47 protein-coding genes and 4 pseudogenes (1 of these 51 running past the window's edge) are annotated in these 57,671 nt (G+C 61.6%); 24 read left to right on the forward strand and 27 right to left on the reverse strand.

From position 1 onward, the window contains the following. Positions 1 to 100, forward strand: a pseudogene (locus tag KHO41_RS31135) (IS5/IS1182 family transposase); the annotation flags it as partial. Positions 101 to 785: 685 nt separating this feature from the next. On the opposite strand, the gene KHO41_RS41410 reads toward KHO41_RS31135, so the two are convergent. The 10 genes and pseudogenes from KHO41_RS41410 to KHO41_RS31185 form a co-directional block, all read right to left on the reverse strand. After that, a complete protein-coding gene (locus tag KHO41_RS41410) occupies positions 786 to 1,499 on the reverse strand; it encodes an RES domain-containing protein (protein WP_244874117.1) in 714 nt (237 codons plus the stop codon). After that, the gene (locus KHO41_RS31145) at positions 1,499 to 2,134 is read right to left on the reverse strand and encodes a hypothetical protein (RefSeq protein ID WP_211957097.1); all 636 of its coding nucleotides are present in this window, start codon (positions 2,132 to 2,134) and stop codon (positions 1,499 to 1,501) included. The genes KHO41_RS41410 and KHO41_RS31145 overlap by 1 nt, the downstream gene beginning before the upstream one ends. After that, positions 2,134 to 2,646, reverse strand: coding sequence for a hypothetical protein (locus KHO41_RS31150; protein WP_211957098.1), 513 nt, complete (start codon positions 2,644 to 2,646; stop codon positions 2,134 to 2,136). The genes KHO41_RS31145 and KHO41_RS31150 overlap by 1 nt, the downstream gene beginning before the upstream one ends. Before the next feature lie 244 nt (positions 2,647 to 2,890). After that, positions 2,891 to 3,211 (reverse strand): annotated as a pseudogene (locus KHO41_RS31155) (ISKra4-like element ISBte1 family transposase); the annotation flags it as partial. A gap of 185 nt (positions 3,212 to 3,396) precedes the next feature. After that, a complete protein-coding gene (locus KHO41_RS31160; protein ID WP_211957099.1) occupies positions 3,397 to 3,669 on the reverse strand; it encodes an H-NS family nucleoid-associated regulatory protein in 273 nt (90 codons plus the stop codon). A gap of 315 nt (positions 3,670 to 3,984) precedes the next feature. Further along, positions 3,985 to 5,358 carry an MFS transporter gene (locus tag KHO41_RS31165; RefSeq protein WP_211957145.1) on the reverse strand — a complete coding sequence of 458 codons (1,374 nt, stop codon included), beginning with the start codon at positions 5,356 to 5,358 and terminating at the stop codon, positions 3,985 to 3,987. A gap of 226 nt (positions 5,359 to 5,584) precedes the next feature. Continuing rightward, positions 5,585 to 6,208, reverse strand: a complete 624-nt coding sequence (locus tag KHO41_RS31170; protein WP_211957100.1) for a pyridoxamine 5'-phosphate oxidase family protein — start codon at positions 6,206 to 6,208, stop codon at positions 5,585 to 5,587. Positions 6,209 to 6,210: 2 nt separating this feature from the next. Beyond that, positions 6,211 to 7,575 (reverse strand): adenylosuccinate synthetase, encoded by a 1,365-nt coding sequence (locus KHO41_RS31175; RefSeq protein WP_211957146.1) that lies wholly within the window; start codon positions 7,573 to 7,575, stop codon positions 6,211 to 6,213. A gap of 2 nt (positions 7,576 to 7,577) precedes the next feature. Then, on the reverse strand, positions 7,578 to 8,042 hold the full coding sequence (locus KHO41_RS31180; RefSeq protein ID WP_211957101.1) for a RidA family protein: 465 nt from the start codon (positions 8,040 to 8,042) through the stop codon (positions 7,578 to 7,580). 155 nt (positions 8,043 to 8,197) lie between these two features. Then, a complete protein-coding gene (locus KHO41_RS31185; RefSeq protein WP_211957102.1) occupies positions 8,198 to 8,980 on the reverse strand; it encodes an AraC family transcriptional regulator in 783 nt (260 codons plus the stop codon). 137 nt (positions 8,981 to 9,117) lie between these two features. On the opposite strand from KHO41_RS31185, the gene KHO41_RS31190 reads away from it, so the two are divergent. Then, entirely contained in the window at positions 9,118 to 9,978 is an 861-nt protein-coding gene (locus tag KHO41_RS31190; RefSeq protein ID WP_211957103.1) for an alpha/beta hydrolase, read from the forward strand. Between the two features lie 142 nt (positions 9,979 to 10,120). On the opposite strand, the gene mdeB is transcribed toward KHO41_RS31190, so the two are convergent. Then, a complete protein-coding gene (gene mdeB / locus KHO41_RS31195) occupies positions 10,121 to 12,856 on the reverse strand; it encodes an alpha-ketoglutarate dehydrogenase (RefSeq protein WP_211957104.1) in 2,736 nt (911 codons plus the stop codon). Between the two features lie 155 nt (positions 12,857 to 13,011). Here mdeB and KHO41_RS31200 point away from each other — a divergent pair, with 155 nt between their 5' ends. Continuing rightward, positions 13,012 to 13,539, forward strand: a complete 528-nt coding sequence (locus KHO41_RS31200; RefSeq protein ID WP_211957105.1) for an Lrp/AsnC family transcriptional regulator — start codon at positions 13,012 to 13,014, stop codon at positions 13,537 to 13,539. Positions 13,540 to 13,924: 385 nt separating this feature from the next. Here the strand turns inward: KHO41_RS31200 and ltaE are convergent, their stop codons facing one another. The 5 genes from ltaE to KHO41_RS31225 all read right to left on the reverse strand — a co-directional run bounded on the left by ltaE (position 13,925) and on the right by KHO41_RS31225 (position 19,406). After that, positions 13,925 to 14,977: a low-specificity L-threonine aldolase gene (gene ltaE / locus KHO41_RS31205; RefSeq protein WP_211957106.1), complete on the reverse strand. Its 1,053-nt coding sequence runs from the start codon at positions 14,975 to 14,977 to the stop codon at positions 13,925 to 13,927. After that, positions 14,974 to 16,176, reverse strand: coding sequence for an amidohydrolase (locus tag KHO41_RS31210; RefSeq protein WP_211957107.1), 1,203 nt, complete (start codon positions 16,174 to 16,176; stop codon positions 14,974 to 14,976). The genes ltaE and KHO41_RS31210 overlap by 4 nt, the downstream gene beginning before the upstream one ends. After that, complete coding sequence (locus KHO41_RS31215; RefSeq protein ID WP_211957108.1) at positions 16,173 to 17,162, reverse strand: Bug family tripartite tricarboxylate transporter substrate binding protein; 990 nt, start codon at positions 17,160 to 17,162, stop codon at positions 16,173 to 16,175. Before KHO41_RS31215 ends, KHO41_RS31210 begins: the two co-directional genes overlap by 4 nt. Positions 17,163 to 17,288: 126 nt before the next feature. Further along, positions 17,289 to 18,227 carry a LysR family transcriptional regulator gene (locus KHO41_RS31220; RefSeq protein ID WP_211957109.1) on the reverse strand — a complete coding sequence of 313 codons (939 nt, stop codon included), beginning with the start codon at positions 18,225 to 18,227 and terminating at the stop codon, positions 17,289 to 17,291. A 99-nt stretch (positions 18,228 to 18,326) separates the two neighbouring features. After that, positions 18,327 to 19,406, reverse strand: a complete 1,080-nt coding sequence (locus KHO41_RS31225; RefSeq protein ID WP_211957110.1) for a porin — start codon at positions 19,404 to 19,406, stop codon at positions 18,327 to 18,329. Positions 19,407 to 19,856: 450 nt separating this feature from the next. On the opposite strand from KHO41_RS31225, the pseudogene KHO41_RS31230 reads away from it, so the two are divergent. Together KHO41_RS31230 and KHO41_RS31235 are read left to right on the forward strand one after the other, a co-directional pair. Next, positions 19,857 to 22,424: pseudogene (locus KHO41_RS31230) on the forward strand (efflux RND transporter permease subunit); the annotation flags it as partial. Further along, positions 22,421 to 22,759, forward strand: coding sequence for a copper-binding protein (locus KHO41_RS31235; protein ID WP_211957111.1), 339 nt, complete (start codon positions 22,421 to 22,423; stop codon positions 22,757 to 22,759). The pseudogene KHO41_RS31230 and the gene KHO41_RS31235, both read left to right, overlap by 4 nt. 630 nt (positions 22,760 to 23,389) lie before the next feature. On the opposite strand, the gene KHO41_RS31240 is transcribed toward KHO41_RS31235, so the two are convergent. The 5 genes from KHO41_RS31240 to KHO41_RS31260 all read right to left on the reverse strand — a co-directional run bounded on the left by KHO41_RS31240 (position 23,390) and on the right by KHO41_RS31260 (position 28,138). Then, positions 23,390 to 24,376, reverse strand: a complete 987-nt coding sequence (locus tag KHO41_RS31240; RefSeq protein WP_244874118.1) for a Bug family tripartite tricarboxylate transporter substrate binding protein — start codon at positions 24,374 to 24,376, stop codon at positions 23,390 to 23,392. Between the two features lie 36 nt (positions 24,377 to 24,412). Beyond that, positions 24,413 to 25,468 (reverse strand): BKACE family enzyme, encoded by a 1,056-nt coding sequence (locus tag KHO41_RS31245; protein ID WP_211957112.1) that lies wholly within the window; start codon positions 25,466 to 25,468, stop codon positions 24,413 to 24,415. A gap of 154 nt (positions 25,469 to 25,622) precedes the next feature. Then, positions 25,623 to 26,204 carry an RBBP9/YdeN family alpha/beta hydrolase gene (locus KHO41_RS31250; RefSeq protein WP_211957113.1) on the reverse strand — a complete coding sequence of 194 codons (582 nt, stop codon included), beginning with the start codon at positions 26,202 to 26,204 and terminating at the stop codon, positions 25,623 to 25,625. Between the two features lie 22 nt (positions 26,205 to 26,226). Then, a complete protein-coding gene (locus KHO41_RS31255) occupies positions 26,227 to 27,075 on the reverse strand; it encodes a TauD/TfdA dioxygenase family protein (RefSeq protein ID WP_211957114.1) in 849 nt (282 codons plus the stop codon). Positions 27,076 to 27,166: 91 nt separating this feature from the next. Further along, positions 27,167 to 28,138: a quinone oxidoreductase family protein gene (locus KHO41_RS31260; RefSeq protein ID WP_211957115.1), complete on the reverse strand. Its 972-nt coding sequence runs from the start codon at positions 28,136 to 28,138 to the stop codon at positions 27,167 to 27,169. Between the two features lie 272 nt (positions 28,139 to 28,410). On the opposite strand from KHO41_RS31260, the gene KHO41_RS31265 reads away from it, so the two are divergent. Continuing rightward, positions 28,411 to 29,445, forward strand: a complete 1,035-nt coding sequence (locus KHO41_RS31265) for an AraC family transcriptional regulator (RefSeq protein WP_211957116.1) — start codon at positions 28,411 to 28,413, stop codon at positions 29,443 to 29,445. A gap of 19 nt (positions 29,446 to 29,464) precedes the next feature. On the opposite strand, the gene KHO41_RS31270 is transcribed toward KHO41_RS31265, so the two are convergent. Beyond that, complete coding sequence (locus KHO41_RS31270; protein WP_211957117.1) at positions 29,465 to 30,469, reverse strand: AraC family transcriptional regulator; 1,005 nt, start codon at positions 30,467 to 30,469, stop codon at positions 29,465 to 29,467. A 218-nt stretch (positions 30,470 to 30,687) separates the two neighbouring features. On the opposite strand from KHO41_RS31270, the gene KHO41_RS31275 reads away from it, so the two are divergent. The 15 genes and pseudogenes from KHO41_RS31275 (at position 30,688) to KHO41_RS31340 (ending at position 45,680) form a co-directional block, all read left to right on the forward strand. Next, positions 30,688 to 31,746 (forward strand): BKACE family enzyme, encoded by a 1,059-nt coding sequence (locus KHO41_RS31275; protein WP_211957118.1) that lies wholly within the window; start codon positions 30,688 to 30,690, stop codon positions 31,744 to 31,746. Positions 31,747 to 31,859: 113 nt separating this feature from the next. Next, positions 31,860 to 33,197, forward strand: a complete 1,338-nt coding sequence (locus KHO41_RS31280; RefSeq protein ID WP_211957119.1) for an MFS transporter — start codon at positions 31,860 to 31,862, stop codon at positions 33,195 to 33,197. A 65-nt stretch (positions 33,198 to 33,262) separates the two neighbouring features. After that, on the forward strand, positions 33,263 to 35,275 hold the full coding sequence (locus KHO41_RS31285) for an acetoacetate--CoA ligase (protein WP_211957120.1): 2,013 nt from the start codon (positions 33,263 to 33,265) through the stop codon (positions 35,273 to 35,275). Between the two features lie 337 nt (positions 35,276 to 35,612). Next, complete coding sequence (locus KHO41_RS31290) at positions 35,613 to 36,593, forward strand: quinone oxidoreductase family protein (RefSeq protein WP_211957121.1); 981 nt, start codon at positions 35,613 to 35,615, stop codon at positions 36,591 to 36,593. A gap of 21 nt (positions 36,594 to 36,614) precedes the next feature. Next, entirely contained in the window at positions 36,615 to 37,463 is an 849-nt protein-coding gene (locus KHO41_RS31295) for a TauD/TfdA dioxygenase family protein (protein WP_211957122.1), read from the forward strand. 8 nt (positions 37,464 to 37,471) lie between these two features. Further along, complete coding sequence (locus KHO41_RS31300; RefSeq protein ID WP_211957123.1) at positions 37,472 to 39,121, forward strand: fatty acid--CoA ligase; 1,650 nt, start codon at positions 37,472 to 37,474, stop codon at positions 39,119 to 39,121. 19 nt (positions 39,122 to 39,140) lie between these two features. Next, on the forward strand, positions 39,141 to 39,557 hold the full coding sequence (locus KHO41_RS31305; protein WP_211957124.1) for a carboxymuconolactone decarboxylase family protein: 417 nt from the start codon (positions 39,141 to 39,143) through the stop codon (positions 39,555 to 39,557). 14 nt (positions 39,558 to 39,571) lie between these two features. After that, on the forward strand, positions 39,572 to 39,904 hold the full coding sequence (locus KHO41_RS31310; protein WP_211957125.1) for a Rieske (2Fe-2S) protein: 333 nt from the start codon (positions 39,572 to 39,574) through the stop codon (positions 39,902 to 39,904). Positions 39,905 to 40,006: 102 nt separating this feature from the next. Continuing rightward, positions 40,007 to 40,714 (forward strand): hypothetical protein, encoded by a 708-nt coding sequence (locus KHO41_RS31315; RefSeq protein ID WP_211957126.1) that lies wholly within the window; start codon positions 40,007 to 40,009, stop codon positions 40,712 to 40,714. 235 nt (positions 40,715 to 40,949) lie between these two features. Continuing rightward, positions 40,950 to 41,111: pseudogene (locus tag KHO41_RS41790) on the forward strand (hypothetical protein); the annotation flags it as partial. Continuing rightward, on the forward strand, positions 41,088 to 41,468 hold the full coding sequence (locus KHO41_RS31320) for a Crp/Fnr family transcriptional regulator (protein WP_342344487.1): 381 nt from the start codon (positions 41,088 to 41,090) through the stop codon (positions 41,466 to 41,468). The pseudogene KHO41_RS41790 and the gene KHO41_RS31320, both read left to right, overlap by 24 nt. Positions 41,469 to 41,697: 229 nt before the next feature. Beyond that, the gene (locus KHO41_RS31325; RefSeq protein ID WP_211957128.1) at positions 41,698 to 42,540 is read left to right on the forward strand and encodes a fumarylacetoacetate hydrolase family protein; all 843 of its coding nucleotides are present in this window, start codon (positions 41,698 to 41,700) and stop codon (positions 42,538 to 42,540) included. A 38-nt stretch (positions 42,541 to 42,578) separates the two neighbouring features. Beyond that, entirely contained in the window at positions 42,579 to 43,745 is a 1,167-nt protein-coding gene (locus KHO41_RS31330) for a Rieske 2Fe-2S domain-containing protein (protein WP_244874119.1), read from the forward strand. Between the two features lie 15 nt (positions 43,746 to 43,760). Then, the gene (locus tag KHO41_RS31335; RefSeq protein ID WP_211957129.1) at positions 43,761 to 44,777 is read left to right on the forward strand and encodes a Bug family tripartite tricarboxylate transporter substrate binding protein; all 1,017 of its coding nucleotides are present in this window, start codon (positions 43,761 to 43,763) and stop codon (positions 44,775 to 44,777) included. Between the two features lie 165 nt (positions 44,778 to 44,942). Further along, the gene (locus tag KHO41_RS31340; protein WP_211957130.1) at positions 44,943 to 45,680 is read left to right on the forward strand and encodes an SDR family NAD(P)-dependent oxidoreductase; all 738 of its coding nucleotides are present in this window, start codon (positions 44,943 to 44,945) and stop codon (positions 45,678 to 45,680) included. A 253-nt stretch (positions 45,681 to 45,933) separates the two neighbouring features. Here KHO41_RS31340 and KHO41_RS31345 read toward each other — a convergent pair whose 3' ends face one another. Next, a complete protein-coding gene (locus KHO41_RS31345; RefSeq protein WP_211957131.1) occupies positions 45,934 to 46,662 on the reverse strand; it encodes an SDR family NAD(P)-dependent oxidoreductase in 729 nt (242 codons plus the stop codon). A gap of 409 nt (positions 46,663 to 47,071) precedes the next feature. On the opposite strand from KHO41_RS31345, the gene KHO41_RS31350 reads away from it, so the two are divergent. Then, the gene (locus tag KHO41_RS31350) at positions 47,072 to 48,040 is read left to right on the forward strand and encodes a PDR/VanB family oxidoreductase (RefSeq protein ID WP_211957132.1); all 969 of its coding nucleotides are present in this window, start codon (positions 47,072 to 47,074) and stop codon (positions 48,038 to 48,040) included. Positions 48,041 to 48,272: 232 nt separating this feature from the next. Next, positions 48,273 to 49,442, forward strand: a complete 1,170-nt coding sequence (locus KHO41_RS31355) for a porin (protein WP_211957133.1) — start codon at positions 48,273 to 48,275, stop codon at positions 49,440 to 49,442. A 156-nt stretch (positions 49,443 to 49,598) separates the two neighbouring features. Here the strand turns inward: KHO41_RS31355 and KHO41_RS31360 are convergent, their stop codons facing one another. Then, positions 49,599 to 50,321, reverse strand: coding sequence for a Crp/Fnr family transcriptional regulator (locus KHO41_RS31360; RefSeq protein ID WP_211957134.1), 723 nt, complete (start codon positions 50,319 to 50,321; stop codon positions 49,599 to 49,601). Between the two features lie 291 nt (positions 50,322 to 50,612). Between KHO41_RS31360 and KHO41_RS31365 the strand changes: the two genes are divergently transcribed. Beyond that, a complete protein-coding gene (locus tag KHO41_RS31365) occupies positions 50,613 to 51,593 on the forward strand; it encodes a Bug family tripartite tricarboxylate transporter substrate binding protein (protein ID WP_211957135.1) in 981 nt (326 codons plus the stop codon). 221 nt (positions 51,594 to 51,814) lie between these two features. Here KHO41_RS31365 and KHO41_RS31370 read toward each other — a convergent pair whose 3' ends face one another. The 3 genes from KHO41_RS31370 to KHO41_RS31380 form a co-directional block, all read right to left on the reverse strand. Further along, on the reverse strand, positions 51,815 to 55,303 hold the full coding sequence (locus KHO41_RS31370; protein ID WP_211957136.1) for an indolepyruvate ferredoxin oxidoreductase family protein: 3,489 nt from the start codon (positions 55,301 to 55,303) through the stop codon (positions 51,815 to 51,817). A 295-nt stretch (positions 55,304 to 55,598) separates the two neighbouring features. Continuing rightward, a complete protein-coding gene (gene fahA / locus KHO41_RS31375; RefSeq protein WP_244874120.1) occupies positions 55,599 to 56,945 on the reverse strand; it encodes a fumarylacetoacetase in 1,347 nt (448 codons plus the stop codon). Between the two features lie 62 nt (positions 56,946 to 57,007). Next, positions 57,008 to 57,671 carry the 3' portion of a Bug family tripartite tricarboxylate transporter substrate binding protein gene (locus KHO41_RS31380; RefSeq protein ID WP_211957138.1) on the reverse strand. It continues 323 nt past the right edge of the window, so the window shows 664 of its 987 coding nt (coding positions 324-987); its start codon lies beyond the right edge, outside the window; its stop codon occupies positions 57,008 to 57,010.

The raw sequence follows: 57,671 nt of genomic DNA on the forward strand, positions 1-57,671 counted from the left end.
GTTGCGCATTCGCTTCGAACGACGTCTCGATATTCATCTGGCTCTGCTCACGCTCGCTTGCGCTGTCATCTGCTCTCGATTTGTTGAACAGTTTTGTTAGCCGTTCTTAGAGGAGAGTTCACTGAAGGGTCAGACCTCCACTGTCCGTGCTTTGCGACTAATGCTATCGCGTACTTTAGGGCCTCGTCATCAAGATGTGTGGCGCCTAGCTCGGCATGGCTTAGCCCCTCCCGATATTCAGGAATTGCCATCACCATACGATTAAGCCGCAGCAGATAGCACAGCCTAAGAAGATCCCAGAGGCCGCAGTTTCGCGCCACCTGAATCACGCGATCGATATCTTTGGTGATCTCGCTGCGAAGCTTGGCGAGGGCTCTAGATCTGTGAGTCTCACTGGTATTGGAATCAGTTTCTGTCATAGGTCTTTAAGAGCCAGCATTGGAGCTTCCCGCTCCCGTTGTGCGAAACAGGGTGAATCCACGCTTACGGCTGCGAATGCCAACCAATTTAGCCCCACTGAACGGGGGCTACTCTCCACGGCCTCGAATTGCGGACCGGCTGGGTTCCGCACTTCACCCAGCGATAGACAAATGGCCGAGATGGGTCCTGGCATGGCACCATTTGTAGACCTAGGCCCCTTCTGAGGGTCGCCTGGGATACGCCCTTATGCACTGCAGCGAATAAAGGCGTTTAGGCACACCTCATTACCCCTTTGCGCACATCAACTGAGCGCAAACGGCGTAAGGCCCGATTTTAAGCGCTGTGCCGACGTTGCCGGAGTCGGTCTAGCTTCTTCTGTCCACCGAAAATCCGCCCGCGAACGGCTCCGCGTAGAGGGGGTCAGCGCGCAACACCGCGAACTCCGTCAGCTCCGCAAACCGCGTGACGTGCACGTCGACCAGGCGGCGCCATGCCTCCAGCGAGCCGGACTGCACGGCCAGTGCCAGGTGGCTCTTGTGCTTGCGCGACGGATAGCGGAACCCGAATGGCGCGGTGTCGCCGGGAAAGCCGGCAAGCAATTCGAGCATCCGCAGCCCGAACCACTGGCACCACGCATGCTCGCCGTGGATCTGGTCGGAGATGCCCAGCTTGCTGAGCACGGAGCCATCTAGATCGAGCACCCGCACGTCCGCCCTGAGGGTGAAGGTCGCTATCAGGCCAGTTTCGGCAATACCCGGCGGGATATAGAAGGTGCCGGGCTGTGTCATGTCGTTGGTGCAGAAGCCGGATTCCCACAACGCGGTAGTGAGATCCTGGGCCGCATACATCCAGTAGGTTGCAAAACGCCCGTCCGGGCCTGCGAACTCGGCCGGCGGGCCGAACCGGTAAGTGCGCTCAACGTACGGCGGGATGACCGCGGCCGGATGCCGGACTGCGCGAAACACTTGCGTGCCGGCGGGCAGGACGATTGCGCCGCCGGCGAACGCCTGGCGCAGACGGTCTGTTGAAGGGAGGGTTACGGCAATGGGTTCAGGTGTAGCAATCTTTGGCGTCGTCATCAGCTGATCAGATCCGAACTGCGCGAGGGCAGCGCGGCCAACTGCGCGATCACCCTGCCCTGCCGCTCGTTGGCGGCTTGAGCAAGGTGACCGCGCTGCGCGGCAGAAAGCGCCACGCGCGATTCAAACGCCCTGCCCGCCAGCACCTCGGCCGGCGTCAGGTCGTCGAACGCGTCGACCGGGGTCACCCAGAACGCATGGATTTCGCTGCTCGGCAGGTCCGTCATCTGACGCAGGACCGGGGCCAGCAGCTCCGGCACCGGTGGCGCGAATTGCCAGGCTGGGAATGCGCGGCCGATCGCCTTACCGCGCGGGGTGACACAATAAAAGCGTGCATCTTCCACCGCGCGGTACAGCGTCGCCTGCGACATGGCCACCAGGCCCTGCGCAATGACCTCCGAGGGCTTCAGATATGACACGGCGAGCCGGTTCTCGACATCTGCCGCCCGCGATTCGGGGCGCCCGAGCGTTGCCGTCAGGCACTGACGCACGATCGCCATCACGCGGGCGCGCTCGCCCGCGTCGATGGTCTGCTCCAGTTGCTCGTCGATGTCGTGGACCAATTTCTCTACCAGTGGAATGCCGCCCCTCTTAGCGAACGGCTCATGGATACGCGGTGTCATATCGAACTCCATCAGATGGCAGCTTGCGGCGGTGCGATGGCGGGGTGGATGCAAGCTTCGCGATCAGCTCGCGCGCAAGACCACCTATCTTTAGCTAACGAAGTTGAAGCCAATGCCAAGACGGATTGGCAGCGCTGTGCGTGCTCGCCTTTCCACGTGAGCTTCAGCAGGTAGGTGCGATATGCCTCATTAACGGGCCGCTCTGCCTCGCCGACCTCCGCCCAATGGCCTTCGAGAGCGGCGACAACGGACTCAAGATAGCGACGGAAGGCACCCTGAGCCGATGGGGCGACTGTCAGTCCCTTTGCGCGAGCGATCCGCTCCACGGCCTTGCGTTCCGCGGGAGAAAAATGTGTGGTCTCGCTCGCAAGCCTTCTCGTCAGGGTAATTTTCTTTCGAGCGCTGTCGTCAACTTGTCCGTGACTACGCTTCAGGTACGCCAGCAGCGCACTTTTGTCCGTTACCGTCACCGGGTCATCGGTCGAAACGTGAGGTAGGCCCGCACGTTGCAATTGTTCCAGCATTGCCTCGGGCGACCGGCTCAGCTCGGCAGCGAGGGTGCAGACAGTCTCGCGATGCATATCTCTAGGAAAAGGAATCGACACCCTTACTTTACTCAATCCTCTCATCTTTCGCAAGATTCTCATTGGCGTGGAGGGTAAGGCGGTGTTTCCCCTGTGCCGATAAGCATACTTTTGGCTATCCACTTAACCGGAGTTATCCTCGGGGCATGCCAAGATAAGGAGACCGCGCCAAAATGGGGGCCGACTAAGCGGCAAGGCGGTGGTTTTCGTCCCGGGCGATGGACGGATACCATCGTTCAACGTAAGACCAGAACTGGTTATTGAGCACGGCGGTCCGGATTTGCAGGAAGTTGTGCGCGTGCCCAGGGCGCCAGGCCATCTGCTGCCGTTTGACGAATCGTTTGCTGACCACCTGGTTAACGGCCGACTCGACGAACCCTGAGGCAATGGGCTCTCCATGCCGGTAGCGGTCACCGTAGTTCACGATGAAGTGCCGGTTGTTGTCGAGGTAGACAATGAACTCCTCGAGCTTGTCGAGAAGTTTGGCCTCTTCGGGGCTGGCCTCACCATGCGTATCTCGTGACGCCACCACGCGTTGAAGTCATAAACGTAGACAAAGCCTTCGTGTTCGCGGAGATGAAAGGCGGTCAGCGGCAGTTCATTCGCCACGGCATTAGTGGGTCGTCGTGGGTTGTGTCGGTTAGCCCTCGTCGGATCGCTTTTGGTTGCGGGCCGAATGCATCGGCGGCCCTATCCCATCCGGAAAAACTCGATGCTCTGCCCCGCATTGACCGCGCGCTTGAGCCAGGACGGCATCTCGCCCTGCCCGTCCCAGGTGAGCCGTTCCGCGCTGCGGTAGCAGACCACCGGCGCCGGCGGTGCGGCCGGTGGCAGTGGGGGCGGCGGTGGCGCGAAGCACCCCGCCGCGTCGAGCTCTTCGAGGGTGAGCCCGTAGTCGTCCATCTGCGCCTGGATCCAGCGGATCGCGTCCGCCCGCGTCGCCCCGCGATCGGCAATAGACATAAGCGGGGTAATGTTAAAACTCGTAGTCCGCACCGAGCGGCCCTTCCCCGCACCGTCAACCACCACCTTTCGGTCTGCCCCATCCCGTCGCACAGCCCGTTGGCTGATTGATCGACACGATTCGGTCGGCACGGGATTTCTGGTGCGTTGATGCCATTGATAGGTCCCGCCCGTTCAGGGCGGGAAACTGCATCTTGCCAGACCGCTATTCGACTAGCACACAAAGGCGATTCCAGAATCTTGGCGCGCGTCGTCCATCACTGCGTCCAGTAGCCACCGCGCATTCCCACGCGTCAACAATGTGGTCTGCTAAAGTCACTCCGCTATGCTTTCCAGCGCCCGCCCTCGTGTTTCGATGCCGAATTTTGCAACGATAGCCGCCGCGGAGAGAAAGCACAGTGCCCCCAGCAAGAACACGCCAGCTTGACCAGCGACGGGCAGTACAAGTCCGACCAGCGTAGGCCCCAGCAGCGAACCGACGCGGCCGACCGTCGAGGCGAGCCCGCAACCGGAGGCCCGCGCACGGGTTGGATAGAGTTCGGGGGTGTAGGTATAAAGCACGGCCCACATACCGAACATGAAGAACTGCATCAACCCGCCCGACAAGAACAGCCACGTGGTGTCCGCGGCAGAGCCGGCGACCTTTCCATAGAAGAACACTGCGCAGGCACCCCCCACCAGCGTCGCGACGCATGCAGGCTTGCGCCCCCAATGCTCGACAGCGACTGCCGCGCACAGAAAGCCGGGAATGCCTCCAATGGAGATATATACGGTGTAGAGCACGGATTTGGTGACATCCATACCGGACTGCTGCAGCAGCGCGCCGATCCACGTGTTCAGGCCATAAAAACCAAGCAAGGCAAAGAACCAAAGTCCCCAGACGGTGAAAGTCCGGCCCCGATACTCGGAGGACCAGAGCACACGAATGCCAGACACTTCAGGCTCCGCATTCGCAAGCGCTGGCGCGACTTCCGGCAACGCAGCCAGCTTCAGTCCACGCATCACACGCTGTTCGATCCGGTCGACAATTGCCGAAGCCTGGTCATGCCGGCCTTTTGATTCGAGCCAGCGCGGCGACTCCGGAACGTAGCGGCGGACGACGAACAGGAACAGCGCGGGAATGGCGCCCAGCAGGAACATGGTTCGCCAGGTATAGGCGTTCAGCACGTAGTACGACATCAGGCCCGCACCGATGAAAGCGATCGGCCAGTTGCCGTCCATCAAGGCCAGGTACTTGCCGCGCTGGCGCGCCGGGATGAATTCGGACATGAGCGTCTGCGCCAATGGCAGCTCCATGCCCATGCCAAGTCCAAGCAGAAGCCGATAGGCCGCGAGAGCTTGCGGCGTGTCGGCCGTCGAGCACAGATAGCTGCCGACGCCCCAGATGATCATGCTGACCTGAAAAACCGGCTTGCGTCCGAACCGGTCGGCCAGGATGCCGGAACTCAGTGCGCCGATACCCATGCCGACGAAGCTGGCGCTTCCGAGCATGCCGGCTTGCGCGGCCGTCAAGCCGAACTCGGTACGGATCGAGCCGAGCAGGTAGGTCATCATGGCCAGGTCGAGGTTATCGAAGAAGAAGGCCAGGGCGATGATGGCGAATAGTGAACGGTGATAGCCGCACACGGGCAGCCGTTCCAATCGGTCGCCGGTGCGCACGCGCATCAGCTCGATGGGGGTGAGTTTCATAGGGTCTCCAGTCGTTTTTGTCCGGCGCTTGGGCGCGCCGGATGCAATCGATATGCGAAATGTCGCGATACCAATCGCTACTCTGGCGTGGGATGAGCGACGAGGCGCGCGCTGGAATGCCAAGATTTGTCTTGCAGATGCCATCGGAACAAACTGGTCCCCGAACAAAAAAGAGGTGCTTGCGCACCTCTCCGAACAGGACCTAGCTCAGCCGGCGTGGCTGGCTTCAGCGACCAAACCGATGTGGGTCGAAGGCTTCCACAGGCAGACCCGATAACGTTGCGCCGGCATCAAACGGATATCGCAGGTACGGCGCCTTGGGCTGGCCCGGGGGCGAGTACTGGCCATCGGCAAGAATCCGCTTCTTGGCGCTCATCTCGCGAATCTCGCATCGATAGGCAACGATCTGGCTGGCGGCACCGTCTTCGATCGGCGTGTAATCCTTCTCGGGCCGGAACTTGTCCAGGGCCTGGTACTGGTGTGCGCGCACCTCATCCGTCGTGTCGCGCAGCAACACTTCACAGCGCGCGATCACGCTGTAGTACTCGAGGCTCGTGTTCTGGCCCTTCGGTGCCTTGAGCAGTGCGATGGGGCGGTCGACTTCGATGGTGACCCGCGGGTTGGCACGGATCGCAGCCGCAAGCTTCCCGAAGCGGGAACTGTGGATTAGGAATGCATCGCCAGTGAACGTGAAGCTCTGCGCCGTGACATACGGATAGGGCGTGTCATGCACCGCGACCCGGCATATCAGTTCGTCTCGCAGAAACGCTTCAATCGCCGCCCAGTCGGTCCAGGCCAGATCCATGCGGCGCATGGAGCAATCGAGATAGGAGGGAATGGTCCCGGTCATCTTCAATCCTTGTCGGGTTGTTTCATCATCAACATCTGGTCGCGCCGGGGGCCGAGCCCGGCACCGCGCAGCGGCACCCCGATGGCGTCTTCCACCATCGCCAGGAATGCCAGCAATTCAGGAGGAACTGGCGCGTCCGCGCCCTGCGGTATCGCGACGGCGTCGAACGCCGGCAAACGGAGACAGCCGGTATCGCCCTCGCCTCCCGCTCCGACAATCAAGGGTATGGTTCCGCCCCGTGAGAACGAGAAGGCGGCGAGGCTATCGCACTTGTTGAGGTAAATCTCGTCGACGCCAGCCTGCTTCACGGTCACCCTGAGCTGGGCGAGGTCCAGCCGGCCGATACGGCGAGGCCTTCCGGTCCCGGTGCCGTACTCGTTGGACGAGATGCGCAGCGCCACGCCGAGATCGAATTCGTCGTCGCCGGCAAGAAGCGCGCGGACATCGATTCCTGCCGCCTCTTCGTCCCGGGTCAGTCCTTCTCGCGCCGCGCCGGCACAGTAGAGCTCCGATCGCTTGCCGCCGAATTCGCCGGGGAGCGGCCCATCGCCCACGCGCGACACTATCGCCTTGGCGACGCCGACGGTCTTGCGATGGTATTTGCAGGGAAGATCGCCGCCCACGTAGGCATATGAGGGCAGCGTGTGACTCGATGTAACCCATGGCTGCTGGCCATGCAGGACATCGAGCATGACCGACTGGGCGCCTTCGAACAGGACCCGGGCGCCACGCTCGACGCGGTTCGTCAGCCACAGCGGATTGTCCCTCACGAAGCCGCGGACGACTTCCCATGCGGCATGCATGCGTTTTGCGGAAGCGGAGCGCTCGGCGTGGTCGGACCACGGCGCGGCGCCGTGCATCTGCGCTATCACACCGGCAGGATCGCTTGCCAGATCCCGCAACTGAAACGCACAGCGCCCGCCGTCACGAACCCGCGCGGCAAGATCCGCATAGCATGGACCGATGCCGTTGCCGGTGGTGCCGATCTCGCGGCCATGCAGATGGTCCTGCGCGATGTGAACCGGCTGGACCACGGGACAGCGGTCGCTGATGCTGAAGCGGCCCGACAGATCGATCCCAAGCGATGCGAGCATCCCGATCTCTTTCGCCAGTTGTTCGAGACTGACAACGCAGCCTGAGCCGATATACAGCGCGACATGTGCGTGCAGTACGCCGGATGGGACTTGCCTCAGGCGCACTTCCCCGTTGGCGGTGGCAATAGTGTGACCCGCATTCACGCCGCCATTGAAGCGCGCCACGATGTCATAGTCGGCTGCGAGCAAGTCGACCACGCGCGCCTTGCCCTCGTCGCCGTACTGGAGCCCGATCAGCACATCCGCATACCCGGTCTTTGTGGGTGCGGGCATGGTCAATCGCCCAGGAGGAAGGTCGCTTCGATCTCGACAGGCGCGTTGAATGGCAGGCTGGCCACGCCCATCGCCACGCGGGCATGGCGCCCCTTCTCGCCGAAGATTTCGTTGAGCAAGCCGGACGCCGCATTGATGACCAGTGGCGCGTCATGGAACCCCGGATCCACGGCCACATAGCCGCCGATCCGAACGATTCCCTGGACCCGCTCGAATTCGCCGCCGGTAGCGACTGCGACCCAGCCCAGCAAATTGGTCAGGCAGATCCGCGCGGCGGCCTGGGCCTGCTCCAGCGAGATGTCGCCGGGAACCTTGCCGACATACTCGGCCTTGCCGCCCGCCAGCGGCAGCTGGCCTGAAACTGTCAGGAAGCCATGGTGAATCGTGTACGGAACGTACAGGGTCTTTGGAACTTCCATGACGGGCAGGATGATTCCCGCCGCCTCGATGCGCTCAAGAACTGACATGCTGATAACTCCACGATAGAGAGGTGAGCTGACGTCACGCGCCAGGCGCGGCGAACGTCAGTCCCTTGACTGTGCCCCATGGTGGAATCGAGGATCGGCGCGGCAACGCCAGTTGCTGTCGCGCAGATGCCAAGTTCTTCAAGCGCCGGCGCGATTCACCCGGCCGGCACTTCTCTGAAGTACTCGGTCGGCGACATGCCCAGTGCGCGGCGGAACATCGCGCTGAATGCACTGGGACTTTCATAGCCCAGTTGCAGCGCGATGTCCGTGACGTGGCATCCCTCGGCCAGCAGCCGCACGGCTGCCATCAGTCTTGCCTGCTGCTTCCAGCGACTGTAGGTGAGCCCGGTCTCTTCGGGAAAGAGGCGGATGATGGTGCGCTCGCTCGCGCCGATGGACTTACTCCACTCCTGCACCGATGTTTCGTTGGCGGGATCTTCGAGAATTCGTTCGCAGATCTTTGCCAGCCGCTGGTCCGTGGGCATCGGAAGATGAAGAGGCACCACAGACAGGGGCCTCAACTCCTGCAATAGCAGCTTGACGACGAGGTCGTCACGGCCCTCGTCGTATTCCACTGGCATGCTCACAACCTCGGAAATCAGCTCCCGCAGCAGCGGCGGCACAGCAACGACGCAGCACGTCTGCAACTCCTTCGGAATCGCGTCTTCGCGAATGTAGATGGTACGCATCTCAACGTCGCCGCATGCCTGCATGGCATGGCTTACATTGCATGGCACCCAGACAGCGCGCTGCGGAGGCACCACCCAGCAGCCATAGTCTGTTGACACCGAGATCGCGCCAACGTAGGCATAGATGAGTTGCCCCCGGGGATGAGAATGCGTGTCGATGTAGAAGCCGTTCGCGAGCTTCCTTGCCATGCCACCGACTGGCCGGTGGATCGCCTGATAGTCATCCCGATTTTCACTCTTTCCAAACATGGCGTCTCCGCGATAGTGCTTGGCATCTCCTGGCGCGCTGGGCGTCACACAGAAACGTACCTTTGTCAGGCGCTAGCGCGCTTCGTAACGTCAAAGGGGAAATCGCAGAAGCGGTTCCACCGTCTGGAGTGAATTTAATGTCAGTGTACCGAAACTTCAATCAGGATGAACTGGACAAGCAGTACAACGTCAGGGCCGGAATACCTGACTTTCAGGCCATCTTCCATCGATGGGCGAAGGTCAGTGAAGCGTTTCGCGGCGCGCACAGTGTCAAACAAGACCTGGCGTACGGGCCGAACGAAAAGCAGTCGCTGGACTTCTTTCCCGCAGCGACCAAGGGCCGTCCGTTGCTGGTCTTTATCCACGGCGGCTACTGGCAGTCGCTGGACAAATCGGACTTCAGCTATGTGGCCGCGCCTTACCTGAAACGCGATATCAACGTCGCGGTTGTCAATTACCGCCTGGCACCGGACGTCGGCATGACGGAGATCGTTCGCGACAATCGCGAAGCCGTTGCGTGGCTGTATCGTAACGCGTGCGACCTCGGTGATTTTGACTCCAACAGGATCTTTGTATCCGGACACTCCGCGGGCGGCCATCTGACGGCCATCCTCGCGGGCACGGACTGGGCCGACTTTGGCGCGCCATCAGATGTCCTCAAGGGCGGTTGCGCAATCAGTGGTCTGTATGATCTTGAGCCGATCCGACTCTGCTACCTGAACAAGGTCGTGCAACTGACGCCGGGCGAAGTTGCGGCCTTCAGCCCCGCTCTGCATCTGCCCAAGGTCAGACTGCCGATGATTCTCACGGTCGGAGGGGACGAATCCGCCGAGTACCACCGGCTGCAAGCCGAGTATCAGTCATTGCTGGAAGCCAGCGGCTTCGATGTCAGCATCGTCGAACAAAGGGGTGGACACCACTTCGATGCCGTGGACCTGCTCGGCGATGGTGATGGGTCGCTAGCTGCCGCGGTAATTCGTATGATTGAATGCGCTTGAAAAGATCAACGACACGCGGCGTGACAGATTCAGGCTGCCAGTGAGCGCGGAATGGGGCGGCAGCCGCTCCCCGATCCGGAGAGCGGTTGCAGGCGCATCGAGGCGGCGCGCTCCTCATCCCGCGCGCCACCCTGATGACCGATCAGGACTGCCAGGAGGCCGCCTGGCTGGCACCCCGTTTGCCATAGCGCTCGCGCGCGTGCTTGACGATATCGCTGTCAATGGCACCGTCGTCTTCAAGCGCCTTGAGCGCAGCCAGCGTGATGGACACACGATCGACCTCGAAAAACTCCCGCAGGGCCTGACGCGTATCGCTGCGACCAAAACCATCGGTCCCCAGCGTGACGTAGCGCCGAGGCACGAACGCGCGAATCATCTCTGGCAACGCACGGACGTAGTCCGTCACGGCAACCACCGGGCCGCTCGCTTCCTGAAGCACGCGTTGGATGTAAGGCTTTTCGGCTATTTCGCCATAGCGCTCGAGCCGCTCGCTGGCAATGCCGTCACGATGGAGTTCGGTGAAGCTCGTCACGCTCCAGACGCCGGCCTGGATCGACCAGTCTTCCTGCAACATCTTCTGGGCGGCGATCACTTCGTTCAGGATGGCGCCCGAGCCAAGCAATTGCACCTGGGCGCTCCCCTGCGCCGTGGCAGTACCGGCGGACATGCAGTAGATGCCCTTGACAATGCCCTCGCGAATCGCGTCGAGCCCGCCGTCAGGCAGCGCCGGCTGGGCGTAGTTCTCGTTCATCACCGTGACGTAGTAGAAGACATCGCGCTGTTCCTCGACCATCTCGCGCATGCCCTGGTCAACGATGGCGGCCACTTCATACGCGAACGCGGGGTCGTACGCCCGGCAATTCGGAATGGTCGATGCGTTGAGATGACTGGTGCCGTCCTGGTGCTGCAACCCTTCTCCGCCGAGCGTGGTCTTCCCGGACGTCGCGCCAATGAGGAAGCCGCGCGCCCGCTGGTCCGCTGCCGCCCAGATCAGATCCCCGATGCGTTGGAAGCCGAACATCGAGTAGTAGATGTAGAACGGCAGCATCTGCAGGTCATGCACGCTGTAGGACGTAGCCGCTGCAATCCACGAGGAGATGGCGCCCGCTTCGGAGATGCCCTCTTCCAGGATCTGGCCATCGGTGATCTCGCGGTAGTACAGCATCGAACCCATGTCCTCCGGCTCATACAGCTGACCTTGCGGTGAGTAGATGCCGACCTGGCGGAACATGTTTGCCATCCCGAAGGTGCGCGCTTCGTCGGCGACGATCGGGACCACGCGCGGCCCGAGCTTTTCGTCCTTGAGCAGCGTGGTCATCATCCGCACCAGGGCCATCGTCGTGGACATCTCGCGACCGCTGTCGTCCAGTGCAAAGCCCGCCCACTTGCCAATGTCCGGGACCGGGAGAGACGCCGTAGACATGCGGCGACGGCGTGGCAGGAAGCCACCGAGTGCGGCGCGCTTTTCATGCAGATAGCGCATTTCGGCACTGTCTTGCGCCGGCTTGTAGAACTTCAGCGCTTCCACTTCCGCATCCGAAAGCGGAACGCGGAAACGGTCGCGGAATGCCTTCAGGTCGTCGGTATCGAGCTTCTTCTGCTGGTGCGTCGTCATGCGGCCCTGGCCCGCGGCGCCCATGCCATAGCCCTTCATGGTCTTCGCGAGAATCACCGTGGGCTGGCCGCGATGGGCAGCGGCCTGCGCATACGCCGCATAGAGCTTGCGCACGTCGTGCCCGCCACGGCGCAGCCGGTCGATGTCCGCATCGGTCAACTGCGCGGCGAGCGCGGCAAGCTCCGGATTCTGGCCAAAGAATCGCTCGCGGTTGTAGGCACCGTCGTTCGCGGAGAAGGTCTGGAACTGGCCGTCGACGGTGTGCGCGAACGCGCGCAGCAATGCGCCTGACTTGTCGCGCGAGAAGAGCGGATCCCAGTCGGAGCCCCACACCACCTTGATGACATTCCAGCCGGCGCCAATGAAGTGCGCCTCCAGCTCATCGATGATCCGGCCGTTGCTGCGCACCGGGCCGTCCAACCGCTGCAGGTTGCAGTTGATGACGAACACCAGATTGTCGAGACGTTCACGGGAAGCCAGCGAGAGTGCTCCCATCGACTCCGGCTCGTCCATTTCGCCGTCGCCGAAGAACCCCCACACCTTGCGGCCTTCGGTATCCGCCAGCCCGCGCGCAGCCAGGTAGCACATGAAGCGGGCCTGGTAGATGGCGTTGATGGGGCCAATGCCCATGGAGCCGGTCGGGAACTGCCAGAAGTCCGGCATCAGCCACGGGTGGGGATACGAGCACAGCCCCGGTGCGCCAATCTCCCGGCGATAGTGTTCCAGGTGCTGCTCGCTCAGGAAGCCTTCCAGATAGGCGCGCGCATAGACCCCCGGAGACGAGTGCGGCTGGAAGTACACGAGGTCTCCGGTGCCCGCTGCTCCGTCCGGCCTGCCTGCGCGGAAAAAGTGGTTGAAGCCGACTTCGAACAGATCCGCCGCCGATGCGTAGCTGGCGATGTGCCCGCCAAGCTCCCCATAGGCGCGGTTAGCGCGGACGACCATCGCCAGCGCATTCCAGCGCAGCGCGCAGGCGATTTTTTCCTCCAACTCCAGGTCCCCCGGGTAGCGAGGCTCCTGGTCGGCGGCAATGGAATTCCGATAGGGCGTGATCTGGGGCCGGTTCGAAGTCACCCCCATGGAGAGCGCATGCTCGGACAGACGGTCCAGCAAATACTGCGCACGATCTTTGCCAACCTGCCGCACGACCCCATCGAGAGCATCCAGCCATTCCGTCGTCTCCTGCTGGTCAGCGTCGTTCGTATCGACTCTCTGCAATCCTGCAAGGCCCGAAATCTGGCGTTCACTGGACATGTCCGTCATTGCATCACTCCTCCGTCTTCAATCTCTGCTGGCCTCCAGAACTGGAGACAATCCTACGCCTGCCGATCGAGAAAAAGCGTCTCAATTGCGTCTTTCCCAGACTTGCGATAGGCTACTTTTTCCGAATTTCGATCCAATTCAGGAATATTTGTACTGTGACCACTTCAAGCAGGCATCTTGATCGCACTGACATCGCCATCCTGAGCCAATTGCAGAAGGACGCGCGAATCACAAATGCCGATCTGGCCCGTGCCGTCCATCTTTCGCCCACACCCTGCTTCAACCGGGTTCGCGCCCTGGAAAGGCTGGGCGTGTTCAAAGAGCGGGTAACTTTGCTCAACCCCGAGCCATTGGGACTGCACATCAACGTCTTCATCCAGGTCAGGCTGGAAAAGCAAGGCGAAGAGGCGCTGCTCAGCTTCGAACGCGCGATTGCCGAGCGACCCGAGGTGATGGAGTGCTACCTGATGACGGGCGACGCCGACTACCTGTTGCGAGTCGTCATGCCAGACATGAAGACCCTGGAGCGCTTCATCGTGGAACACCTGACCAAGATTCCAGGAATCTCCAATATCCGGTCGAGCTTCGCGCTCAAGCAGGTGCGCTACAAGACAGCCCTGCCCTTGCCGACCGCGGGCCTCACATTGGCGGAGCCCGACAGCTCTGACATCGAATGGACGTAGTGGGAGCAAGCGCAAGATGAACTCGCCCGGACAGCAGGGTCCTCTATCGAAATGCAGAACTAGCGGTACGTCGGTGCGCATCTGCGCGTCGACGTTGATGAAGCCGCGATCGGTCAAGGCCACGCGGCCTTCTCGACACCGATGCGCATTCCGTTCGGCGAACAGCCCACGTTCAACGCACGCTCGCCGTTGCTGAACACGCTGTCGCGATGATCGGGGCAGGCACCGACTACGGCGGTCCGCAACCCACGCACACGCTTTCGGCAGTTGCACTCCACCTTCACGCCAACTTGAGGGAGATCATCCGAGGATCGGTAGGCGGGGTCACCGTACAATGACCCCGGGTACATCGTCTCATTCGAGGTCGAAGCATCGAGTTGGAGGACTATGATTTCTTAAAGAAATTACGGATAGTCTGAATCGCATGCGCGATATCGACTTCATCCACGTCCATGTGGGTTACCAATCGCAGGCGCTGGTAATGGCCAGTCGCGGCAATGCCGGCGCTCCCGAGTGTCCGGAGCAACTCCGAAGAGCGCTCTTGAGCCGTCCCCTGCAATTCCAGAAACAGGATGTTCGTGTCGGGGCGTTCAACCTGCACCCCATCAATGTCAAGAAGGCCTTCGTAGAGCAGCATTGCCAGCCGATGATCCTCCGCCAGCCGCGCGATATTGTGATCCAGCGCGTAGAGTGCCGCCGACGCCAGGATGCCAGACTGGCGCATTGCACCACCACAGAGCTTTCGAATCCGCTTGGCCCGCTTGATGAAATTGGCATTGCCGCACAACGCACTGCCGGCAGGGGCACCAAGCCCTTTGCTGAAACACACCGAAACCGTATCAAAGTGCGACGCAATGCGCCGCGCTTCGAGGGTCGGCGTAGTCCCGCTCCGCTCAGCCTGTGCCACCGCGGCGTTGAAGAGGCGGGCGCCGTCCAAATGCGTGGCCAAGCCACACTCAGTGGCCAGCAAGGTCGCCGCATCCAAATATGGCAATGGCAACATCTTTCCACCGATCGTATTCTCAAGAGTCAGCAGCCGGGTGATCGCATGATGTTCATTGTCAGGCTTCACCGCTTCGCGGAGACGGGCGAGCAAGAGCGTTCCGTCCGCCTCATGTTCAACGGGCTGCGGCTGCACTCCCCCTAGCACTGCGGCGCCGCCGCCCTCCCAGCGATAGCAATGCGCGTTCTGCCCGACGATATACTCGTCGCCCCGACCACAGTGCGCGAGAATCGCGCACAGATTACTTTGCGTACCGGTCGGAACGAACAGCGCGGCCTCGAAGCCAAGAATCGATGCTACCCGCTCCTGCAGTGCATTGACGGTGGGGTCCTCGCCATATGTGTCATCGCCGAGCGGTGCCCGCAGCATTTGCTCGTACATGGCGGGCGTAGGCCGTGTGACGGTGTCGCTCCTGAGGTCAATCAGCTTGTTCATTCAACACCAAACCTTCCTTCCAGTTCCTTGTTGACGATCGAAATCCAGTAGGCAATGCCGAAAGGCAGGGCTTGATCGTTGAAGTCGTAGTGCGGGCTATGCACGTTGCCCCCGCCGTCACCGGCATGACGGTCATTTCCGATCAGGATGTAGGCGCCTGGCCGTTCGAGCATCATGCTTGAGAAGTCCTCACCAGCGGTGACGCGCTGCATATTGTCGTTCACTGCCCCCGCGCCGACCACATCGATGGCCGCCGCTACGGCAATATCGGTTGCCCCGGCGTCATTGATAAGCGGATCAGCAAGCCACCAGGTCTCGACTTCCGCCTGCGCGCCTTCCGTGCGAGCGAAGATTTCCGCATGTTCGCGTATCCGCCTGTCAATGAGTGCCTGTATCTCAGGAGTGAATGCGCGCATCGTTCCACCGATCTCGATCTCGGCCGGGATAACATTGAGCGCATTGGGATTGCCTCCGCCAACGTATCCAACGCTTACGATCGCTGTCTCCAGCGGCGGTACATTGCGTGCCACGATGCTCTGAAGCCCGAGGAGAAAGTGCGCGGCAACAAGGCCAAGATCAACCGAGGTGTGCGGACTTGCCCCGCCATGCCCCCCCGAGCCGGTAAAGCGCACTCTGAAGCGGCCCGATGCCGCCATCATTTCGTGCTTGCGAATACCGAAGGTGCCCAGCGGCAGTGTGGGATAAGTGTGCATGCCAAAGATCCGCTCGCACGGAAACCGCTCAAACAGCCCTTCTTCCAGCATGGCTCGTGCACCACCGCGGCCTTCTTCGGCCGGCTGGAAGATTAGATGCACGGTTCCCGCGAAATCCGGGCTGGCGGCGATCGCTTGTGCCGCGCCAAGCAGCATGGCCGTGTGTCCGTCATGACCACACGCGTGCATGACACCCTGCCGGCAGGACACGTGCGCGAAGCCGTTGAATTCGCACATGGGCAGCGCATCCATATCGGCACGCAATCCAATCGTCTTGCCGCCTCCCCGTCGCCCCCGAATAGTGCCGACCACCCCAGTCTTGGCAAGACCTTCGACCACATCGATACCCCACTCACTGAGTTTCGACGCAATCAGCGCCGCGGTACGCGTCTCTTCGAAGCCAAGCTCCGGGTTCGCATGTATGTCGCGACGAATGGCTGTGATCTCTTCGATGTTTCGCCGGGCGATTTGCAGAAGCGGACTCATTGCGGGCCCTCCCGCCTATCCAGCTTGAGGCGCGACACGATCGCGCGCATGCGCGATTGCGCATCGCGGACAACGTCACCGAAGCTTGCCTGTTCGGCCACTGTAGCCGGCACAATCTGCGCCAACTTCAATTGCTTGATAACTTCCTGGTCCGCGAGCATCCCCTGCAAGGTCGAAGAGATCCGCTTTGCCACCTCGGGCGGCGTCCCTCTAGGTGAAAAAATACCAACCCATCCACCCTGATCGATACCCGTAAGGTATTTGCTTTCATTAAGAGTCGGGATCGATCCGGCCAACTCGCTGCGCTTCAGGCTCGCGGTGCCATAGACTTGAACGTTCCCGGTCTGCAGGTAGTCGCGGATGGTCGCCGGCGCCACGAGCGCGAGATCCACCTGCCCGCCAAGCAGATCCGTAATCTGAGCGGAACCGCCGCGATAAGGCACGTGCAGCATCGACGTCCCACTTTTGGCCTGGATGTCCTCCATGATCAGATGCTGGATCGAGCCAATACCGGACGTTGCATAGGTCAATCTACCCGGATGCTTGCGCGCATACTCGATTAGCTCGTCAGTGGATCGGGCCGGCATGCCCTTTCGGCCGACAAGGACGAAGGTTGACTCTCCCAGTTTCGCCACGGGCATCAGGTCGTTCGGCTTGTACTTCACCGCGGCGTTGACCATCGGCGCGAGCACCGTCTCATTGACGGTTCCCAGCAACAGGGTATAACCGTCGGCACTGGCCCGGGCAACCTTCGCCGCTCCTATGGAGCCGCTGCCGCCGCCTAGGTTCTCCACCACGACAGGTCGACCCAGCGCCTTGCCGAGTGGAATGCTGACTACCCGGGCAACGGCATCAACCGAGCCGCCGGCGGGGTATGGGACCACGAGTGTGATCGGCTGACTGGGATACGGTTCTGGCGTAGCGGCATGGCCATGAATGGCAGCCAGACACGTAAGCACGGAGGCAAGACGGAAAATCCTGTTCATTCTTCGGCGCGGATGAAAGTGGATACGAGCCACAATCTTGCCTTTCCGCCAGAACGCCGACAAATAAGATCGCCGACCAGGGCATTCCGTACGCTTATAGCTTGGGGATTGGCAGCGCCCCGCTGGCTACGGATTCTCGGCGGCAAAGCGGCAGAGAAATGCTTTCAGCATCATCGCGGCTTCTCCAAGCTCTTCCAAAAGGTTCAACACACCTACGGGTTGGAACGCTGGCATATCGGCAACGTCCAGCAGCACCAGCTGCCCTAGCTCAACCATATGCCGCACGATGCTGAATGGCGTCAGCATGAGCAAGGCTTCGCTCTGGAGTTGCGCTAGCGTCATATCGAAGGAGCGCGTTTTGAGTTTCCGATACTCCGGCTCCGTACCGTGCCTAACCATGAGCTCGTCGAAGATCCGCCGGGCTTCTGTAGACGGGTGCGTTAGAAGCCATACCTCTGTCGCCAGCTCCTCGAACTGGAACGGTCCGCGATGCGCCAATGGATGAGCCGGCCCACAAACTACCGCCATGCGATCTCGGAACAACTCCGAGAACTCCCAGCCTTCCGGCACGATCTCCGGCGGCCGGCAGAGCATCAGGTCAATCTTCCGGTGGGAAATCAGGGCACTCGATTGGGCGGCATTGGCCTCCTGCAATTCGATCATGACGTCAGGCCTGGCGCGACTGAACGCTGGCAGCGCGCGAACGAGAAAGCCAGAAATCGCTGCTTGAATAGCGCCGACCCGGGCGATACCCAGTGATTCTTTGCGACGGAACGCCACGAATTCCGTGCCCTCTTCAAGCGCCACCAAGGCTTGGCGCATGAACGGAAGCAGTTCCTGTCCGACCGCCGTCATCCGCATGCCTCGCGCATGTCGGTGAAACAGTGTGCATTCCAGCAGTTGCTCCAGGTCCGCTATCAGGTTTGTGATCGCCGGCTGCGTCATGCCGACAGCCTCTGCAGCACGGTTCGCGCTGCCCAGTTCCGCCACCGCGACAAAAGCTTGCAAATGACGAAACCGCGCCCCAGACATGAGGCGCGCATAAAAGACCTTGGGGGATTGCATGGACAGTTGCACAACGGCGGGGTAGGTATAGCGAGATGCTATACCGTCTCGCGGACCGGGCCAAGACGGCATTGGTTCTCCCCCGCGCGGCAAGACGCGTCAGAAGATGTGCTTCATGCCAATACGAGACAAGAATTGATTCTGGCTCGAAGAGGCGCCAATCAGATAGATAGAAGCGACCGTCCCCGGGCCGCTGGCACGTTGTGCTGCCAGCTCCAGGTAAACGTCAGTGCGCTTCGACAAGAAGTAGTCGACGCTGAAATTTGCCATATACCAGCGGGATTGCTCGAACCTGTCGGTGGACAGCTGTCCTGCCATCAGCACGGAAGGTGATACCTGGTAGGTGGTTCCAATCCGCAGCACCTGGTCTGAAGAGCTGGCGTGCCCCAGTTTGAGCAAAGTGTTGGTGTAAAGAATTGAAGGCGTCCAGGCTCCCAGCTTGTACTTGACTCCAACGCCGAAAATGCGCTGCTTATCGGCAGTCAGGATAGTGGACGATTGCACTGGCACACCCAGCATCGTACTAACCCCCAAACGGCCGGCACGAATGATGGCGCCATTGATATCCGTCATGACCGCAATTGCCGAAAAATCATCGTTGTTGTACTGGACGTCAGTACTGATCGCGCGGCCTTGATTGGTTGTCAGAACTCCGGCAGCTTCACCGAAGGCATAGGTAGCGCCAAACGTGAGCCCGCCAAGGTTCGTGCTCCGATATTGGACTGCATTGTTCAGCCGCTCTCCGGCGCCCCGGTCCAGATTGGCGTTCTGAGCGCTGTAGATACCGCAATTCCAGCAAGGGAAGTAGGGAATCATCAAGACAGTGGAATCGTACTGCCGTCCCAGCGTCAGGCGCCCCAGTTCCTTGTCGCCAAGACCGACATAGGCTTGCCTGCCGAATAGAAGACCACCCTGGCCCAAGGTCCCGGTGTCGCTCGAGTATCCGTTTTCAAGCTTGAGGAGCGCCGATACGCCGCCTCCCAAGTCTTCGACGCCGGAAAATCCAAGGGCGTTGGCCCTGCTGATGCCATCCTGCATCTGGACTGTCGAGTGTCCCCCAAGGTTGTTCACATACGTAATTCCGCTGTCGATGTTCCCGTAAATAGTGACCGATGCTGCTGCCTGGCCGCTGGCGCAAATCGCCGTCGACGCAGCCCAGGATAAAACAATGCGTCTCAAAGCTGTCTCCCCATATCTAATAAGTGTGTGACGCGTAAGACCCATTACATCAAGCCAGCGTCGGCGGCCGGAAGATTCGCTTGCCGCAGGCTCATCTCGATCGCCCTTCCGCGCGGCAAAACTGGTAGTTGTCCGGGCAGTTGGGCGCTCTGGCGGCCTGGGGCTACAGCGCGAATGGGCAAGGCAGATTCTTCCGTGCCGAGGTTTGGGAGACAAATAAGAATGGCCGGTGCGGCATCAGAGATCGTTATAGCTCCCTGTGTCTGCCGGCCTAATCAGGGTGATGGTGCTTTTCGCAGTAAAACGATACGCCGGCCAGCAAAATTCGCTTTCAAATCAATAATTTGCACACACGGACTTTTCCACGAAACGCTGTTTGCGCAACTCGTTGATACAGAATGGTTTTCTTGCTGAAACCGTGTCAATCAGCACCGAAAGCACCATCACCCCTCGCAGGGCAAGGTGCTGGCTGCGCTCAAGGGCGCCAATCAGGAGACTGGCGGCTCGGTGCTGGAGCTGGGCGAGGCCGAGTACATGGTGCGTGCCTCCGGCTATCTGAAGACACTGGACGACTTTCGACGCATCCCCATCCTGACGAGTGAAGCCGGCATTCCCGTGCGCCTGGGCGATGTCGCCACGGTCCAGCTCGGTCCCGAAATGCGACGCGGCATCGCCGAACTGGATGGCCAGGGCGAGGTGGCGGGCGGCGTGATCGTGATGCGCTCGGGCAAGAACGCGCTGGAGACCATCGAGGCGGTGAAGGTCAAGCTGGCGGTCCTCAAGAAGAGCCTGCCGGCCGGTGTCGAGATCGTGACGACCTATGACCGTTCCGCACTGATCAACCGTGCGGTAGAAAACCTGACGCACAAGCTGAGCGAGGAATTCATCGTCGTCGCGCTGGTCTGCCTGGTCTTCCTGTTTCACCTGCGCTATGCACTGGTGGCCATCGTATCGCTGCCGCTCGGCGTGCTGGCCGCTTTCCTGGTCATGCGGTACCAGGGCGTCAATGCCAACATCATGTCGCTCGGCGGCATCGCCATTGCGGTCGGTGCCATGGTGGACGCCGCTGTCGTCATGATCGAGAACGCGCACAAGCATCTGGAGCACTGGCATGCCGACAACCCGGGCAGGGAACTGACCGGCCACGAGCGCTGGAGCGTGATCGGCGAGTCGGCGGCCGAGGTCGGACCGGCCTTGTTCTTCTCGCTGCTGATCATCACGCTCTCGTTCATTCCGGTATTTACGCTGGAAGCGCAGGAAGGCCGGCTTTTCTCGCCACTCGCCTTTACCAAGACCTACTCGATGGCGGCCGCTGCCGGGCTGTCCGTGACGCTGGTGCCGGTGCCGATGGGCTACATGATTCGCGGCCGCATTCCCACTGAGCAGTCCAATCCGTTGAGTCGTTGGTTGATTCGTGCTTATCAGCCGGTGCTGGCCAAGGTGCTCACCTGGCCGAAGACCACGGTGGCGATCGCGGCCGTCCTGCTGGTCGCTACCGCTTGGCCGGTCACGCGGATCGGCGGGGAATTCATGCCGCCGCTCGATGAAGGCGATCTGCTCTACATGCCGTCCGCCCTGCCTGGGCTTTCGGCCGGCAAGGCGGCCCAACTCTTGCAGCAGACCGACCGCCTGATCAAGACCGTGCCGGAGGTGGCCACCGTGTTCGGCAAGGCAGGCCGCGCCGACACGGCGACCGACCCGGCGTCCATCGAAATGTTCGAGACCACGATCCAGTTCAAGCCACGTGAACAGTGGCGCGCGGGCATGACGACCGACAAGCTGGTGGAGGAACTGGATCGCGCGGTGAAGGTGCCGGGACTGTCCAACATCTGGGTGCCGCCGATCCGCAACCGCATTGACATGCTGGCCACCGGCATCAAGAGCCCGGTTGGCATCAAGGTGGCGGGCACGGACCTGCAGGAAATCGACCGGCTGTCCACGCGGATCGAAGAGGCCGTGAAGACGGTGCCGGGGGTCACCTCCGCCCTGGCCGAACGGCTGACTGGCGGGCGCTACGTCGATGTCGACATCGACCGCATGGCCGCCGGACGGTATGGGCTCAACATCGACGATGTGCAGAGCATCGTGTCGTCGGCGGTCGGCGGCGACAATGTCGGGGAAGTGGTCGACGGGCTCGCTCGCTTCCCGATCAATGTGCGCTACCCCCGCGACTACCGCGACTCTGTAGAACAATTACGCAGCCTGCCCATCGTTACCGACCGCGGCCAGCAGATCACGCTGTCCGACGTGGCGCGCATCCAGATCGTGCAAGGCCCACCCATGCTGCGCAGCGAGAATGCTCGGCTGTCCGGATGGGTTTACGTGGACATTCGCGGGCGCGATCTACGCTCGGCGGTCCACGACATGCAGTCCGTGGTGGTCAAGGCGGTGCCGATGCCGGCCGGCTATTCCCTGAGCTGGTCCGGCCAGTTCGAGTACCTGGAGCGGGCCACCGCCAAGCTGAAGGTGGTGGTGCCGTTCACGCTGCTGATCATCTTCGTGTTGCTTTATCTCGTGTTTGGTCGCCTGGATGAAGCGATATTGATCATGGGTACGCTGCCGCTGGCGCTGATCGGCGGCTTCTGGCTGCTGTACCTGCTGGGCTACAACCTCTCGGTGGCCGGGATCGTCGGCTTCATCGCCCTGGCGGGCGTGGCGGCCGAGTTCGGCGTGATCATGCTGCTCTACCTGAAGCAGGCCTGGACCGAACGCGAGGACCGGGGCGAAGCCAGCACGGCGGCGCTGCTGGAGGCGATTCAGGAGGGCGCAGCCCTGCGCGTTCGCCCCAAGGCCATGACGGTCGCGGTGATTCTCGCCGGCCTGATTCCCATCATGTGGTCCCATGGCACCGGATCGGAGGTCATGCAGCGCATTGCCGCGCCGATGGTTGGCGGCATGGTGACCGCACCTCTGCTGTCTCTCTTTGTCGTGCCAGCCGCGTACCTGCTGATCCGCCGGCGGCAGACAAAATCTTCACCACTTCCCACGCACCCCTCCCTTCAAAAGGAAACACCATGAAACACATCAAGACCCTGACCCTGGTTGCCGCACTCGTTGCCGCCCCAGCGGCCTTCGCCGCCACGTCCATGGAGGGCATGGACATGAAGTCGTCCGCGCCTTCACAGCAGGCGCCGCACCCGGTCGCCGCGGAGATCAAGAAGATTGACGCGCAATCGGGCAAGGTCACCCTCAAGCACGGCCCCATTCAGAACCTTGGCATGGCTGCCATGACCATGGCGTTTCCGGTCAAGGATCGCGCATTGTTGAAGGACTTCAAGGAAGGAGATTCCGTGATGGTCACCTTCGACAAGGTAGAAGGCAAGCCGACGGTAGTGGACATGCACCGCCCGTAAGCTTCAGGAGCACCCGCCACCACCGATGGGCGGGTGCCCTGCCGGAACGAGATAGAGCGCTCATGTACTTTGACTTGCGTTGGTTGCCACCAGGGCTGAGGCAGTTACTCATCAGGGAGATCATCCCGGTCGTGATTCTGGTCGCGGCAGTGTGTTACTGGGGGGCGCGCTCCTGGCGTCGAATTGGGCGAAATCGGACGTCGCCGTTCCGCATGACGCGCACCCGCGGCAGGAAGCGTGGACATCGTTAGTCTGGCGCTGGCCACCGAGGCCGCCGATCATCCTCGGCGGCCAGCGATCTTTGACGTCCAGATCCGGATAAGAAAAGTTCGGCATGCGTAAGGAATGCTGATAGCAGTGAGTCATCATCTGATCGCCGGGAGGACCGATGCCGCGCAACTGGCCGAGCAGACTGAAGTGTTAAAACCTAATGGCCGGCGATTGGTCGCTTGCGGCCACGAAGCGTCACTCGCCTGCATCAATTTTCGGACGTTCCAACGGCGGCTTCGCTTACTAAGCTGCCGTCCAGTTCGCGGCGATGATCATCAATTATCGGTTGAGCCAGGCACGCGGTGCCATGCCTGACACACTGAGCCCGATCGGGACTTTTTGCTCGGCGTGCCAACGCAGTCAGTTCAGGTTGATCTTGAAATCCTTGATGATCTTCCCGATCCTGTCGAAGCCTTCCTTTTCGGCCCTTTCCAAAGTCTCGATCGACTGGGGCTGCATGGGCTCGAGGCCCAGCTCAGCCAGCTTCTTCTGCACCGATGGGGCCGCCGCGGCCTTGTAGACTGCAGCACGGATCCTCTCCGACAGTTCTGGTGACACCCCGGCCGCAACAATAGCCACGGCCTGATTACTGAACTGATTGATGTCGGGGTACCCCAGTTCGGTAAAGGTCGGCACGTCGGGCAGGCTGGCTAGGCGGTGCGGGGCAATGACGGCATAGGGCCTGAGTTTGCCGCCGCGAATCATGGGCAGCGAGGTCAGCAGTCCATCCACCATGATGGGCGTCTGCCCGCCCATGACCTGGACCAGCGCGGGAGGCGAGCCTAAGAAAGGCACATGATTGAGCTGGAGCCCGGTCCGGCTGCTCAGCATCACTCCCGCGTAATGCGAGGCCGATCCCACCGCATACGAGGCAAACGAATTCTGTTGCGGGTTGGCCTTCAGATAGGCGATCAGGCTTTTGAAGTCCCTGGGCGGAAGTGCCGTGTTACCCACCAGCACGAAGGCAGAGCGGGCGAATGCCGCCACCGGCCGGATGTCTTTGGTGGCGGAGAAGTTCTGCTTGATGACGTGCGGGATCTCCGTGAGGATGTTGTCGAAGGCAACCACGATGGTCTGGCCATCTGCCGGTAACGACAACAGGCTCGCCATGGCAACGTTGCCGCCCGCTCCGCGCTTGTTGTCCACGACGAACGGTACGCCAACATCCTTTGACAGTTGGTCGGATAAGACGCGGGCGACGATGTCCATCGAGCCGCCGGCAACCGCCGGCACGATGACCCGCACCGGCTTGGTAGTCCAGGCGTGGGCCACGCCCGCCCCTAAGAACAGTGACATCGCGCAGAGCAGGGTTCGCGCGCCCCCGCTCCGGATAGGGCGCTTCATCATGGGTGTCTCCTTTGTTGTGCGTGCGAGGGCTTACCGTCAGGCTACGGCCCAGGCGGGCTGGCCGCGCTCGTTCTGCCGGCGGTTGGGCAGGTAGCCAACCTTGCGCAGCGTTTCATCCACCGTCTGGTACTGCTCGCCAATGCGATAGATGCGGCGGGCCTCGTCGGCAGTGGCTACGTCGCGGTACAGGCTGCGCGACATGTTCACCATGCGCTCCACCTGCTGTACGGACGTCATACGCTCTCCCTTGCGGCCCCACAGCGTGTCTTCAATGCCGCAGCGCACGTGGAAACCCATCGCGATCGCCATGGTGGTCAGCGGATGGACGTAGCGCATAAAGGACTCCACGGTGAAGATCGCGTTGTCGGGCAAGCGGTTGGCCATTTCCAGCAGGTTGCGCGGATTCGGCCCTTCGGACCCGCCGCCGAGCTGCACCCAGTTCACCAGCAGCGGCCCCTTGTAGATGCCGCGGCGAATCAGCCGCTCGATGGATTCCATCTTCGCGATCTGGCCGACCATGAAATGCGGCTGGATACCGGCTGCTTGCAGGCGCTTGAGATGCTCTTCCACAAACACCGGCCCGGCCTCGTAGGACATGTTGCGGTACGCCTCGTATATCGCCGGCTCGGCCATGGACGTGCCGGCGTATTCCTCCAGCGGGTGCATCTCGGTGACGTTCATCGTGGCGCTGTTGACCACGATCGTCACCTGATCCGGTTTCGGGCTGAGATCGGCCAGCATGTGGCGCGTATCGTCGCTCAGCCACTTTGCGGCTGCGCCATCGCTCTCTGGCGCAAAGGAAATGGAGCCGCCCACCTGCAGAATCATTTTCGGTACGGCGTCGCGCAACCGCGCCAGCAGTTCATTGAACATGGATAGCCGCTTGCTGCCTTTGCCATCGGCCTCGCGCACGTGCACGTGCAGCACGGTGGCGCCGGCGTTGTAGCAATCGACCGCTTTCTGCACCTGTTCGTCCATGCTCACAGGGATGTCGTCCGAATCGGTGGGAAGCCACTGCGGCCCGTATGGTGCCACCTGAATGACCAAGGGTTCCTGGTTCTCGGGGAGAAGGGAATCATCAAGGAATTGCACGGTTGTCTCCTGATAGGAAGGTTTGAGTTGCGAGACGCCGAGCTGGTAACGGGACTGAGCCCTTGCACACGGCGTCCGCGAGGGGCATTCACGCCAGACGGGGCGAAGGAAAGCGTCGCGCGACAGTGACGCGTACCTGTCCCTCTCCCTTGTTTCACTTCAACTCGCGAATCAGTTCCAGTGCCTGTGGCCAGTCGCCGAAGCCGGCGGCCGGATTGAGGTGGCCGACCGGGCCCAGATCCACGAGGCGACCGCCCCAATCCGCCGCCATCTCCGAGACGCGATCGAATCGCGCCAGCGGATCGTTGCGGCTGGCCGCGACAATGCTCGGGAACGGCAAGGCGCCACGGGGAACGGGCAGCCAGCCGTTTCGCTCCAGGTCGTCCCGGGCGGTGTGGCCTGACGGCATGGGCGCCTCGAGATCCGGCGGGGTCGCCAGCAACGCGCCGTGGATCTGTCTTGCGCCATGCCTCGCCCAATGGACGGTGGTCATGACACCGGCGCTATGGGCAACCAGGATGATGGGACCGTTGATGCGGCCAATCGCTGCGTCAAGCGCTGCCACACGCGCCGCGCAACTCAGTTTGTCTCGATCAAGCGGGGGCACGGTAACAGCATTGGGCAGCTTTGCTTCCAGCAGCGTTTGCCAGTGTTCGGCAACGTGATCGCGCAGTCCGGGGACGATCAGAATGGTGGGCGCGTCCGAGGCGCCCGGCTTGCTACGGGTGGGTATCATTTCGCGTACCGTTCCTTTTCCGTCAGAAGGGCCGGCTGCCGATGATTCCCGCGCGCTCCATCTTTCGATGGCATGGCGGGTAGTCCATCACCGCGTAGTGTTGTGTCGCGGTGTTGTCCCAGATGGCCACGCTGTTGGGCTGCCAGCGCCATCGCACCTGATACTCCGGGATGCTTGCCTGGGTGATCAGGTAGCGGAGCAGTTCGCCAGCGCCTGGATTGGCATCCTGACCATAACGGACATGCGCTGCCGTGTGGAAGTTGGTGAAATGCGTGGTGAAGACGTTGACGTACAGGACCTTCTCGCCGGTTTCCGGATGCGTGCGGACGACAGGATGCTCAGCGTCGGGATACTGGGCCTTGAGCGCGAGCCGCTTCTCGATCGGCATCGCCGCGCCGAAGGTCGCTTCAATGCTGTGGCGCGCGCGCAGATCGGCGATCTTGTCCTTGATGTGGTCTGGCAGCTTCTCATAGGCAAGAACCATGTTTGCCCACACTGTGTCGCCGCCGACCGGCGGACATTCGACACATCGCAGCACTGCGCCAAACGGGGGCGCTTCGCGCCATGTGGCGTCCGAATGCCACGCATTCTCATAGCGGTCAGGCGACTGATCAGGGGTCTTGTAAATGCGCACCAGGCCCGGGTGCTCGGGATCGGAGCCCGCTTTCGGGTGGTCCTCCAGTTCACCGAAGCGGCGTGCAAAGGCAACGTGCTCGGCGCGCTCGATGTCTTGTCCACGAAGGAAGAGGACCCGGTGTCTGAACAAGGCGGCGCGAATCTCCGCGAACAATCCATCATCGTGGATAGCATCTGCCAGCTTGATGCCGGTGACTTCGGCCCCCAGGGCACAGTTCAATTGCTCGATGCGCATGATGCAATGGCTTTGAAGGATTTCAGTCCCGTTGCCGGGGAGCCAACGAGGCTTCCCAGGTCCAGGGTCCAGTGAGCGGCAGCGGCATGCCTCATGGCACCAGGACGGTCGCGCCGGCTGTCTGACGCGACTCCAGCATCCGGTGCGCTTGCGCGGCATCCTTCAGTGCAAAGGTCTGCTTCGGTTCGCTCGTGATCTTTCCAGCCAGCACCAGGTCAAACAGCTCCTGCGCCATCGACAGCATGTGCGCGCGCGGCTTCGCGTAGTGCGCCATCGCAGGGCGCGTCACCCATATCGAACCTTTTAGTGCGAGCGTCAGCGCATCCAATACAACTGGACCGGAGCTGGTTCCATTGCTCACCAATGTGCCGCGCACCTGCAGGCTATCCAGCGAAGCTTGCAATGTGTCCTTACCTACGGAATCGAACACGACCGGAACGCCTTTCCCGTCAGTCAGCTCGCGCACGCGCTCAGCAATGTTTTCGCGAGACGTCACGATCGTGTGCGTGCAGCCGTTCGCCTTGGCGATCTCGGCTTTCTCGTCGCTGCTGACGGTGCCGATCATCGTTACCCCCAACGCGCGCGCCCACTGGCATGCAATCAACCCGACACCACCGGCCGCGGCGTGATAGAGGATTGTCTCGCCGCCTTTGAGCGGATAGACCTGGCGGAACAGATACTGCGCGGTCATCCCCTTCATGATTAGCGTGGATGCGGTGCGATCCGAGACACCGTCGGGCAAGGGAATCAGCACGTCCGCAGGCATGACGCGAACATCCGAATAAGCACCCTGAGGTCCCATCAGGTAGCCGACGCGATCTCCAACGCGTACATCCGTGACGCCCGGCCCAACGGCCTCCACGACCCCTATGGCATCGGAACCCAGGCCACTAGGCAGTGCCAGCGGGTAGTACCCCGTCCGGTGATAGATGTCGATGAAGTTGACCGCAATGTAGCTGTGTCGAACCCGTGCCTGCCCCGAACCGGGTTCGCCGACTTCGACATGTTCAAATTTCAGTACTTCGGGACCACCGGTTTCATACAAGCGGATTGCCTGTGACATGCGAAATCTCCAAGGAGTGGTGCTGGCGATCGATGTGGGTCGTCGAACGCGCGTGGTGGCGCCGGTTGGCAATAGCGGCCTGCGCCGGCAAATCCTCGTGCAGCGTCCGACTGACCCCGCCTGCTGTTGCAGCCACCGGGCTCCGCATCTGTCGTCCGGCAAGCTGCGCGCTTGTTGGCTACTATATGGCTGGGCGGAAAACTGATTTTAGTTTTCGCGCCATGTTTTTAATTTTGCGTGCCAATACGCGTAAACACCGAGGGCCCCAGCCAATGGCAAACCGCCAGCGAATCCAGACGCCGGAGAACGGCCCCGACGCCCGGGCGGCCGCGCTGACGAGCTACCCGCAAGTTGCACTGCGACTCGGGTTGAACCCACACGAACTCATGCGGCGATTCGGACTGGACCCGGCCACGCTGATGAACCGGGAACAGCGCATTCCATTTTCGTCGCTATGTCGCCTGCTCGAAGCAACCGCGGCGGAATCGTCGACACCATCGGTCGGCATCCAGATGGCGGAAGCCCGCACCGCTTTCGACTTCGGGGTGATCGGGCTGCTTCTCGCGCACAAGCGCACGCTGCGTGAAGTCCTGCTTGCGATGGTGCATTACCGGCATTTGCTCAACGATGCCCTGGGGCTGTACATCGAGACGGTGGGCACGCAGGTAATTGTCCGCGAGGATAATCTTTGCGAGATCGGCGTCTGGCCGCGGCAAACAATGGAACTTGCCGTGGGCGTGCTGAGCCGTACCTGCGCTGCGGTGCTGGGCCCGAACTGGCGACCGGTCAGCGTCCATTTTTCGCATTCCGCGCCGCCAGACCTTCGGGTCCACGGACGAATTTTTGGTTGCCCGCTGGTCTTCGACAGCGAATTCAATGGCTTCATATGTCTGGCCAGCGATCTGGATCAGCCAAACCCCATGGCCGATCCCGAACTCGTCCGGTATGCGGAGGGGCTTGCCGAATCGGCCAGCGCCGCCGGCCGCCAGACGGTTGTCGCCGAAGTGCGCAATGCGATCTACCTGCTATTGCCCGTAGAGCAAGCCGCCATCGAGCACGTGGCGCGTCATCTATATGTCAGCGTGCGCTCCCTGCAGCGTCATCTCGAAGAGGAAGGCACGACCTTCTCAAACCTCGTTGACGAAGTCCGCCAGGAATTGGCCGTGCGCTATATGAGCAACGAACGTTATCCGATCGGCCGGGTCGCTGCGCTGCTCGGGTACACGCAGCAGGCGTCCTTCACCCAGTGGTTTTCACGTCGATTCGGCATGGCTCCGAGAACGTGGCGGGCCAACCGGCAAAGGTAATAGAGCCAGGCGACTCAGGTCATTTCTTCTGTGCCGCCCGCCATGCGCGAGGCGTCGTGCCGAAACGCGCGGTGAACCACTGCGTGAACGAGGATTGACGCGAGTAACCCAGCAATACTGCTACCCGACCAATCGCGTAACGCTGATTGGTCAGGTAACGTATGGCAAGTTCATGACGCACTTCGTCCACCAGATTGGAGAAGTTTGTGCCCGCAGTCTCAAGCTGCCGCTGCATGGTTCGCACGCTCAGGTGCAGGTGCTGGGCCACCTCGTCGACGGTCGCTTGCTCGATCGGCAGCAGGAGGTAGATGGTCTTTCGCACGTCCAGCGCAATCGATCCTTGTTCTGACTCATTGAGCGGCCTTGCCAGACTTTCCGCGTACCGGACCAGTTCCGGATCGGCATTGGGATTGGGCCGGTCCAGGTCCGCGGCGGCACAGACAATGCCGTTGAAGTCGCTGTCGAAGACCACCGGGCAGCCAAAGAAATGGCGATGAAAACGCAGATCCGCGGGCGCCGGGTGAGTGAAATTGACGCTCCATGGTTTCCAGTGCTCACCGAGCAGTCCTACACAGTTGCGTGACAGCAACCCGACGGCCAGCTCGGTCGCCTGACGCGTTGAAGTGCCAGGCTCCGCGACGATTTCCTCGCGGACCACCACATTGTCACCACCAGCTTCGACATGGATCGCCAACGCTTCATTCAACAGATGGCGATACTGGACCGCCGCCAGCAACACTTCGCGCAGCGTGCGCTTGTGGGATAGCAATAGCTCGATGATGCCGAAATCGAACGGCTGACGGGTGTCAGCCATCTGCAATCCGAAGGTCGGGCAGTCCGCCTTCAATGCGGCCGCCTCCAGCAACTGGCAGACGGCCGTGATGGGAATGCGTTGCTCAGGGTTCGCAAGCACTGCGGCATCGAGCCCGACTTTGCGCAAGAGCTCTTGCGGCGACAGCCCGAATCGCCTCGCCACCTGAAGATAGCCGCTCAGGGCCCCTGCCCGAACCGTGGGTTCCGTCACTTTCGCTCCCCTTCCTGCCGCGTAGACCGCACGTCCTCGTCTCCCACCTTGGTGTTAACACGGGGTGGCATACAAACGAAAAAACTTGGCGCCGAAAACGAAAAGTCTAATGCATTGGACGCCTACAGTGGAGCCCATGCCGAAGCCCACTACGACCGGATCGGCATCCGACTCACCCGAAAGCGCCAAGGCGGCGCCATTCCATCCAGGAGACAACCATGCAATTCCTCGACGACTCGCTGCATCCGGAAAACCAGCCGAAGGTGGTCATCACCGTCGCGCCCTACGCGCCGGAATGGATGCCGTCGGACTTCCCCGAAGACATTCCGGTGACCATGGAGGAGCAGATCCAGAAGGCGGTCGACTGCTATGAAGCCGGCGCCCGTGTGCTTCACCTGCACGTGCGCGAACTTGATGGCAAGGGCTCGAAGCGCCTGTCGAAGTTCAATGAGCTGATTGCCGGCGTGCGCGCCGCGGTGCCCGACATGATCATCCAGGTGGGCGGCTCCATTTCGTTCGCGCCGGAAGACGAAGGCCAGGCCGCCAAATGGCTGTCCGACGACACGCGCCACATGCTGGCCGAACTCGATCCGAAGCCGGACCAGGTCACCATCGCCATCAACACCACGCAGATGAACATCATGGAGTTGATGACGCCGGATGCCGTGAAAGGCACGACGCTGGCCGATCCCGCCCTGGCGCAAGCCTATCGCGAAATGACGGTCCCCGCGGGTCCTGGCTGGGTCGAAGAGCATCTGCGCCGCCTTCAGGCCGCGGGCATCCAGCCGCATTTCCAGCTCGCGGGCATCCACTCCTACGACACCATCGAGCGCATGATCCGCCGCGGCATCTACAAAGGCCCGATCAACCTGACCTGGATCGGTATCGCCGGCGGTGCCGACGGCCCGAACCCCTTTAACTTCATGAATCTCGTGCAGCGTGCCGCCGATGGCGTCTGCATTACCTCCGAGTCTCTCCTGCGCAACGTGCTGCCGCTGAACATGATGTCGCTGGCGATGGGTTTCCATCCCCGGCTCGGCACGGAAGACACCTTGACCGACCAGCACGGCAACCGCATGACGTCCGTCCAGCAGATTCAGCAGTGCGTGCGTATCGCCAAGGAACTCGGCCGCGAAATTGCCTCCGGCAAGGAAGCCCGCGAAATCTACCGTATTGGCACCTGGTACGACAGCGTTGACGAGACCCTGGCCGCAAACGGCATGGCGCCCAACCGCAGTCCGGGAGTCCGGGGCGTGCCGCTGCGTGCCGCAGCCTGACGGCGTGCCGCCTGGCCCGCCATCAAGGTGGGCCAGGCACCGACCGCACGACCGCACCGACCGGATAAACAGGGGGCCTTCAAAGAAAAAGCCCCCGACTCGGAGACCGCATCATGAACTTCCATTCCGCCGCCCCGGGCAACAATGACCGCGACGGCTACCTCGTCAGCAAGCCGAAGGCCTGGTTCGCCTTTGCCATGACCTTCGCGCTGATGCTGTTCGACTACATCGACCGGCAGGTCATCGTCTCGCTGTTCCCGCACCTGAAAGCTGCCTGGGGCCTGTCCGATATGCAACTCGGCGCCCTGGTGTCGATCATCTCGATCGTCGTCGCCGCGGGCGGCCTTCCCGTGGCGCTGCTCGCCGACCGCTTCGGCCGGGTCAAGAGCATCTTCGTGATGGCAACGGTGTGGAGCCTTGCCACGATCGCCTGCATGTTCACGCGCAACTACAGCCAGCTCTTCCTGGCCCGCGCCATCGTCGGTGCGGGCGAGACTGGCTATGGCTCCGTCGGGGGCGCCCTGATCGCAACCTTGTTTCCCAAACGGCTGCGCGCCACGCTGCTGGGCGCCTTTTTCGCTGCTGTCTCGATTGGTTCCGTGCTTGGGGTGATGCTCGGCGGCGTCGTCGCGGCGCGCTGGGGCTGGGAAGCCGCGTTCGGCGTGGTGGGGATTCCGGGTCTGGTCCTTGCCGTGCTGTATCTGCTGGTGCCGGACTACAAGACCGTGGAGATAGCGCCGCGTACCGAGCGCAAGCAATCGGCCATGGCCTTTGTCAGGGAAACCGCCGCTGCGCTGTTCAGCTCGCGTAGCGTCTTGTGGACCTGTGTGGGCGCGGCTTGCCAACTCGTTGTCGTCTCGACGATCTGGTCGTGGCTGCCCAGCTACTTCAATCGTTACCACGGCGCAACGGCCGACAAGGCCGCCATGCTCGCTGCGGTGATCGTGCTTTGTGGCGCGGTCGGCTCGTTCTTCTGGGGCGTGGTTGCGGATGCCGTCGCCGTGCGCCGTCCGCGCAACAAGCTGGTGCTGATGGTTTCCCTGTCCACGGCGACGCTACTGGTCTTCATGACCGCCTTCGGCGTCCCGATGGGTGCCAATGCGCAGTTTCTGCTGATCGCCTTCGGCGGCCTGATGATGATGTGCACGGTTGCGCCTGCTGCCAGCGTGGTGCTCAACGTGATTCATCCTGGCGTGCGCTCCACGGGCGCGGCGGTGCTGTCCCTGTTCCAGAATCTCTTCGGTCTCGCTGTCGGCCCCTTCGTGGGTGGCCTGTTGTCGGACGCATGGGGCTTGCAGACAGCAATGGCTGTCATGCCCGCCTTTGGCCTGCTTGCCGCACTGTGTTTCCTGCGCGCCATGCGTACTTACGAATCGGACCTTGCCATGGCTTCCGACGTCCGCATGGACGCCGCGACGCCCGCAGTGTCCCCGGTCGCGGTATCCGCCTGAAACCACGCTGACTTTCACCTTCCGGCTGCGTCGTGACACGGCGCAGCCATCTTGAGTATCCAGCAATGAGCAATTCCACCACATCGGCTTCCGTAGTCCGCTTGCCTGAAGCCGAAGCGCCCGCCTGGGCGCCATCGCCGGACGTCGTCGGCCGCGCACGCATCACGGCGTTCCAGCGCTGGCTAAAGCAGGAGCGCGGCCTGGACTTTGCCGACTATGGCGCCCTGTGGCAGTGGTCGGTGGAAGAGATCGACGCCTTCTGGCTGGCACTGTGGCAATGGGCTGACATTCCGACACCCAAGGCGCCCCGCGTGGCGCTTGCTGATGCCAGCATGCCGGGCGCGACCTGGTTTCCCGGCGTGCAGATGAACTACGTCCAGCAGGTGTTTCGCCACGCCACCACGGAACACCCCGCCATCGTTCATCGCAACGAGTCTGGCGAGACAGGCGAGATGAGCTGGGCCGAACTCGAACGGCAGGTGGCGTCGGTGGCCGCGACACTGCGCGGAATGGGCGTGGATCGGGGCGACCGTGTGGCGGCGTTCCTGCCCAATACCCCCCAGACCATTGTTGCGTTCCTGGCGGTCGCAAGCATTGGTGCGGTGTGGTCAGCCTGTGCCCCCGACATGGGCGAGTTGGCGGTGATGGATCGCTTCCGCCAGATCGAGCCCAAGGTGCTGATCGCGGTCGACGGCTATCGCTATGGTGGCAAGGCATTCGACCGTCGGCCGCTCTTGCATACCCTGCAGGCCCAGTTGCCGAGCGTAGAGCGCGTCATCCTGGTGCCCGGCCTGACGGAAGAGACGTCATGCTACGACTTCCGCGGCGGCATGACATGGGCCGAAGCCACGGCCATGACGGCCGCGCTCGACCCCGAGTTCGTGCCCTTCGACCATCCGCTGTGGATCGTCTACTCGTCGGGCACGACCGGGCTGCCCAAGCCGATCGTGCACTCCCAGGGCGGCATCGTGCTCGAGCACGTCAAGCTCACTACGTTGCATCTGGACCTGAATCCGGGCGACCGCTTCTACTGGCAGGCCAGCACCGGCTGGATCATGTGGAACCTCCAGGTCGGCGGACTGCTCGCTGGCGCCACCATATGCCTGTTCGATGGCAATCCGGGCTACCCGAACATGGAGACGCTCTGGCGTTTTATCGGCGAGGAGAAGATCGAGGTCTTCGGCGCCGGCGCCGCCTACTTCCAGTCGTGCCTGAAGTCCGGCGTCGAGCCGCGCGCGGTGGCCGACCTGTCGCACTTGCGCGTGGTTGGCTCGACCGGATCTCCGCTGTCGCCGGAAGGCTACCGCTGGATCCTGGACCACGTTGGCCCGGTCTGGATCAACGCGCTGTCCGGCGGCACCGACTTCGCAGGCTGCTTCGTCGCCGGCGTCCCGACGCTGCCTGTCTACCTTGGCGAAATGCAGTGCCGCTGTCTGGGGGCGCGGGTCGAAGCCTTCGACGAGACCGGCCAGCCGCTGATCGACGAAGTCGGGGAACTGGTCTGTACCGCCCCCATGCCGTCCATGCCGCTCTACTTTTGGAACGACAAGGACAACCTGCGGTATCGCGACAGCTACTTCGACACCTATCCGGGCATCTGGCGCCACGGCGACTGGGTCCGCATCACGCCGCGTGGCGGCGCCGTGATCTACGGACGGTCGGATGCCACCATCAACCGGCACGGCATCCGCATGGGCACGAGCGAGCTGTACCGAGCCGTGGAGGAATTGCCGGAAGTGCTGGACAGCATGGTCGTGGACCTCGAATACCTTGGGCGCGAGTCGTACATGCCGCTGTTTGTCGTCCTGCGGCCCGATATCGCGCTGACGCCGGCACTGACGGAAACCATCCGCAACCGCATCAAGGTGGCGCTGTCTGCACGGCACGTGCCCAACGACGTCTTCCAGGTGACGGCCATTCCGCGCACGTTGTCCGGAAAGAAGATGGAACTGCCGATCAAGAAACTGCTGCTCGGTCAGCCGCTGGAGAAGGTGGCGAACCCCGACACCATGGCGAATCCCGAAAGCCTGGCCTGGTATGCCGGCTTCGCCCACGACCGCACTACCTTTCTCAGCTGAGGATGATTCGTGCGCCCACTGGGCGCACGCATTTTGCCAATGGGTTGGGGCGAATCTGCCGCGGGAAATACTGCGGCGATATCCCGACACGTCTAGCACCCTGCAGATGGCGCGCAAGGCCCCCGCTCGGCCCGACACCTGAATGTTTGGCCAACGCACGGCACTTCCTGCGGGGTGGCGCACAAACGAAAAACTATGGCGCCTCAAATGAAAAGGCCCATGCACCGGCCCCCTATAGTGGAGCCCATGGCGAACAGCCTGGAATGCCGGCTTTACGCGAGCGTGCCGCGGTCGCCCGGTAACACCAACCAATCACAGAAGGAATCAGGAGACAAAGATGGCTAAAGCTGTCCGCTTTTATGAAACCGGTGGTCCCGAGGTCCTCCGTTATGAAGATGTCGAAGTCGGCGAACCGGGACCGGGTCAGGTCCGGCTGCGCCATGAGGCTGTCGGCCTGAACTTTGCCGATATCTATTTCCGTACCGGCCTGTATCCGGCGCCGCTGCCATCGGGTATCGGCACCGAGGGCGCCGGTGTAGTGGAGGCCGTGGGCCCCGGAGTGACCAATGTGTCGGTCGGCGACCGCGTGACTTACACCGGCGCCTTCAATACGTTGGGTGCCTACTGCACCGACCGTCTGATTCCCGCCGCCCCGCTGATCCGCCTGCCAGACGGCATTGCCTGCGAGACTGCCGCAGCCATGACCATGCGCGGTCTCACGTCGGCCTACCTGATGCGCCGCATCTATGACTACAAGCGAGGCGACACCATCCTGCTGCACGCCGCCGCGGGCGGGGTCGGGCTGATCGTGTCGCAATGGGCCAAGCTGCTCGGGCTGACGGTGATCGGCACAGTCTCCAGCGAAGCCAAGGCCGAGGTGGCGCGCGCCCACGGCTGCGACCACACCATCAACTACAGCACCGAGGACATCGCCAAGCGCGTGCGCGAGCTGACCGATGGCGTGGGGGTCAACGTGGTGCTCGATAGTGTCGGCAAAGACACCTTCGAAGCCAGCCTCGACTCCGTCAAGCGCCGGGGCCTCATTGTTTGCGTCGGCACCTCGTCGGGCCCGATCCCGCCGTTCAATCCGCACATCCTGGGCCTCAAGGGATCGCCGTACCTGACGCGGCCGGCGCTGGCCGACTACATTGCCGACCCGGCCGAAAAGGCGGCACTGGCCGGAGAGTTGTTCGACCACGTGGCTTCCGGCCGCATCCGCATTGAAATCAACCAGCGCTACACGCTGCAGGATGCGGCGCAGGCGCATCGCGACCTGGAGTCGCGCAAGACGACCGGCTCGTCGGTCTTCGTGCTCTGACTAGCGAAGGAGAACCCTATCATGCGTATCGAGCAACTCACCTGTGCGCTTGGCGCCGAAATCACCGGCGTGAAGCTGTCCGACGCGGTTCATGACGACGGGCTGTTCGCCGAACTCCGTGCCGCGCTGCTGAAGCACCGCGTCATCTTCCTGCGCGACCAGGACATCAGCCGCGCCGACCATGTGGCATTCGCCCGCCGTTTCGGCGACCTGGGAGACCACCCGGTCGCCGGCAGCGACCCGGAGAATCCCGGTCTGGTGCGGATCTACCGCACGCCAGAGCAGCCGAACGATCGCTACGAAAATGCGTGGCATTCCGATTCCACCTGGCGCGAAGCCCCGCCGTGGGGTGCAGTACTGCGCTGCGTCGAATGTCCGCCCGTCGGCGGCGACACCATGTGGGCCAACATGGTGTTGGCGTATGAACGCTTGCCCGAGCACGTCAAGACCGAAATCGCGGACCTGCGTGCCCGCCACAGCATCGAAGCGACTTTTGGCGCCGTGATGCCCATCGAAAAGCGGTTGGCCCTCCACGCTCAATACCCTGATGCCGAGCATCCGGTTGTCCGCACGCATCCCGAGACCGGCGAAAAGGTCCTCTATGTGAACGTCTTCACGACCCACTTCACGAACTTCCATACACCGGCCCGCGTCCGCTATGGCGCCGATGCCAACCCCGGCGCCGCCGACCTGCTGCGCTACCTGATCAGCCAGGCTGCCATCCCCGAATACCAGGTGCGTTGGCGCTGGCAGCCCAACAGCGTGGCGATCTGGGACAACAGCGCGACGCAGCACTACGCCGTCATGGACTATCCGCCGTGTCATCGAAAGATGGAGCGCGCCGGCATCATCGGAAGCAAGCCTTTCTGAGCACAGACATGCAAGAGAACCTGATCACGCCGACGCCGTCGGCCTATACCTTTCCGCTGCTCATCAAGCAGTTGCTGCTCAATGCGCTGAGCATCCACGGCGACCAGCAGATTACATACCGAGGCGAGCGGCGCTACAGCTTCCGGCAGTTCCGCGAGCGCATCGGCCAGCTTGCATCGGTCCTGGATGGTCTGGACGTACGTCATGGCACCACCGTCGCGGTCATGGACTGGGACAGCCACCGCTACCTCGAAAGCTATTTCGCCATCCCGATGATGGGCGCCACGCTCTTCACGGTCAATGTGCGGCTGTCGGCGCAGCAGATCCTCTATACGCTGAACGACTCGAAGGCAGAAGTCGTCCTCGTGCATGCGGATTTCGTCCCCATGCTGGAGGAGATCCAGGCAGACCTGAAGTCGCTACGCCATGTGATCGTCATCGCTGACGGGGAAGCGGTCCCCGCCAATACCCTCCCGGTGGACGGCGAGTACGAAGCGCTGATGGTCCAAGCGTCGGCGGAGTTCGACTTCCCCGACTTCGACGAGCGTACCAAAGCCGCGACGTTCTACACGACCGGCACAACCGGCGATCCCAAGGGCGTGGCCTACAGCCACCGCGACATCGTCATGCACGCCATGTCCACCGCCATGAGCCTGTGCTCGCCGCGCGAGGGGCAGCGCCTGCATCGCGAGGATGTCTACATGCCAATCACGCCGATGTTCCACGTGCTCGCCTGGGGTATGCCGTACATCGCGATCATGCTGGGGCTCAAGACCGTGCTGCCGGGACGCTACGTTCCCGAGCGGCTGGTTGGCCTGCGCGAATCCGAAGGCGTCACGTTCTCCCATTGTGTGCCGACCATCCTCCAGATGCTGCTGCAAGCCGCGGATGCGCAGGGAATGGACCTGTCCGGCTGGAAGCTGATGATCGGTGGCTCCGCCATGTCCCCCGCCTTGTGCGAGGCGGCGCTCGAGCACGGCATGGACGTCTTTACTGCCTATGGCATGTCGGAGACCGGACCCATTGTTTCGCTTGCGCAACTGCCGCCGGGATACCGGCCAAAGGATCGCCAGGAAGAAGTGCGGATGCGCTGCGCCACGGGTCGCCCGGTCCCGTTCGTCGACTTCCGCATCGTCGACGGCAACATGAACGATGTTCCCCATGATGGGAAACAGCAGGGAGAAATCGTCCTGCGCTCACCATTCCTGACGAAAGCCTATGTTGGGAAGCCACAGGCATCGGAAGAGTTGTGGGCCGGCGGCTATCTGCATACGCAGGACATCGCAGTCAGGGGCCAGGACGGGTTCGTACGGATCGTGGATCGCATCAAGGACGTGATCAAGACGGGTGGTGAGTGGGTGTCTTCCATCGAGGTAGAAAGCCTGATTGCCAGCGTGCCCGGGGTCCAGGAGTGCGCGGTGGTCGGCGTGCCCGACGAGAAGTGGGGCGAACGACCGATGGCCTTCGTCGTGCAAAAGCCCGATGCGAGCATGGGCGCAGAGGGGATTCGTCACGCACTGATGGCGCATGTCGAATCGAACCGGATCAGCAAGTACGCTGTTCCCGCCCCAGACCGCATTGCGTTCGTTGCCGAAATCCCGAAGACGAGCGTCGGGAAGATCAACAAGAAGCTGCTGCGCGAGCGTGCCGTCCAATAACCTATCCCTGGAGACCCGCATGAAGGCTGCACCCGAGCGAACCGCCACTCCCGTCTGCGATGAATTGCGGGTCAATGGCTACTGGAATCCCGACTGGGATGCCGCTGCAGAACTCGATCCGGTCTGGACGGAACGGTTCGTGGCGATGGGTATGCATCCGCTGAAGGCGGGCGTGCTGGATCCGAGGGTGATCGAGTTGATCTGCATCGCCGTGGACGCATCCTGTACGCACCTGTACGCGTCCGGTACCCAGCGCCATATCCGCAAGGCGCTCGAACTCGGAGCCACCCAGGAACAGATCACCTCTGTACTGCAACTCGTCAGCGTGCTCGGCATCCACACAATGAGTCTCGGTGGACCGCTCCTGCTCGAAGAGCTGGAGCGCGCGCGCCAGGACTCTGACACCGGGGACGCCGACGAGCGTGCGGTGGCCTGACGGAGGAAACACAAATGGACGCCATACAAAAGCCAGTTACGGTCGCCCGGACGGACGAACTCCCACCCGGCCAGCGCAAGCTCGTCTTCATTGATGGCAGGAGCATCGTGCTACTCAACATCGATGGGACGTTCCACGCCATCGACAACTCGTGTCCGCACAATGGGGCTTCCCTGGCTGGCGGAAAGCTGGAGGGGAGTGTCCTGCAATGCCCCGCCCACGGCCTGCGGTTCGACCTGTCCAGGCCCTGCGAGCCCGGCTCGGCCAGCCTGTGCTTGCGCAAGTTTGCAGTCGAGGCGACCGGGGACAGTGTGACATTGCTGGTGGATGCTGCCGGCACGCCGTGATCCGGGGGCAAGTGAAAGCCCCCCAGAGGGAGAACTAGCGGAATTTGCAATGCGGGCTCGGATTCATCCGACGTGATAACGGAAAAATGCCGGACAACTGTCATGCCAAACCAGACCAAATCGAGCCGAGGACTATTTTCCACCTTGTCCAAATTGCACAAGGAGGTCCGCGAAATGACCAGGCAAGTGTCGGGTCTGGCCATGGAGTGGGCTCGCCATGGCGATGCTGACTATGTAGCGTATGCCGCTACGCTCATTGATGAGCGGATCAACCGAGCCAATGCTCGTGAACGGGTCATCTGCTTTGCGTCGGCGGCAGAATTCGGTCTGTCCCTACGCCACCAAGGTGAACGTTGCAGGGTGGCAGCCTTGGACACCGGTTGCGATGCGATAAGAATTCTGTACTGGGCTGCCATTCGTCGCATGCAGAATCACAGGACCTGCGTGTCACCGAAAGCAGAAACAGCCGATGTACCGACAAACGGACCACTCACCCCGATGAGATCACGCATGTTCCATGGCTGCGTCACTGAGGGTGGCTGGGCCGGTGCAGCTTTGCCGGAGCCTGCACTTTGCAAGCGTTGCGAAGAGCTACATGCCGATTCGCACTGCGCCAGCGGCCATGAGTCAATGCGCCCGGTCTCCGGGAAATACTTTCGTCGCATTGGCGGTAGCGTACTTTCGGAAGCGCAGGAGCATCAATGCAGGCTGTGCGAGACAACCTGGACACGGCACAGAAATGGAGCAAATCTCTTCGCAACATGGTCCATAAAAAAAAACAAAAAATCGAGGGACACTGGCGGCATTTGAGTTCCTGATTGAATAGCACCGTCCTACGCCCTCACCCTCCAGTTGGCCACCCGCACATGAGCAATATCGTCGCCCGGCTAGCGGTCACGCAGTCCGAACTCTTTGCCCAGTGGCCCGCGACTGCGATCGCACGGCTTATAGACGCTGCCGACGTCGTAACGATGGAGGCGAACGCCTGCGTCAAGCGGTCAGGCGAGACCGCTGATTACCTTTACCTTGTTGCAGCGGGTCCGTTCACCTGTCCCGCGTGTCGACATCAGGGCGCGTGTATACCTCCTGGTTGTATTTCGCCGGGGACTTCCATGGAATCGGGCCGGCACTGACGAACTCCCCACTCATCTATACAGCAACCTGCAAGCAGCCGACGACGCTGGTGAGGATTCCGGCCAACGTACTGCGCGAACTTGTCTACAGAGATGGGCGGCTGGCGATCGGCCTGTTCGCCGCCCTGGATCGTCGGTACCGCGAGGCTCTTTGGCGCCACGAAAGCGCAACCATGCTTCCCACACACGAGCGGGTTGCCGATCTTCTGCGCTCATTCATGGCCCGCAATATCCCTTCCTGCACCGCTGGCGACGTCAAACTGTCGCAAGATGAGATCGCAACGCTGCTCGGCGTGCGCCGGCAAGTAGTGAACCGTGCGCTACGCAAGTTGGAAGCCGATGGCATCGTACGGATCCAGTATGGCGGCCTGACTGTGCTAGATGTGGCAAAACTGTCAGCCCTGGCGCCGACGTTCGAGGGGCCAGACTAGTCGGCTTCACGTAATGGAAAGCTGTGGCGAGGTGAAGAGATAGCGATCGCTGCGCCGGTCCGCCGGGATTGTCCAAAGTGCCCATGCCCTTGGGCGGGTTCACCTGCCTCGTCGACAGAGCGCCGACGAAAGTACCAAACGATACAGTTCGCCGCTTGCTCGAGTCGACTGTGGCGCCGCTCCGCACCAGAATTCAATCAACCGTATTGACGGAACTGGAGGCAGGAGAATGCGCGAAGACTACATCAGGCTTGGAAGGTTTCAGACCGGCGACCGGATCGTGACGGGTTGCTTGGACGGAGATGAAATCATTGTGGTGCATGAGAGCGACGCGTTGCCGAAGGTGCTCGCGTCCGGGATTCCAGTCGGCGTGTCCCGCATACCAATGCGTGAAGCGGTAATGCTGCCCCCTGTTGATCCCTCCGCGCGGATCTTTGCGGTTGCGATCAACTACCGGGCGCATGGTGTCGAGTCGGCGGCGAAGCCGCCGGAACGCCCTCTCATCTTCTACAAGGCTCCCTCAAACTTCGTGGCGCACGGCGGTGTGCTGAATCCAAATCGGGACGTCACTGCAAAACTCGATTACGAAGGCGAGATTGCGGTCGTCATCGGTCGTCAGTGCAAGAATGTGAGGCCGGAGGACGCGCTAGGTTACGTCGCCGGCATCTGCGCGCTCAATGATGGGTCGGCTCGTGACCTGGTAAAGCTTCCTGCCGGCGACAGCTTCTGGCCGGACTGGACGGCGGCCAAGGGGCTCGATGGTGCGTCTGCGCTCGGACCGACCATCGCCTGCGGCAAAGCACTGATTGATGCCCTGCAACGCCGGACCTTGAAGATCACTACCCGCCTTAACGGCGACGTCGTGCAAGAAGGTTCCATGGTCGACATGATCTTCTCGACCGAGCAGATCATCGCCACGCTCTCGTCGTACATGACTCTGCTGCCTGGAGACGTCATTGCGACAGGGACACCTGCCGGTGTCGGCGCCACAAGCAATCGCTTCCTGAAAAAGGGTGATGTCCTGGACATTGAGGTTACCGGTATTGACACATTGCGTGTGAAGGTGGGCTAACCATGACTGCAAGCAACACGAGTCCCGCGGAGTACAGAATGAATCGCGAAACCAAGCTCACTCAACTGGCGCAGACTGGCGCAGGCACGCCTATGGGCCGACTGTTGCGTCGCTTCTGGCATCCTGTGGCGCTGTCGCGCGACGTCGCTCGGGGTAGCGCCAAGGCAGTTCGCCTGCTGAGCGAGGATCTCACACTCTATCGCGGCGAGAGCGGAGACCCGCACCTCGTGGCGGGGCGCTGCGCACACCGCCTGACGATGCTACATACCGGATGGATCGAAGGCGAAGAGATTCGCTGTATGTACCATGGCTGGAAGTTCGACGGCGGCGGTCGCTGTGTCGAGCGGCCCGCCGAACGTCATGGTCGAGAGGCAAATATCCGCATCGATGCCTATCCGGTGCGCGAGTATTCCGGAGTGATTTTCGCGTACCTCGGGGAAGGCGAGGCTCCGGAGTTCGACTTGCCTCGTAAGGCAGTATTCGAAACGCCTGGCATGATGCTCTTCCAGCGCAAGGAAATCTGGCCGTGCAACTGGGTTCAGCACGTCGAAAATTCACTGGATGCTGTGCATGTAAGCTTCGCACACCAGATGGGGAAGGTCGGTGTCTTTGGCGAAGTCATCACTACCGACGTGCCGGAATTGAGCTACCGCGAGACAGAGGCTGGCATCTGCCAGACAGCCGTGCGCGCCAATTCGCAAGTGCGGGTGAGCGACTGGACGTTTCCCTACTGCAACCACGTCACTATGCCCGGCGTCAATCCCGGGGATCCGTGGACCGAGGTTTCCCACTGGATGGTACCGATCGACGATTCGCATACGATGCGTCTTGCGCTCTTCGCGGCCCCTTGCACCGTGCCGGAGATCGACCACAAGCTTACCGGCTACTTTCGTGAATGCGAGAACTACAACGCCGCGGACTATCACGATGACCTTTTCGCCGGGCATTACCCTACCGATCCGTTGGTCCGGCTCACGAGCGCGCAGGACTATGTGGCACTCATCGGGCAGGGAGTCATTGCGGACCGCATAAACGAGTGTCTGGGTGCGTCGGATGTCGGCGTTGCCATGCTGCGACGAATCCTGTTGCGCGAGATGGACGCGATCGAAGCTGACTCTCCTGCCAAGGCGTGGCGCCGCCTTGATCGTCCTTCGGTACTGTTCAAGCAGCGGAATGAGGAATCCGACAAGAAGGTCACATTGTAGATGCGCAGCGAATTCATGAGCGCAGCCGATGATGCAAAAGGAGACAAGATGTCAAGCAGAAGAAGCGTGGTGAAGGCGGCGTGTGCGCTACTGCTTTGCGCCGGTGGCTGGTGGCAGGGCGCATCCTGCGCCCCGCTGTATCCTGCCAAGCCGATTACCGTGGTACTGCCGGTGGGCGCCGGCAATGGCTCGGATCTCGTGACTCGCTTGCTCGCGCAACGGTTGAGCACGCAAATGGGGCAGGCCGTGGTCGTGGATAACCGACCTGGAGCTGGTGGTGTTTCCGCCATCAAGTACGCGGCAAATGCCAACCCGAATGGCTATACCCTGGTCATTGTCGGCAGCCTCAACGCCCTGAGCCAGTCTCTCTACAAGACCCCACCCTACGATGTGCTTCGGGACTTGGTGCCGGTGTCGGATATTGCCCGAACCGATCTTGCAATCCTGGCCGCCAAGGGGTCGAAGTTCGCTGGCTTCAAGGATTTCATCCGGGCGGCGCGCGAGCGGCCGGGCCGGCTCACCTTGGGAGTCACCTTGCTGGGCACGACGGGGCATCTGATGGCCGAGCTCATCAAGGCCAGGGAGAATCTCGATGTCTCGATCGTGCCATTCAAGACTTCATCCAATCTCCTTTCCGCGCTGATTAACGGCGATGTGGACGTGGGGTTCGACCTGGTCGCGCCGACACTGGGACAACTGCGCGCCGGCCAGTTGCGCGCTTTGGCCGTCGGGTCAACTACACGATCGGCCAGCCTGCCTGACGTCCCTACGTTGAAGGAGCTCGGCTTTCAAAGCTACGAGATCGCATCAACCATGCAGATTGCCGCGCCTTCCGGCACGCCGGCTCCGATCATCGAAAGACTGAACCGTGAGATCCAGATCGCGTTGAGCCAGCCGGATTTGCAAAGGCAACTAAGGGAGCAGGGATTCACCGCCAGCGGCGGCACGCCCGACCAGGCGCGTCAGAATTTGGCCGGAGAAGTGGCGAAGTGGCGCAGCATTATTCGCACGACACGCATCGAGCAGCAATAGGCTAAACCCTGCGAGGGTCGTCACCATGGGGTTCATTGTGACCGATCTGGTGTGACCTCTCCCCCCGTCCCACTGTTGCAGCAAGCTACACCCTCAATAATCTCCAGACACCACAAACATTCTTGCAAACGAACCCGGCGCGCGAACAACCACGAAGAAGGGAACATGAACTCGATTGGCTCATGCCTGCAAGGCAAAGTCGCAGTCATCACCGGTGCGGGCAGAGGCATAGGTCGCGCAATCGCTATGGCCTATGCATCGGCTGGCGCCACGATCGTCTGTGGTGCCCGATCGACGAAGGAAATCGCTGAAACGGTGGAGTTGATCGTCAAACATGGCGGGCGCGCCATCGCCGTCACGATGGATGTTGCCGACTATGGCTCTGTGGAGGCTATGTATGGCGAGGCCGCTGCGGAGTATGGCGGCGTGGACATCGTGGTGATCAACGCCGGCGCTGCTATGGAGCGAAGTTCCATCGAGCAGGCGGATCCGGCGTTGTGGCGACAGACTATAGAAGTGAACCTGATCGGCGCCTTCAATACGGCGCATGCGGCCATTCCCTATCTGCGTCAGCGCGGGGCAGGAAAGATGATCGTGATTGGATCCGGCATGCGTGCCCGGCCGAACAAGGGTATGTCCGCATATGCCTGTTCCAAGGCAGGTGCCTGGATGTTGACGCAGAGTCTCGCGCTGGAACTGAACGAAGTCGGGATCTCGGTAAACGAGTTGATTCCTGGCCCGGTTCGTACAGCCATTACGGGCTTTGGTGAAAAATTCATATCCTCCGAAGAGGAATGGCTGAAAGATCCAGAGGACGTGGTGCCGATGGCCCTGTTCATCGCGAGTCAACCAGACCTCGGCCCCTCTGGTCAAAGCTATAGCTTGATGCGCCGAGTAGCCTAGGAACACGGGAATCTTGACCCTACCCCCAAATAAGCACTGACGGATTCAACCGGTCACAGCAACACCTCAAAAACATAAAATCGGAGGTGTTGTTATGGTTACGAGAGTCGCACCCGGACTCTCGTTCGCAGAATCTTCGATAGGGTGATTTGCCAGAGCCCGCTGGCATGGCGCGCTCTCCCTTTCGGTCGCTCGGCGTCGCGGCCCTACTAATCAGCCCCAGCTAGAGTTTCGCCTCGCGACTGCCATTCCCTCAGGCACGCCTCATCAGGCTGTAACTCTGGGCACTTGGCCCCCGATCCGGCAGACTGGCCAGGAACAGCGCAAGCGGGGTCACGTCTCCTGGCTCCTTGTACCACTCCTCCGGCATCATGGCACGGCCGCTCGTCATGTCCGTCCTGACTGGCCCCGGAATCAGTTCATTGACGCTGATGTTGTCCTCCTGCAACTCAACCGCCAGGGACTCGACCAGGGTCCAGAGTCCGCTCTTGGAGCAAGCGTACGCCGAAGTTCCGCCCGTGGCCCGCTTGCGGTGGCCCGATCCGATCATGAGGATCTTTCCCCCGCCACGTCGCCGCAAATAAGGAATTGCGGCGTGAGCCGTGTGGTATGCGCCGATCAGATTGACCTCGATGGACTTCCGCCAATGCGCAGGGTCGGTGTCGGTGACCTTGCCCATTGCCGATGCGACGCCCGCACAGCCGACGACGATATCGATGCCCCCAAAGGCTTCATCACTTCGCTGGAAGAGGTCGCTGACCGACGCGTAGTCCGCCACGTCCGCAACATGCGCCAGAGCGCGTCCGCCCGCAGCCTGGATCAAATCCACAGTCTCCCTTATGTCCGCCTCGCGACGAGCGCAGCACACCACGGCTGTCCCGGCGCTGGCAAAGGCCAGTGCAATGGCGCGCCCGATGCCCCGACCTGCTCCCGTGACTACGGCGACTTTTCCCTTAAGAAGTTCGGGATCTACATGGCTCATCTTGACTCCCCTGACGTTGGAACCAGCGTGTACTGAAATCGCGACTGACTGCCTATTTTCCTGAGGCAACCGGTCGCTTGCCGGCAAGCTTCGAATGCTATGGCTCCGCATCCAATCGTTCTGTCAGAAAGACGACATGTCCGGTACTGAGCTTAAAGAGCAGTGCTTCGGACTCCTCCTTGTTTGAGCGCATTTTGCCCCTTCCAAGTTATGTCACAAATCTGACAGACCAGGTTCCGGAGCGGACCTATTCTCCGCTCACGACGACTAGAGCGCCTCCGATCTTTGCAAGAGCAGCACTCTTCGAACTGAATTCGCTCACATTGCGATATCCGCATGGCCTGGCTAACAGGCACGCGGTACTGCAGATGTCGGCCAGATGAACAAACGTAGGAATCCTCCTTAGACCATGCAGAAACTCAACGCAATCCTGCACGCCGCTGAATGGCTTGCCGACGGCATCATGGGCTTCGATTTTCGACCGACGGATGACGCTGTGTGGCCCACCCCAACGGCCGGCGCGCACATCGACGTGCATCTGCCGAATGGCCTGATGCGGAGCTATTCCCTTACAAACCGGCCTGGCGAATCGAAGCGCTACCTAGTGGCAGTCCACCGAGACGGCTCGGGCGGTGGTGGTTCGAAGTTCATGCACGACTGTCTCCGGGTCGGCCAGAAGCTGCAGCTATCCGCCCCCCGCAACAACTTTCCGTTGGCGGAATCCGGTGCCACTTCCATCCTGATCGCCGGCGGCATTGGCATCACCCCGATCTGGAGCATGGTGCAACGCCTTGCCGAGATCGACGCACCATGGACCGTGCATTACGCCTCACGATCGCGGGAAACTGCCGCCTTCGTAGATGAACTCGAGGAACTCGCCTGCCGGTCGCGTGGCACCGTTCACCTGAATTTCGATGGCGGGGTAAAGGAACGGAGGCTGGATCTGGATGCAATCGTCGCGGCCGGCGCAACCGATGCGGAGTTCTATTGCTGCGGACCGTCGCCCATGCTTCGCGCTTTCGCCCAGGCCTGCAAAAGCAGGCCGGCGGAAAAGGTCCACCTCGAGTACTTCGCTGCCCCGACGCAGCCGGCCCAGGAAGGCAGTGCCGATGGCCCGTTCAGCGTCGTGCTTTCGAAATCCAACCTCGTGCTGGACGTTGGGCCGCAAAGCACCATTCTCGAAACCTTGCTGAGCGCTGGCGTGGAGGCGCCCTACTCGTGCATGGCCGGCATCTGCCGCGCTTGTGAAGTCAGCGTCCTTGCCGGCACGCCTGACCACCGCGATTTCGTCCTTTCGGACGCTGAGAAGACTGCTGGCGACAAGATCATCATCTGCTGCTCCCGGGCGAAATCGCAGGAATTGGTTCTCGATCTGTGAACCGTCGCGCGGCAGCCAGCCATTCCTGGCGGCGGAATCACCCCATACATCCTCTGGCTCCAACACCCGTGGGTGTCTGGATATTTGCGCCATTGAGGTCGACTGCTTGCTGGCGTCGGCACTACCAGAGCAGCGCGGCCCCACCGGGAGACAACGAAGCCTCGACGCGAGGAGCGAGGCAAAACTCAACTGAATTTTGAGAACCACTAGAGGGAAAAGGAGAAGCTTGGAAATGAAGGTCAAACAGGTCACCGCTGCTGCGCTGCTGGCGTGCGCAGGAGCTGCGTCGGCACAAACGAGTGTCACCCTCTACGGGGTGGTGGACGTGCCAGTCGAGTTCGTCAACCATCTGGCGAACGCCGCTCCGACGATCAACCCCGTAACCGGTTCAGTCACGCAAAAACCAGGCGGCAACCGGCTCGGCCTCGCGAGCAACGGCCTGTCTGGGTCCCGCTTCGGCCTGCGAGGTACCGAGGACCTTGGCGGAGGCCTCAAGGCGCTGTTCGTCCTGGAAAGTGGAGTCAGCGTCGATACCGGAAACCTGCAACAAGCCGGCCGTCTCTTTGGCCGTCAGGCATTCGTGGGCCTGCAAAGTAATACTTTGGGCAAACTGACCCTTGGCCGCCAGTATACGGCGTTGTTCGACGCGTTCGCCAATGCGTCGCCGATGCGTTACGCGACACTGTATGAGCCGCTGTTCCTTCAGCTTGGAACCAACGCGCGTGAAGACAATGTCGTCAAGTACACCGGGGTATTCGGTGGACTGACTACAATCGCGCACTACAGCTTTGGCGTGGGTGTGCCGACGCTGGGCGTCACGCCGATTTCCAACGGCGGAAACGGCGAGGTGCCGGGTAACTTCCGCGACAACACAGCCTTTGGCGGCGCGCTGATCTACAACGCGGGAAATCTCGGCTTGTCGGCGGCTTATGACCAGTGGAATGCCGCGGTCGTCGCGGGCAGCCCCGGCGTGGCGAAGAAGGCTGGCGTTTCGGCCAACTACACCTTTGGCCCCGCGAAGCTCGTGGGAGGCTATCGGTGGGGAGACACCAAGGACGGCAACGGCGTCAGCCTGCTGCGCGATGACTACTATTGGGTGGGCGTCAACTATCAGGCCACCACCGCGCTGGGTCTCACGCTCGCCTACTACTACGACAACGTGAAAACACTGCGGGTCGCCTCAACGGCTCCAGGCACCAATCCGGCCAATCCGTGGCAGATCAGCTTCATGACGAACTACGCCTTCTCCAAGCGCACCGACGTCTACGTGACCGCCGCCTATGCCAAGAACTCCGGCCTCAACGTGGACACGTCGGCAAATGGCTTCGGCAGTGCCTACTTTCTCTCGCAGGGAAATACGAACCAGCTTGGCGTAGCGGCCGGCATCCGGCACATCTTCTGATCGGAGGCTAATCGCCCACGCCCTCGCAGCGGTCCTTACCATAGCGAGGCGTTCAGAGCCATCGTTCGACGGCGGTCGCGACTAGCGTGGCCGCCGTTTTAGCATCGCGGCATCTGCGTGCAGCTTAAATCGTGCCGCGCGGCGGGCCTGCGCCGATCAGCCGGTGGCGAGTTGCGACAGACGGTGCGAATCGAGGATTGTCACGCTGGACCGTCCGAGGCAGATCACGCCCTCTTTCTCGAGTTGTTTCAGATAAGGATTCAGGTGCTGCCGGCTCACCCCCAGCCAATCGGCAATGTCTTCTTGCGACAGCTTCGTGTCCAGAATTATCTTGTCGCCGCGCGGAAGTCCGTACTGATTGGCCATCGTCTGCAGCGCCCAGGCGAGCCGTGTTGGCAATGGCACGCTGGCGTCCTGCGTGACGCGAGTGTATTTAATCTGCGCACGGAGAGCCAATTGCCGCAACAAACCCAGGCACAGCCTTGGTTGCTCCTGCATTTCCTTCAGGATGACTCCATTGGGAATGGCCAGGAGCGTCGTGGGAACGCGCGCAATGTAGTCGAACAGGTGATCGCCTTCGTGCATCAAATACATAATGCCCGTGCAATCGCCTTGCCGCAGGAAGTGGAACAGATGCCGGCGCCCTGACCCGGTGGTGACGCTGATCTCGATCTCTCCGCTCACCACTACCAGGAAGTACAGGCAGGGCGTGCCGCGATGCACAACGTAATCTCCCGTCGCGTAGTGTCTGAGCGTGCCGGCTTCATGGATCCGATCCAGTACTTCCGCCGGGCAATCGCCGAATACTCTTACCAGGAGAGCACGCGCAAGCAGCCTGCTCGCCTGCTCAGCACCACTACCGGCAGCTTTGTGGGTCATTGAAATGTGTTCCGGGGCACTGCGGATCTTCGTCCGCATTTTCGACGTGATACATCCGTCGCACTTCGAGCGATCGCTCAATTCGGTATTAATGCTAGCACGCTAGGCCAATTCTCACGCTACGGAGAATCCAGGTGCTCCCGAAACACGTCTGGCGCCAAAACGAAAAACTCTGACGCGTAATCCGAAATGTCCGCCAGATGGGCGGCATACAGTGGAGTCCCCCTAACCGGACGGCATTGAGCGCCGTTCGCGGTTGACGATAGAAGTGCAGATCAAGGAGGCATCAACGTGCTCATCACCAGAAGAAGGCTGCTGGGCCTGGTGTCCGCGACGACGCTGTCAGCCATCACGCGAATCGCCCAGGCGGATGAGTTCCCCAGCCGGCCCATCACACTCATCGTCCAGGCGGCGCCTGGCGGGGCATCCGATCTGGTTGCCCGCCTGATGGCCGAGAAGCTCACCGCGAACCTCGGCGCCCCGATCGTTATCGAGAATGTGCCAGCTGCCGGGGGTAACGTTGCGGTACAGCGCGTGATTCATTCCAGACCAGATGGCTACACCCTGCTTGTCTGCGGAAGCAAGTCGGCAATTGCAGAGTCATTGTTCAAGTCGCACCCGTTCAACCTGAGCAAGGATCTGGCACAGGTCTCGCCAATCGGGGGGGCGGACCTCGCGCTCGTGGTGAATATCGAGTCGCACCTGAAGAACGTCCAGGACCTCGTCCGCGAGATCAAGTCCCGCCCTGGCAAGGTGACGGTGGGCGTAGGCGACACCATAGGCGGTATCCAGCACCTGGGGGCGGAACTACTGAAGTCCTCCATACAGGGTGATTTCCTGATCGTCCCTTATGGCACCCTGTCGAAGCTCGCGGTCGCCGTTCGGGGGGGTGAAGTCGACGCCGCCTTTGAACTGATGCCGGGTATCGTTCCGCTGGTGCAGCAAGGTGTATTCCGGGCGCTTGCAACGACGGGAAGCCAGAGAGTCGCTGATTTCCCCCATGTTCCGACTATCGCGGAAGCCGGCTTTCCAAAGGCAGAGCTGACGACGATCAGCTTGCTTGCCGCTCCGGCGGGCACCCCCATGGACGTAATCGCCAGACTCAATGGCGCCATGGCCCAGGTACTGGCGCAGCCAGATTTCCAAAAGGCGCTGAGGGTAAGAGGCGCCAAGGCTGCCGTGGCCATGAAGCCGGCGCAGACTCAGCGAATGATGGATGCCGACATCGAGAAATGGCGGAGCATCGTCAGGCTGGCGAACGTATCGCTCTGATGGCCCTCCCGAGAGACCGCATCTCGAACCGAACCTGATGTGGGGCCCCTCGAGCAGGCTGACCTGATCGGTACCGGAACAATCTCCGGCTCGGAGGCCCTGCTCTCCCTCCTCGCAAGCCATTTCCTGTCGTTCGCGAACAGGACTCGTCCGCTGCCATTTCAATGACGCTGTGGACCAGGGAAATGACAGCCTCCCAATGGAGAACTGCCACTTCTCTGTCACTGACGGGATTTCGCCAGGCTGGGTTCGAGCTCGTCCCAGCGCTTGGACGCAACATGCATCGCCCGCGCCTTCACGTGACCAAATCCGCGGACGTCTGCAGGCAGGCTCGCGATTTGTTCGGCCACCGACATGTCAAAGCTGCCAGGCGAACCAGAGAGCGACTCAACGAAGGCGACATACCGATCACGCCACGCCCGCTCCTGGAGGCGCTCTTCGGCGCGGCCGAAGGGGTCAAGACGCGTCTCCCGGATCCACTGCATCCGTGCGAGAACAGCCATCGGCCAGCGCATCCAGTGACCGAAAGTCCGCTTCCGAACTTCCTGGCCGGTGCCCAGCGACGGGGGGGCCAGATGGTACTTCAGCGACACGCCTTGCCCGAACTCGCGCTCAAGAGACTCTCGGAAACTTGCCGACACGAGAAGGCGCGCGACTTCGTACTCGTCCTTGTAGGCCATCATGCGGTAGAGCTGGCTGGCCAGCGTGGTAACCAGGCTCTCGGGCAGCGTACCGCTCGCCTTCTCCAGCAGCGTGCGATATCGCTTTGCATACTTTGCGCTCCAATAGACTTCCAGACGTTTCGCACGGTCATCAATGAGCGCTGCCAGTGATTTCGGGGTGTCGGGAGTCCCCGTTCCCGCGAGCAGTGCGTCGACAAGCCTTGAGTCATCGGCCAGATGGCACCCTACCCGAAATGCCTCCAGATTCTTTGCTACGGCGGTACCGTTCAGTTCGATGGCGCGTTCGATGCTCTCGCGTTGCAACGCGATGCGGCCACACTGCCACGCCATACCCAGCAACATCAGGTTAGCGAAGATCGCATCGCCCAGAACACGCGTTGCTATCTTGGCGGCAGGCATCGCAATGACGCGTCCCTGGTCCGTCTTCCCACGCAGGCGGGCAATCAGCTCGCTGATGGGCGCCGTCCAGTCGCGGGACTTGATAAACGCGGAAGTCGGGGCGGTGTCCAGGCTGACGATCGCGAGCGCGTTCTTGCGCAGCCGCGAGAGGGTTGCGCTGCTTCCGGCCACGACGGTATCCGCCCCAATCAGCAAATCGCACTGGTCGGCCGCAATCTTCGTTGCCGAGATCTCGTCGTCGCTCGCAGCAAGCTGCACGTACGAATAGACTGCGCCCCCCTTTTGCGCCATGCCGGCCATGTCCATCACGCGAACTGCCTTCTCTTCCAGATGTGCAGCCATGCCGAGCAATGCGCCAATGGTCACCACACCCGTGCCACCCACGCCGCTTACAACGATACGCAGCGGCGATGTCAGTGCCGGTACCGTTGGCGTTACCGGCCATCCTTCCGGAATCTCGCCGGATCTGACGGGTTGCTTGATGTCACGCGCGTTGACGGTGACAAAGCTGGGACAAAAGCCATCCACGCATGACATGTCCTTGTTGCAGCTACTCTGGTTGATGCGACGCTTGATACCCAGTGGTGTCTCCACGGGTTCAACGGACAGGCAATTGGACTTCCTGGAGCAGTCGCCGCAGCCTTCACAGATTTCGTGGTTGATGAATGCTCTTTTCGCAGGGTCCGGATATTCCTTGCGCTTGCGCCGACGGCGTTTTTCGCTGGCGCACGTCTGCGCGTAGATCAGCGCGGTCACGCCGGGCACCACACGCAGTTCGCGCTGCACGGCATCCAGCTCGCTGCGGTGCCGCACCGTAACGCCGCTCGCGATGCCCTCGGCTTCGCTGATCAATTCAGGTTCGTCGCTCACGATGACCTGCCTTCCGACGCCCTCCGCGGCAAGCTGCCGCGTCAACTTCGCAACGCTGAGCTGGCCATCAACGTGCTGACCGCCAGTCATGCCAACGGCATCGTTGTAAAGGATCTTGTAGGTGATATTGACCTTCGCGGCGACGGCCTGGCGGATGGCCATGTACCCCGAGTGAAAGTAGGTGCCGTCACCAAGGTTCGTGAAGACGTGAGATTCTTTCGTAAACGGTGCCGTACCCACCCAGTTCGCACCTTCGCCACCCATGTGCGTGAACGTCGCCGTTTCCCGATCCATGTTCAGTGCCAGGTAATGGCAGCCAATCCCCGCCAGCGCGCGGCTGCCCTCGGGAACAACGGTCGACGAATTATGGGGACACCCGCTGCAGAAATAGGGCTTGCGCTCCGCAATATCGATGACGCTGCGAGCTTCCCGCTCCGCGTACTCCATCGCCTGAATGCGGGCTTCGATCAGTCGCCTGATATCTTCCGGAAGCGCGAACGCGAGCAATCGCGCGGCCAGCATCTTTGCGATGGGCTCCGGCTGAAGCTCGTAATGCCCGATCAATGGCGCTTCGGCACGCGGCGTACTCCATTCCCCGTGGTGCTCCGAGGACTTGCCAACCACCTGCGGCCGCATGTGATCCGGAAGGGAATACAGTTCGTCCTTGATCTGGGTTTCAAGGATCGGGCGCTTTTCCTCGACGACGATAAGTTCCTGAAGTCCCGCAGCGAAGGCTCGAAGCCCGGAGGGCTCGAGCGGCCAGATCATGCCCACCCGGAAAAGGCGCAGGCCAATCCGCTGCGCCGGTTCGCCTTCCAGACCGAGCAGTCGCAGAGCCTCCACTGTATCGAGATAGGCCTTGCCGCTTGCGGCGATACCGATACGTGCATCGGCACAGGGCCATGTCACCTCGTTGATGGCATTGGCCCTTGCGTACGCAATCGCGGCCGGCAGCTTGTATCTGTATAGCCGCTCCTCCTGGGCGAGCGCCTGGTCCGGCCACCGAATATTCAACCCGCCGGGAGGCATCGGCGCACCGATATCCGTAACGGGACGCACGCGATGGAGGCCCACGTCGACAGACGCCGACGTTTCCGCTATCTCGCTCACCAGCTTCATGGAGGCCCAGAGGCCCGTGATCCGCGACATGGCAACGGCATGGACGCCGAAATCCAGCGTCTCCTGAAGCGACGTCGGATAGAAGATGGGCAATCCACACCCCATCATGACGAACTCTGACTGATGCGGAATGCTTGAAGACTTGCAGGAGTGGTCGTCGCCAAACAGGGCCAGGGCACCGCCATGCGCCGCGGTGCCGGCCAGGTTGGCGTGCCGGAACACATCGCCCGACCGGTCGGCCCCTGGTCCTTTGCCATACCAGTAACCTACGACACCGTCGAACTTGCCCTGACCCGCCAGGTGGGCTTGCTGCGTACCCCAGCATGCGGTGGCGGCCAGGTCTTCGTTGACACCCGGCTGGAATACCACGTCATGGGCCTTCAGGTGCTTCCCGGCCTGCCAGAGGGACGTGTCGAAGGAGCCAAGCGGCGAGCCTCGATAGCCGGAAATGAAGCCAGCGGTCCGAAGGCCCTGCATGCCATCGCGACGCTGCTGGGCGAGTGCCAGGCGTACCAATGCCTGCATCCCGTTCATGTAGGCTTGCCCTTCGTCGCGAAGGTACTTGTCATCGAGCGAAGCCGGCTTCGATGCGACCGGCTTTACCGGGATAACGGCGGGGATAACTGCGGTGTGTGTCATATCATTCTGTCATTTATGGGCGCTGCCACTGCATCGCCAGTCAGCCGAGCCGCCACTCCATCGCGCCCGAGTGCGTAGCAGCACCCCGGTTCGAAGGGCCAACCCCAGTCGCGCATATTTCTCGCTGACGTCTGCCAGGCGAACGGGCCGTTCGCGCTGCCACTCAGCTTTGCGCCGTTGCAGTTCGCTGTCCGCGACCAGCAAGTCGATCGTGCCCTCGTTGGCATCGATGCGGGGATTGAAGGCCGAAGGGCTTAGCCCCCTTCCCAGGGAGAGAGAGCACGCCAGGTCCCGCTCAATTGTTTGGCAGCACCGTCGATCCAGCCTCGCCGAACCCGATCCTTCGGAAGCCGTCCGCTTCGCAGTACGCCCGCACGGTCACCGTATCGCCGTCCTCGACGAAGCCCCGGCGTTCGCCAGTGGGCATATCCACCGCGGCCTGGCCGCCCAGCGTTAGCTCGAACATGCAGCCACACTCGTCTGCGCCCGGACCGGAAATCGTCCCCGTGCCGATCATGTCGCCCTGCTCGAGGCTGCAACCAGTCGACGTGAAATGAGCCACGAGCTGCGCGACCGACCAGTACAAGTCGCGGGTGTTGCTCAGACCGAGCGAGACCGGGCCAAAGCCGCTTGCCTCGCCCTTCTCGGTCTGGAGCAGGATCTCGACTTTGACGTCGAGTGCTCCCCGCGTCCTATCCTGTGCCGAGTCCAGGTTGGGCAGGGGGTCGGGATACGGCGCGGAGCGCTCCCACGACCGACGGAAAGGCTCCAATGCGTCCCTGGTCACCACCCACGGCGAGATCGTCGTGGCGAAGTTTTTCGACAGGAACGGCCCCAGCGGCAAGCGTTCCCAGAACATGATGTCGCGCGACGTCCAGTCGTTGAGCACGCAAAACCCAAAGATGACGTCGTCGGCCTCGTCGACGCTCAAGGGGCGCCCCAGCTCGGTGTTCCTGGCGATAAAGATGCCCAGCTCGGCTTCGTAGTCCAGCTTCTGCGACGGGCCGAAGACCGGGGCGCCATCCTTGAACACGCCGGTTTGCCCCCTGGGGCGAAGAAAGCGCTGGCCGTTCGTCCTGATCGAAGAGGCCCGGCTGTGGAAGCCAACAGGATTCCAGATCATGTTCGGCTCGAGATGAGGATTCTCGGGGAGAGCAATCTTCGTGACCTTGTGAACGTGATGCACCGATGCGCCGTAGTCGGTAAAGTTGGCGATCTTGAACGGCAGGCCGAATTCCGCGTCGCGGATCGGCAGCAGGCACTCCCTGACAGCGCCGATCGCCTTGCTGTTATGCCGCAGGAGTCGCGACAGGCCGAGACGCAACGCCGACCAGTGTCCCTGCCCCAAATCCATCAGTGCAGTCATGGACGAGGCCCGGCACGCTTGTGCGGCCTGCCGCGCACTGCCGTCGAGCAGGCTCGTCACGGCCCCGATGTCCAGCACCTGGTTGCCGATGGCGGTGCCGACGCGAAACGTCTGCATCGATCCGGCACGGCGGAATACCGCGAGTGGAAGGTTCTGGATCGGAAAGTCCGTCGCGGGATCATTGGCCGACTCCACGAAGGATTTGAGCTCGGGATCATGCGTTTCGTTCAGGCGCAAAGCGCCTTCCGTATTGCCTGCATTGAAGATGTTTTTCACGATTGAATTCCAGTATGAGGGGATGGCACCAAGCCGCATCGCGTCATGCGCAAGGGCGGAATCTATTGGAGCGGCACGTTCGCCAATTTGACGATGCCCCGCCATTTTTCGATGTCTGCATCCATCATCCGCTGCGCGTCGGCCGAACTCTCCGCCGAGACGGGCCGAAGGCCGCGCGACGTCATCGCCTTCTGGAATTCGGGCTCGGCCAGTACCTTCTTCAGGGCAGCGTTGAGCCTGGCGATCACCGCCGCTGGCGTGCCCGCCGGCGCGGCAACGAAGCTGAGCGGGGTCAATTCGGCTTTTGGAAGACCTGCTTCCGCGATGGTCGGCACGTTGGGGAGGTCACCCTGCCGTTCCTTTCCGGTCGTGGCCAACGCACGGAGTCCGCCTTGCTGCAGCAGGGAGATCAGCCCCGGTACCAGTTCGACGGCCGCATCGACTTCCCCCCCTCGGACGGCGACCTCGAGCTTCGACAACGAGCCGTAGGGAACGATCAGGAAGTTCCCCTGTACCGAGGATTTCAGGAGTTCCGCCGCCAGATGCTGGATACCACCGATCGTGTCACCCACGCCGATCGTGACCTTGCCGGGACGGGTCTTGATTTCCCGGACGAGGTCGCCGACATTCTTCAGCTTCGAGTTGCCATCCACCACCAGCGCGAGGTCCGTCGACACGATTGGGGCAACCTGGATCAGATCCTTGCTCAGGTTGTACGGGTGCGAC

Origin of the sequence: Cupriavidus numazuensis, assembly GCF_905397435.1 — a bacterium.
Lineage (GTDB): Bacteria > Pseudomonadota > Gammaproteobacteria > Burkholderiales > Burkholderiaceae > Cupriavidus > Cupriavidus numazuensis.

What these genes read in the sequence shown, in the direction of transcription:
- KHO41_RS41410 (WP_244874117.1), bottom strand. Translation starts at nt 1,499, where the DNA reads ATGACGACGCCAAAGATTGCTACACCTGAACCCATTGCCGTAACCCTC.
- KHO41_RS31145 (WP_211957097.1), bottom strand. Translation starts at nt 2,134, where the DNA reads ATGGAGTTCGATATGACACCGCGTATCCATGAGCCGTTCGCTAAGAGG.
- KHO41_RS31150 (WP_211957098.1), bottom strand. Translation starts at nt 2,646, where the DNA reads ATGCTGGAACAATTGCAACGTGCGGGCCTACCTCACGTTTCGACCGAT.
- KHO41_RS31160 (WP_211957099.1), bottom strand. Translation starts at nt 3,669, where the DNA reads ATGTCTATTGCCGATCGCGGGGCGACGCGGGCGGACGCGATCCGCTGG.
- KHO41_RS31165 (WP_211957145.1), bottom strand. Translation starts at nt 5,358, where the DNA reads ATGAAACTCACCCCCATCGAGCTGATGCGCGTGCGCACCGGCGACCGA.
- KHO41_RS31170 (WP_211957100.1), bottom strand. Translation starts at nt 6,208, where the DNA reads ATGACCGGGACCATTCCCTCCTATCTCGATTGCTCCATGCGCCGCATG.
- KHO41_RS31175 (WP_211957146.1), bottom strand. Translation starts at nt 7,575, where the DNA reads ATGCCCGCACCCACAAAGACCGGGTATGCGGATGTGCTGATCGGGCTC.
- KHO41_RS31180 (WP_211957101.1), bottom strand. Translation starts at nt 8,042, where the DNA reads ATGTCAGTTCTTGAGCGCATCGAGGCGGCGGGAATCATCCTGCCCGTC.
- KHO41_RS31185 (WP_211957102.1), bottom strand. Translation starts at nt 8,980, where the DNA reads ATGTTTGGAAAGAGTGAAAATCGGGATGACTATCAGGCGATCCACCGG.
- KHO41_RS31190 (WP_211957103.1), top strand. Translation starts at nt 9,118, where the DNA reads ATGTCAGTGTACCGAAACTTCAATCAGGATGAACTGGACAAGCAGTAC.
- mdeB (WP_211957104.1), bottom strand. Translation starts at nt 12,856, where the DNA reads ATGACGGACATGTCCAGTGAACGCCAGATTTCGGGCCTTGCAGGATTG.
- ltaE (WP_211957106.1), bottom strand. Translation starts at nt 14,977, where the DNA reads ATGAACAAGCTGATTGACCTCAGGAGCGACACCGTCACACGGCCTACG.
- KHO41_RS31210 (WP_211957107.1), bottom strand. Translation starts at nt 16,176, where the DNA reads ATGAGTCCGCTTCTGCAAATCGCCCGGCGAAACATCGAAGAGATCACA.
- KHO41_RS31215 (WP_211957108.1), bottom strand. Translation starts at nt 17,162, where the DNA reads ATGAACAGGATTTTCCGTCTTGCCTCCGTGCTTACGTGTCTGGCTGCC.
- KHO41_RS31220 (WP_211957109.1), bottom strand. Translation starts at nt 18,227, where the DNA reads ATGCAATCCCCCAAGGTCTTTTATGCGCGCCTCATGTCTGGGGCGCGG.
- KHO41_RS31235 (WP_211957111.1), top strand. Translation starts at nt 22,421, where the DNA reads ATGAAACACATCAAGACCCTGACCCTGGTTGCCGCACTCGTTGCCGCC.
- KHO41_RS31240 (WP_244874118.1), bottom strand. Translation starts at nt 24,376, where the DNA reads ATGATGAAGCGCCCTATCCGGAGCGGGGGCGCGCGAACCCTGCTCTGC.
- KHO41_RS31250 (WP_211957113.1), bottom strand. Translation starts at nt 26,204, where the DNA reads ATGATACCCACCCGTAGCAAGCCGGGCGCCTCGGACGCGCCCACCATT.
- KHO41_RS31255 (WP_211957114.1), bottom strand. Translation starts at nt 27,075, where the DNA reads ATGCGCATCGAGCAATTGAACTGTGCCCTGGGGGCCGAAGTCACCGGC.
- KHO41_RS31260 (WP_211957115.1), bottom strand. Translation starts at nt 28,138, where the DNA reads ATGTCACAGGCAATCCGCTTGTATGAAACCGGTGGTCCCGAAGTACTG.
- KHO41_RS31265 (WP_211957116.1), top strand. Translation starts at nt 28,411, where the DNA reads ATGGCAAACCGCCAGCGAATCCAGACGCCGGAGAACGGCCCCGACGCC.
- KHO41_RS31275 (WP_211957118.1), top strand. Translation starts at nt 30,688, where the DNA reads ATGCAATTCCTCGACGACTCGCTGCATCCGGAAAACCAGCCGAAGGTG.
- KHO41_RS31280 (WP_211957119.1), top strand. Translation starts at nt 31,860, where the DNA reads ATGAACTTCCATTCCGCCGCCCCGGGCAACAATGACCGCGACGGCTAC.
- KHO41_RS31285 (WP_211957120.1), top strand. Translation starts at nt 33,263, where the DNA reads ATGAGCAATTCCACCACATCGGCTTCCGTAGTCCGCTTGCCTGAAGCC.
- KHO41_RS31290 (WP_211957121.1), top strand. Translation starts at nt 35,613, where the DNA reads ATGGCTAAAGCTGTCCGCTTTTATGAAACCGGTGGTCCCGAGGTCCTC.
- KHO41_RS31295 (WP_211957122.1), top strand. Translation starts at nt 36,615, where the DNA reads ATGCGTATCGAGCAACTCACCTGTGCGCTTGGCGCCGAAATCACCGGC.
- KHO41_RS31300 (WP_211957123.1), top strand. Translation starts at nt 37,472, where the DNA reads ATGCAAGAGAACCTGATCACGCCGACGCCGTCGGCCTATACCTTTCCG.
- KHO41_RS31305 (WP_211957124.1), top strand. Translation starts at nt 39,141, where the DNA reads ATGAAGGCTGCACCCGAGCGAACCGCCACTCCCGTCTGCGATGAATTG.
- KHO41_RS31310 (WP_211957125.1), top strand. Translation starts at nt 39,572, where the DNA reads ATGGACGCCATACAAAAGCCAGTTACGGTCGCCCGGACGGACGAACTC.
- KHO41_RS31315 (WP_211957126.1), top strand. Translation starts at nt 40,007, where the DNA reads ATGCCAAACCAGACCAAATCGAGCCGAGGACTATTTTCCACCTTGTCC.
- KHO41_RS31325 (WP_211957128.1), top strand. Translation starts at nt 41,698, where the DNA reads ATGCGCGAAGACTACATCAGGCTTGGAAGGTTTCAGACCGGCGACCGG.
- KHO41_RS31330 (WP_244874119.1), top strand. Translation starts at nt 42,579, where the DNA reads ATGAATCGCGAAACCAAGCTCACTCAACTGGCGCAGACTGGCGCAGGC.
- KHO41_RS31335 (WP_211957129.1), top strand. Translation starts at nt 43,761, where the DNA reads ATGAGCGCAGCCGATGATGCAAAAGGAGACAAGATGTCAAGCAGAAGA.
- KHO41_RS31340 (WP_211957130.1), top strand. Translation starts at nt 44,943, where the DNA reads ATGAACTCGATTGGCTCATGCCTGCAAGGCAAAGTCGCAGTCATCACC.
- KHO41_RS31345 (WP_211957131.1), bottom strand. Translation starts at nt 46,662, where the DNA reads ATGAGCCATGTAGATCCCGAACTTCTTAAGGGAAAAGTCGCCGTAGTC.
- KHO41_RS31350 (WP_211957132.1), top strand. Translation starts at nt 47,072, where the DNA reads ATGCAGAAACTCAACGCAATCCTGCACGCCGCTGAATGGCTTGCCGAC.
- KHO41_RS31355 (WP_211957133.1), top strand. Translation starts at nt 48,273, where the DNA reads ATGAAGGTCAAACAGGTCACCGCTGCTGCGCTGCTGGCGTGCGCAGGA.
- KHO41_RS31360 (WP_211957134.1), bottom strand. Translation starts at nt 50,321, where the DNA reads ATGACCCACAAAGCTGCCGGTAGTGGTGCTGAGCAGGCGAGCAGGCTG.
- KHO41_RS31370 (WP_211957136.1), bottom strand. Translation starts at nt 55,303, where the DNA reads ATGACACACACCGCAGTTATCCCCGCCGTTATCCCGGTAAAGCCGGTC.